The organism is Edaphobacter sp. HDX4 (assembly GCF_036877565.1).
Taxonomy (GTDB): domain Bacteria; phylum Acidobacteriota; class Terriglobia; order Terriglobales; family Acidobacteriaceae; genus Edaphobacter.
Genome location: NZ_JAEDXW010000034.1, coordinates 1 through 46957, shown reverse-complemented (window position 1 = coordinate 46957; position 46957 = coordinate 1). Strand labels below are relative to the sequence as shown.

Here is a 46957-nt window from a genome sequence, read left to right as displayed (position 1 = left end):
GTCGAGCTCGTTGTGGTGAGTGATGAAGGGGCGCGCGGCGGCTCCGCCGGCGATCTGCTGCATCATCGGGGTCTCGACCTCGAGGTAGCCGCGGGTGTCGAAGAACTTGCGCAGGGCGCGGAGGACCTGGGCACGCTTGACGAAGACCTCGCGCACGTTGCGCGGGGCTTCTTCGGCGGGTTCAACCGAAGATCCTTCGACTGCGGCTGCGCCTTCGCTCAGGATGACACCAGATTGGGGCGAGGCTTGGGGCGAGGCGGCGGCCTGCGCCTGAGATTGGGGTGAGGAGATCGACTGTGCCTGAGGTGTTGATTGCGGCTGCGTTTGAGCGGCGGCGGTCTTGACGCTGTGGCCGCTGTTCATAAAGAGATCGACGTAGCGCTGGCGGTAGCGGAGCTCGGTGTCCTCGAGGCCGTGGTACTTGTCGGGTAGCGCGAGCATGGCCTTGCTGAGGAAGGTGATGCCGGGCTGGGCTGGCATATCGGGCTGTGCTGGCGTGCTGGTCACCCCGCCGGCACCTGCGGACGGGGATTCCGAAGAGGTCACGTGGATGGTGAGCTCGCCGGTGCGGGTGCGCATGAGGTAGCCGCGGACTCCGATGTGGTCGCCGAGGTCGAGCAGCTTGTAGAGGGCGAAGGCGTTCTCGCCGACGTCGTCCTTGCGGACGTAGATCTGGAGGCGCTGGCCGCCCTGCTGGATCTGGGCGAATCCGGCCTTGCCCTGGAGCCGGATGGCCATGATGCGGCCGGCGACGGCGACGTGCTTGCGGTCGGCTTCGAGCTGCTCGCCAGTTACGGGAGACTCCGGCGAGTCGAACTTCTGCTTGATCCAGGGGATGAGGTCGCCCTGCGTCTCATCCCAGCCGGGAGCGCTGACGGTGAAGGAGTTGGGATAGGTCGCCTGCGCGGGGTGGAGGCCGATCTCGGCGCCGAGCGCGGCGATCTGCTGGAGCTTCTCCTGGCGCTGCTGATAGAGCTTCTGCTCGAATTCGGAGTCGAAGTGCAAGGTGTTTCCTTTTGTATGGATAGTCGTTGTTCAGTATAGCGGCGCGGCGGAGTTCGATTGGAGAAGCTGGTCCGTGATGTAATGGTGATCGCGATGGCAGAGGACGGAAAAAAAGGCGGAGCGCTGGGCGAGCTGGTCAAGGCTGAGTCGATGATTCAGCTGGCGATTGCGCTGCCGGCGGGATGCGTGATCGGCTGGCTGATCGGGGCATGGCTGGACAAGCACTTTCACCAGAACTGGATCGGGATCGTCGGAATCGTCATGGGAGCGATCGGCGGATTTCTGCAGATCTTCCTGACGGCTTCGCGGTACCTGAGGCGGGGCAAGTGAGGGCAACGCGGATCCGATGAGAGCTTTAGAGTCGTTTTCGGACGAAGATTTCCGCCAGACGATGCTGCGGGCGCTGCGGCTGCTGGCGATTGTGTCGGTGGTCGGGGTGGCGTTTTTGTGGTGGAAGATGGGCTGGCAGTCGGCGGCTCTGCTGGCGGTCGGTGCGGTGATCTCGGCGTCGGGTTTGTGGGAGTGGATGCGGCTGATGACGGCTGTGATGGCGAGAATGGATGAGGGGGGAGCGGCGAAGCCGATGGCGATGGTTCTGCTGGGATTCTTTATCCGGCTGGCCGCCACGATCGTGCTTCTCTATGTTAGCCTTAAGGTACTGAACGGCTCAGTCTATGCGCTTGCGGCCGGACTCGCCCTCGGAGTGTTTGCACTCACGGTGGAGGGTCTGAGGCTGGTGAAGGCCTGGACTGTCTGAACGATACGAAAGAGCGTTCAGGTTATTTTTTAGAGACCGTTCTGCCGACTTTATAGAAAACCGTTCTGCTAACTTTTATGCCGACTCAGCTTTTGTTGACACGATTTCTGAACGCTCACCTTGCTGCGCCTGTTACGGCGCTGCTTGAGGCGTTTCATGTGCATCCGAAGTATCCGCAGGCTCCCATCACGGATGCCTTCGCTATGGAGCTTCTGGTCTTTGCGGTTTTGATTGCGTACTTCATCCTGATCCGGCTGACGCTCAGCATCGAGAAGCCTGCGGCTGTGCAGCACCTGGCCGAGATGACTCATGAGTTTGTCTCCGAGCAGGGAGAGTCGGTGATCGGGCATGGATCGGAGAGGTTCGTCAGCTACCTAACGGCACTTCTGTTGTTCATTCTGTTGAGCAACCTGCTGGGATTGATTCCCGGGCTGGCCTCGCCGACGGCAAACCCGGTCGTGCCGCTGGGATTCGCGCTGGTCACGTTTTTGTACTACCACTATCACGGTGTTCGGGCCAATGGCGCGGCGTATATCAAGCAGTTTCTCGGGCCGGTGTGGTGGCTGTATCCTCTGCTTTTCCCGATCGAGATTATCTCGCATTTTGCGCGTGTCCTTTCGCTCACGGTTCGTCTTTACGCCAACATGCTGGCGGGCGATCTGGTGACGCTGGCGTTCTTTTCGCTGGTGCCGATCGGAATTCCGCTGATCTTCCTGGGCCTGCATCTCGGTGTGGCGGTTGTCCAGGCGTATGTGTTCTTCCTCCTGGCAGCGGTTTATCTTTCGCTGGCAGTGGCGCACGATCACTAATCTCTACGGCCTGGGAGTTTTGGACTGGGCCGGAAGAGATACAGGGTTCTTCGCTTCGCTCAGAATGACGAGCCGGGGGAGAGCAGGCAAGGATTTGAGTTTGCGGCAGAGGGACTCCCTCTCTGCCGTAGCTTCAGCGCCGCTAGCGTGAGGGTGCCAGCACGGTGAGCATCAACCACCCACTGGCGGCGTATCTGACGGGAGATGGAGTCGTAATGAAGAAGCTTCAGTATCTGTTTATGTCGTTGGCCGCGATGCTGCTCGCAACGCCGGCCTTTGCACAGGGTGCGGGGAACTACTCCCCCGCTTCGCAGTGGGTTCCGCTGGCCGCCGGTCTGGGCATGGCCCTTGCGGCTGGTCTCTGCGGTCTGGGCCAGGGCAAGGCGACCGCCTCTGCCACCGAGGCTCTTGCACGCAACCCTGGCGCTCGTCCCGGAATCTTCATCTTCCTGATTCTCGGTCTGGCCTTCATCGAGTCACTGGCTCTGTTCACCTTCGTTATCATCTTCCTCAAGGTGCAGGCGTAAGTTTCTTACTGTTTGATACGGAGAGCCCTCGCTTCGGCGAGGGCTTTTCTGTGTCTCGGGATGGGTACCCCCGTACTGTTTTCGTGCAAAGTCTTCAAGATAAAGCCACTTAGGTCCGGACCTCGTGTTTGGCGGAGTTCTATGCGTGTCTTTGCTTGTGTATTTAATCTTAGTTGTTGGAAGTATATGAATCGGCGTTGTCGATCTGTTTTGCTTTGTGCGGGATAGGTGGGATCCGGGGTTGACAGGTGGAAGTGGGCGGAGTTTTGTGCGGGGGAACCGCAGATCCTTCGACTTCGCTCCTGCGGTCGCTCCGCTCAGGATGACAGTTCTTGGTGGGCGCGTGCGGACGATGTCTGGATGATCAGGATTTGAGGTTTGAACTTCGCTCGATTGAGCCCACATCTCACAGTCTGGATGTGGGGCACGCCGCGGCTATGCGGTTGAATTGGGGTCGCGCTGATAGCGATGGCCCACCATAGGCGCGATGAAGTTGCGCCGAAGATGGGGCACCCGGCTCAACGTCCAGCTACAGATTGAAGTCGCACATCCTTGTCGTATGCGCCGGAACGGATCTGCTTAGCTATCTCTGGAAGCGTGTCTTCGAATCGGATGCAGCCCTGCATCCTGTGAACTTTCTGTGGCGTCTTGGCGACCGACTGATACAGGGCATCGAAACGTTCTGGATCCAAGGCGTGGATTCCTGCGAGCGCGTAGCTCTTTGCTTCGACGGTTCCGTTGGCGAAGATCGTCTCCATGATCTGCAGGGCTTCGTCGTGTGGCTTTCTCATCACGACACGGAAGGCCCTTTCTCCGTCGGAGATCCTGGGGGCAAAGCCCACACCACCAAACGCAAAGAGTTGAACGCTCGTTAGGGTGTCGGCCGCCAGCGGCGGTGGATCGCGCACATATTGCCCGCTACTGCCGACCGATACTATGACCGCAAGAACCGCCGTTATTGCGAGCGGTACCATTCACGACCTCCGCAGAGCTATCTCTCGTTAGACTCCGCTTCGTAGACAAAGATACGTCTGACAGTACTGGTGTTCTGGGTATGTTTCAACTCAACTGCCTTCCAGCGCCGGGGTCGTTTTCCTTGGATGTCGGCGGTATTCCAAGATTACAGGAGGTTCGAGCTTCGCTCGAATAACCCATATCTCAGAGTCCGAGATGTGGGGCACCCGGCCATGAATGGGCACCGGAACAGGATGCGGGGTGTTGCATGAAAGGTCAACTCTGGCGCGATAAAACTGCCGGTGAACGGGTTACGCTCATGGCACAATGTGGATCGTAGTCCGCAGTGTGGGGGGAGAGGCACTCGATTGCTCAATAGGTTCGGGATCGCATGTTGCATTTATTTTGTGGTTTTCGTCGGATCATCTGCGGCGCAGTACGTTAAGGTGGGGATCGATGGGCAGATTCCTTCCGGCAGGCTGGATGAGATGAACAGCATGCTGGAGATGGCCGACGCTGGGCAGAAGGCTGGACTCCTGACCCGTCTCGGGGTCGAGAATGCCGTCGCCACGGACGTCGCGGAGCACCTGCTGCCGGGAGACAAGATCGAACTGCGGCCGGTTCGTACCAGAGGCACCGCTCACTACGGGGTTGCGTTCCTGCCGAGCGGCACCGGTGTCTCCTGCTATCTCTATCTCCTCAGGGGATCGGATGAGGATTCCGCGAAGATACCATGGCACGTGATCGACCATCGGCAGCTCGACTGTTGGGGAGGATCGAGTTCGCTGGAACTGAACCCGCTGCGGTCCAGAGATGAAGATGATCTCCTGCTTCACGGTGTGACTGGCGGTCACGGTTCGGGACTTGTACTGAAGGAGATGCAGATCTTTTCGGTCCTGAATGGCAGATTGCAGGAGACGCTGAGGACCGAGGATTATCGGTCGCAGGACGATTTCCCCAGCGATCAGAAAGTACTGGAAAAAAGCACGTTTCTGCGATTTCCCGATGGAGCCTTGGAAGAGACGCGAACCTCGGCCGTAAACGACAGGCTTGAGAAGGTTGAGCGCCGCTATTGGTCGTGGTCGGGAGAGCAGCAGAAGTTTCTCGCGAACGGGTTTCTGAAGGTTGCCACGCCGACTTCCTGATCTGGTTGATCGTTGCTTCGCTCAGGAATGGCACCGGGGTTTGGGGTGGTGTCCGGAGCACAGTATGTGAGTTCGAGCTTCGCTCGAATGCCCACTCATGTCGCGATGAGACTGCGCCATTAATGGGGCACCCGGCGCCATCAAGCGCGCCGATTATCGGCGGACTTTCGACAAAAAAGCCTTGATGTGAGGGATCACCACATCGCTACGGAATAGCGCACCGATGTGATCGCTTTCGGGCAAAGTGAAAAATGTCGCGTTCGGAAGCTCGGACACACATTCCTTCACTTTGGCCAAGCGCGGATCAAGCTCTCCCACGAAAAGGAGACAAGGCATTGTCATGGACGGCAGGACGTCAGCGTTGGACTCCCGATCTTGAGTCAACGCCCGCAACGCCTTGAGATCGTTGGCCAGAAGACGTGACCGCATTGTTGGCGTGATGCGACTGCCGAAGACCTGATCCACCATCGTTGGAACCGCTTCAGGACTGCGGGGCATATAGTCACGAAACGGCTGCATATCTTCCGCGTATGGATGTGCGGCGCCAAGAATGAACGAATTGAAGCGGTGTGGCGCATGTTTCGCGAGTCCAAACCCGATCCAGCCACCCAACGAAAAACCGAAATAGTCTGCTTTCTGAATGCTTAAATCATCCAGCACAGCCAAGACGTCCGAGGTACGATGAGCGAGGCCATAAGCGGCGGGATCGTGAGGCTTGTCGCTTTCGCCATGTCCTCTTGAATCCAGAAGGATCAACTGATGGTCCTCCTTCAGGGCGTCAACGTATCCAACATCAGCCCAATCGGCGCCGCTTCCGAATGTTCCGTGATGAAGAACGAGGGCGGACCCGCTGCCAACTGTTTCGTAATGAATACGTACACCTTGATTGTTGACGAATGGCATGTCCTGCTCCGGAGTGATATTTCTTGAAGCCTTATTTACCACGGTCCATTTTATCTGTCGTGATGCACAACGCGCTGGCCACCATATACAAATGCCTGCTGCCCTAAAGGGCCGCAGGCACCTGATTGTGCAAGAGAGATATTTATCTGGTTGCGTGCTGAACGGATCCAGGTTCCGCGTGCACGGCGTCGGCGCTGCGCTGTGCGAGGCCGAGCGCGGAGTTGGGGGCGATTCCTAGCCAGAGGGTGGCGGCGGCGGTGATGGCGATAGCGGCGGCGGCCGGGATGCTTACGCGGGCCGCGGCGCTGATGCGATCGTTCTCGGTGGTGGGCCGGGTGTAGATGGCCGCGAGCAGGCGCAGGTAGTAGAAGCAGGCGATGCCGCTGTTGAGCAGGCCGATGACTCCGAGCCAGACGTTGCCGGCATGGAGCGCGGCGGAGAAGACGTAGAACTTGCCGAAGAAGCCGCCGGTGAAGGGGATTCCGATGAGCGAAAGCAGGAAGAGGCCGAGCGCGGCGGCGAGGACCGGGCGCTTGAGGGCGAGGCCGGCGTAGTCGTCGATGGTGCGGGCGTTCTCGTTGTAGCCACCGATCTGGGTGATGACGGTGAAGGCTCCGACGTTCATGGCGGCGTAGGCCGCGGTGTAGAAGCAGGCAGAGGCGATTCCGTCGGCAGGGAAGGCGGTGAAGGCGACGAGAAGATAGCCGGCGTGGGCGATCGAGGAGTAGGCCAGCATGCGCTTGACGTCGCGCTGCATCAGCGCGCCCAGGTTGCCGATGAACATCGAGAGTGCGGCGATGATCCAGATGAGGCCTGCCCAGCGGGGCTCATACGAGGGGAAGCCGGAGAAGAGGATGCGGAGCAGGACGGCGAAGGCGGCGGCCTTGGGAGCGGTGGACATGAGACCGACGACAGGTGCGGGAGCTCCCTGGTAGACGTCGGGGGTCCAGACGTGGAATGGAGCCGCGGAGACCTTGAACCCGATGCCGATGATGATGAGGGCGAGCGCCAGGATGGCGAGCGTGGGGGTAGCCGTGTGTGCGAGGCCGAGCGAGATGGCATCGATACGCGTGGAGCCGGTGGAGCCGAAGGCGAGGGCGATTCCGTAGAGGAAGAAGGCTGTGGCGAAGGAGCCGAGCAGGAAGTACTTGATGGACGACTCGGTCGCGGAGGCCTGGCCTTTGCGGAAGCCCGCCATGATGTAGGTCGAGATGGAGGAGATCTCGAGGCCGACGAAGACCATGAGGAGTTCGACCGAGCAGGTCATCAGCATCATGCCGGTGGCGCCGAAGAGCACGAGAGCGAAGTATTCTCCGGCGTGGGAGGCGTGACCTTCGAAGTAGTCCACGGAGCTGAGGAGGGTGACCAGTACGATGGCGGAGATCAGCAGGTGAAAGAAGACCGAGAAGGTATCGACCTGGATGGTTCCGAAGAAGCCGTGCATGGTCCCGAAGCTGAGCTGGTACCAGCTGGCGAGTCCTCCGGCGAGTGTGCCGAGGATGGCGAGCCAGCCGAGGGGCTTGCGGGAGCTGCCTGCGGGAAGCAGGGGCTCAGCCAGCATGATGAGCACACCGGTGATAGTGAGGATGATCTCAGGGAGAAGAGCGAGGACGTTGGGAGACATTAGCGTGTTCCTTTCGTCGCGGAGGCAGGTGTCGTCATGTTAAGTGCGGTCTCTGAGGCTGGGGAGGCGGCGTTCTGTTTCTGGGAGGATGCCTCGAAGTTCATGGTGACAGCCTGGCTGCGATTGACCGTGGCGGCGATGTTGGCGCCTGCGATGTCAATGGCCCTGAGCCACAGGGGGGAGGCGATTCCCATCATCAGGAAGAGAGCGACTAAAGGCCAAAGGGCCAGATGTTCACGAGCGGTGAGGTCGACGGGAACGATGGTCTCGGGGCGACGTCCGAGCTCGCCGTAGAAGACGCGCTGGATCATCCAGAGCATGTAAGAGGCGGTGAGGATGACGCTGGAGGTGGCGAGCACGGTCCAGCCGAGGTGCTGGGCGACGGCGGAGTGCATGGCTCCGGAGAAGACCAGGAACTCGCCGACGAAGCCGTTGAACATGGGGAGGCCGACCACGGAGAGCGCGGTGAGGACGAACATGGTGACGATCCAGGGGAGCCGCGCGGCGAGGCCGCCGTATTCCCGCATGTCGTAGGTGCGGTAGCGCTCGTAGAGGAGGCCAAGAAGCATGAACAGCGCTGAGCCGCCGATGCCTTCGTTGAGGGTCTGGTAGATGCCGCCATCGATGCCGGAGACGGTGAAGGCGAAGATTCCCAGGATGGCAACGGAGACGTGGCCGAGGGTACCGAAGGCGGCGAGGCGCTTGAGGTCTTTCTGGATGAGGGCGAGCAGGGCACCGTAGACGATCCCGATGGCTCCAAGGGCGAGCATGAGGGGCGCGATGCGGTGGGACTGGCTGGGGAAGATGCCTAAGGAGAAGCGCAGGATGGAGTAGAGTCCGAGTTTTCCGGCGATGACCATCACGGCTGCGGTGGGAGCTTCCGAGACGGCATCGGAGAGCCAGCCGTGCAGCGGGAAGACCGGGACCTTGACCGCGAAGGCTGCGAGGAAGGCGAGCGATGCCAGCCAGAGTGCGGCGTTATTGGAGGAGATGCTGTGGGCGGCGGCCATGCGGGCGAGCTGCGGATAGTCGAAGGTTCCGGTGCGGGCGTAGAGCCAGAGCATGGCGACGAGCAGCAGAGCGGAGGGGATGAAGGTGTAGAGGAAGAACTTGATGGCAGCGCGGCGGCGGTTCTCGGTGCGCCCGAAGGTCGCGATCAGGAGCGCCATGGGGACGAGGGAGAGCTCCCAGTAGGCGTAGTAGAGGAAGAGATCGAGCGAGACGAAGATGCCGAGCATCGCGACCTGCTGGAGCAGGAAGAGGACGTAGAACAGGCGGCGGCGGTTATCGATGGCGCGCCAGGAGATGAGAACGCCGAGGGGCGCGAGCAGACCTGTCAGGACAACGAGCCACATGGATAGGCCGTCGACGCCGACGTGGTAGCGGATGGCGGGGGAGGTGATCCAGGAGGAGTTCTGCTGGAACTGGAAGGTTCCCGCGGGGACGCTGTAGTCGAAGTGAAAGGGAAGATGCAGCGTGAGCAAGAAGGTCAGCAGCGTGACGGCGAGGGCACCCCACTGCTGGATGCGATCGCGGTCGGGCAAGAGGGCGAGGACGATGGCTCCGGCGAGCGGTACGAAGGTCATGATCGTCAGAATGTTATGGTCGATGTTCATCTCGAGAGAGCGTCCGGGTTCCTTATTTGGTTAGTGCAACCAGAGTGAGTGGCCGAAGATCATGACCGCGATGACAGCGGCGGCGCCAAGGGCAAGCCAGCCGGCGTAGGAGCGAATGTTGCCGGACTGAATCCGGCGGGCGAGCGAACCAAGGCCGCGAGCGGTGGCGCCGGCGGTGAAGCCGGATCCGTTGACGAGACCGCCGTCGACGAGGGTTGCGAGGAAGAGGCGTGAGAAGACCAGCAGCGGGGTGACGATGACTGCCTGGTAGATCTCGTCGACATAGAACTTGTTCTCGACGAGGCGGTAGAGAGCGGGGAAGCGGCGCGCGTAAGAGGCGGCGGTTCCGGGCTTCTTGTAGTAAAGGGCATAGGCGATGAAGAAGCCGATGGCGGCGGCGAGGACGGAGATCGCAGTCAGAATGAGTTCAGTGGCGTGCGAGTACTCAGCCTGAAATCCGGTTCCTGCTGTGCCGGCTGAGAAGACCGGATCGAGGAAACGACCGATCTCATCATGGCCGCCGAAGATAGAGGCGATGCCGACCCAACCTCCAGCGAACGAGAGAAAGGCGAGAATGACGAGAGGGCCGAGCATGGTCCATGGTGATTCATGGACGCTATGGGGGTGTGCGATCTGGCCTTCGTCGTGTCCGGCGGCCATGACTTCATGTGTACCCGAATGCAACTGAGCGGCAGCTCCCTGGTTGTGAAGGCTGGGGTGTTCTTCATAACGCGGCTCGCCGAAGAAGGTTTTAAACCAGAGCCGGAACATGTAGAAGGAGGTCATTCCGGCGGTGACGACGCCGACGAGCCAGAGAAGTTTGCCGATGGGGTTATTGCTGATGAAGGCGCGGTAGAGAATCTCGTCTTTGGAGAAGAACCCTGACCATCCTGGGATTCCGGAGATGGCAAGGACGCCCATCGTCATGGTCCAGAAGGTGACGGGGATGCGCTTGCGCAGGCCACCCATGTTGCGCATGTCCTGCTCGCCGGAGAGCGCATGGATGACGGAGCCGGCGGCGAGGAAGAGCAGCGCCTTGAAGAAGGCGTGGGTGAGGAGGTGAAAGATGCCTGCGGCGTAGGCACCGACTCCGCAGGCGAGGAACATATAGCCGAGCTGGGAGATGGTGGAGTAGGCGAGCACGCGCTTGATGTCGTGCTGGACCATGCCGATGCAGGCGGCGAAGAGAGCGGTGGCGGCTCCGATGATGGCGACCACGCCGAGCGCGTAGGGGGAGCGATCGAAGATGGTGTGAGTGCGGGCGACCATGTAGATGCCCGCGGTGACCATGGTGGCGGCGTGAATGAGCGCGGAGACCGGGGTGGGGCCTTCCATCGCGTCTGGAAGCCAGACGTAGAGCGGAATCTGCGCGGACTTGCCGGTAGCTCCTACAACGAGCAGGAGAGCGATGGCGGTGAGGAAGCCGCCCTGCCACTCGGGATGCTGCGAGACGGTGTTGAAGATGGTGGCGAAGTCGAGGCTGCCGAAGTGCGCGACGAGGAGGAACATCGCGAGCAGGAAGCCGAAGTCGCCGATGCGGTTGACGATGAAGGCTTTTTTGCCAGCGTTGGCGGCGGAGTCCTTTTTGAAGTAGAAGCCGATCAGCAGGTAGGAGGCGAGACCAACACCCTCCCAACCTACGAAGAGCAGAAGGAAGTTGGCAGAGAGGACCAGAACCAGCATGAAGAACATGAACAGGTTGAGGTAGGCGAAGAAGCGCCAGTAGCCGTCCTCGTGGGCCATGTAGCCGACCGAGTAGAGATGGATGAGGAAGCCGACGCAGGTGACGACGCCCAGCATGATGAGCGTGAGGTGGTCGACGGTGAAGGCGAAGTCGGCGTGGAAGCCGGAGATGGAGATCCAGGAGTTTCCGAAGAGTGTGACGACGGAGTGGATGGACTCCGGGGCGCCTGCGGCCTTCATGGTGAACCAGAGCCACATCCAGATGCAGGCCGAGAGGAAGGTCGGAATGAGAGCGACCGCGGAGACGAGCGGGCGCGGAAGACGGCGGCCCAGGGTTCCGTTGATGAGGAAGCCGGCGAAGGGAAGCAGCGGAATCAGCCAGAGATAGGAAGCGGGCATAGGTTTAGTTCGAAGACTCTTTTGCTAATTTTTCAATAGGTTGACCTGATCGACGTTCAGGGTCTGGCGTGTACGGAAGATGGCGATGATGATGGCCAGACCGACTGCGGCTTCGGCAGCGGCCACGACCATGACAAAGAAGACGAAGATCTGTCCGGTGATCTGGTGCCACATGTGGGCGAAGGCGACGAAGGTAAGATTGACGGCGTTGAGCATCAGCTCAATCGACATAAAGATAGTGATGATGTTGCGCTTGATGAGGAAGCTGGCAACGCCGATGGAAAAGAGCACGGCGGCGAGGACCAGATACCAGGAGATAGGAACCATTCGCTACTCTCCCTTCTTCTTGTTCTTATTGCGGACCGCGACGGCTGCAGCGGCAAGACCGGCGATGGCGGCGGCGGAGGAGCTGGAGATGGGGGCAAGGTAGCTGAAGTCGACGCACATACTATTGCTCCTTTCGCGCGAGCACGACGGCTCCGAGAATCGCGACGAGGATGAGGATGCTGGTGACCTCGAAGGGAAGCAGGAGATCGCGGAAGAGAACCTGCGAGATCTCGGCGATGTTGTTGACGGCGTTGGTGAGGTGGCTGGTCAGGTCGGTGGAACCGAAGGCCTTGCCGTTAGACAGAAAGACGAAGCTGAGAAGGCAGAAGATCGCGGCTGCTCCGGGGACGCCGGCCATGTAGGCTGCACGGCTGCCGTGGGTACGCTCTTCCTCGCCTGCGTTGAGCAGCATGACGACGAAGACGAACAGCACCATGATGGCGCCGGAGTAGACGATGACCTGTGCGGCGGCGAGGAACTCAGCCCCGAGGGACCAGTAGAGGACCGCGAGCGACATCATGACTACGACCAGCGAGAGCGCCGAGTTGATGGGATGCCGCTGCAGCAGGAAGTTGATGGCTCCTGCGACGGCGAGCAGACCAAAGATGATGAACAGTGCCAGTTGCATGATGCTCCGCAGATTCCTTCTTGAAGTGAATCGCTTGAATCATTCGATACAGCGCAAACTTTTAAGGGCTACCCGTTGATTGTAAAGCAGGTAGCTGGAGGCTCATCCTCGCAGTGCAAGGACGAGGCTGGTAGCGAGGATGTTGAGGATGGCGACGGGAAGCAGAAACTTCCAGCCGAAGGCCATGAGCTGGTCGTACCGGAAACGTGGAACCGTCCCGCGAACCCAGATGTAGAGCAGGAGGAATCCGAGAACCTTGGCGACAAACCAGAGGATCGGGAAGACGGCAGAGAGGATAGGGCCGCCGAAGTTGTCGGGGAGCAGGTGCCCGAGGGGGCTGGTGGGTCCGCCGAGAAAGAGCAGCGTGGCCACGCAGGCGACGGTGATCATATTGGCGTACTCGGCCATGAAGAACATGGCGAACTTCATCGAGGAGTACTCGGTGTGGTAGCCGGCGACGAGCTCGGATTCGGCCTCGGGGAGGTCAAAGGGCGCGCGGTTGGTTTCGGCGTAGGCGGCCATCAGGTAGATGAAGAAGGCGACGATCTGGAAGCCCCCGAAGATGTTCCAGGAGAGCAGGCCGTGGCCGGACTGGCTCGCGACGATGTCGCGGAGCCGAAGCGAACCGGCGCGAAGGACGACCCCGACAAGCGAGAGGCCGAGGGCGAGCTCGTAGCTGATCATCTGCGAGGTGGCGCGGAGCGAGCCGAGCAGAGCGAATTTGTTGTTCGAAGACCAGCCGGAGAGGGCGATGCCGTAGACCCCGATGGAGGTGATGCCGAGGATGACCAGTAGCCCGATGTTGACGTCGGCGATCGTTCCCATGTCGACGCTGATTCCGTTTGCCGTCACATGCGTGACTGCGCCGAAGGGCACGACAGCGATGGAGATGAGCGCGCAGGTGAGCGCGATGATCGGCGCCAGGATGAATAGCAGAGGCTCGGAGGCCAGCGGCATCAGGTCTTCTTTGAGGAAGAGTTTGATACCGTCGGCGAGCGGCTGCAGCAGGCCGAAGGGTCCGACGCGCGAGGGTCCCCAGCGGTTCTGCATGCGGCCAAGAACCTTGCGCTCCAGCAGAACCGTGTAGGCCACAGCCGTGAGCGTGATAACGAGCACGACAGCGATCTTAAGGATCGTAAGCAGCAGGAATGTCTGGAAATCGGTGAGGTGGCTCACGGTTTTAACTATTTACTCCTGTATCGAAGATCATTCTGCTGCGGTGTGGATCTGGATCAGCGGCTCGTTGCCCTGGTACCGCTGCACATCATTAAGGGCGGGCGAGAAGCGGCCCAGCGTTCCCGAGGTAAAGAGCGTATCGCCGGAGGGAAGTACAAGGTCCCGGCGACCGGGTGAGCTCGAAGCTGTGGCTTCCGGTTCGATGTGCTGATCGTTTCCGCTGAGAAGTTGGAGGCGAAGCAGGTTGTAGCCGGGGACGAGGCGCTGGATCTCGTCGAGGATGGCCCAGGGATCGAAGGGCGACAGCTTGGGCTCAAGATTGTTGGCGGTGAGCCAGACTGCGTGACGATCGGCCTCACCGGACTGGGCTCCACGGGACTGGCCCATGTCGGCGCGAAGACCTTTGCCGAAGGGAACCAGAGACTTGATGTCGGCGCCCATCTTGTCGGCGACACGGACGATCATCTCGAAGTCGGTGCGGACGCCGGCGCGGTCGGCTGCCTTCCTTACGAGCTGGAGGTCGCCGTAGCTGTTGGTGACGGAGCCGCCCTTCTCGTAGAGGTTGGCGGCGGGAAGGATGACGTCGGCCAGCTTGGCTGTTTCAGTCATGAACATCTCCTGCACGACGACGAAGGTGTCCTTGAGCGCGGCAGGATCGACGTTGAAGCGCGAGATGGGATTGGAGTTGACGACGTAAAGCGCTGATAAGTCACCGCGTCCCGCCGCCTCGAAGATCTGGAGCATATCGAGACCGTTGGTCGTGGGGGCGTTGTGCTCGGCGAACGGACCGGGAGTGCTGACGGGGACGTAGCCGGGGAGCATGTCGGGCAGCAGACCCATGTCGGCTGCTCCGCGCGAGTTGACGTAGTCGGAGAGCAGGGCAAACTTCGCGCCAGGGATGGTGAGACCGAACTCGATGAGGCGCTTGAGATCGGCGCCGCGAAGCTCGGAGCCGATGAGGATGAGGAGCTTCTCTTCGGCTTTGATGGCATCGCGGAAGGACTCAAGCGCGTTGTTGTCAGCAGCTGCGTTCGAGGCGGAGGCGGCATCACCTGTGAGGTAGGCGGCAAGAGCGCCGTAGCCGAAGGGAGCCAGTCGAAGGAAGGCCTTCGCCTGACGGCGCAGCTTGATCTCATCGGTATTGGCGACGTAGAGGCGAGCCTTGTTCAGGCGGACGTCAGTGCGCAGGTTCCAGGCAGTGCCGGGGGCCTGGTTGGTGGGGTCTCCACCGACGAGGAGCACGGCAGGGTAGCTCTGGGTGTCGCGCCAGGATGCCGTGCGGCCCTGCTGGCCGGCTAGCGCCTGGGCGAAGGTGACGTAGTCCGCAGTGCGGTGGTGGTCGATGTTGTTGGTGCCGAGTACCGTGCGGGCGAACTTCTGAAGGAGGTAGGCCTCTTCGTTGGTCAGGCGATTGCCGCCAATGACTCCGATGGAGGATCCGCCGCGCGCGTCGCGAAGCTCGCGGAGCTTTTTGCCGGCGTCGGCGAAGGCCTCTTCCCAGGAGACTTCCTTGAACTCGCCGTTGGACTGGCGAACAAGGGGAGAGGTGATGCGCTCTGCAGAGTTGGCGAAGTCAAAGGCGTAACGGCCCTTGTTGCAGAGGAAGTCGCCGTTGATGCCGGATTTGTCGCGGTTGTCGCCGCGAACGATCTCGGCGCCGTCGGAGGTGGAGCGTACGCCGAGGGTGGTCTTGCAGCCATCGCCGCAGTGGGTGCAGATGGTGGCGACGTGGTTCATCTCCCACGGGCGGGTCTTGTACCGGTAGGCTCCGGAGGTCAATGCGCCGACGGGGCAGGCATCGATGCACATGCCGCACTGCTCGCAGTCGAGATGCGCGAGGTGGTCAGGGGACAACTGCGCGGGGATGTTGGGGGCGATGACCGCAGAGGAGCCGCGGTTCTGGATGCCCAGCGCGAAGACGTCCATGCCCTCGCCGCACATGCGCACGCAACGGTAGCAGAGGATGCAGCGCGGCCGATCGAAGAAGACGACCGGGGACCACTGCTGCTCTTCGCGGTGGTTCTTGGCTTCGGCGTAGAGACTCTCCCCGGCGCCGTACTTGAAGGTCATGTCCTGCAGCTCGCACTCGCCGCCGGCGTCGCAGACGGGGCAGTCGAGGGGGTGGTTGCCGAGCAGGAGTTGCAGCGTGGCCTTGCGAGCCTGGGCGATCTCCGGGGTCTCGGTGGAGACGACCATGCCCTCCGCGACCGGAGTGGTGCAGGCGGTCTGGAGCTTGGGCATCTTTTCGATGCGGACGACGCACATGCGGCAGGCGGCCTGCAGCGAGAGACCGGGGTAGTAGCAGAAGGCGGGGACTTCAAGGCCGGCGGACTTGCAGGCGTCGATGAGCAGTGTTCCCGCCGGGGCGGTGACTTGTTTGCCGTCTACGGTGAAGGTTACGTCTGGCATGGCTTAGTGCGCTCCCACGAGCTGTTCGACCGTGATGATCGGGGTTCCGGCCTTGTGGCCTTCGATGTAGTCTTCGAACTCCTTGCGGAACTTCTTGACGAAGCCGAGCGTCGGCATGGCGGCCGCATCGCCGAGCGGGCAGAAGGTGCGGCCCATCATGTTCTCGGCGAGGTACTGGACGTTGGCGACGTCCTTCTTGGATCCACCACCGTTGTAGACGCGGGTCAGGGTCTTCTTGATCCAGTCCGTGCCCTCGCGGCAGGGGATGCACCAGCCGCAGGACTCGTGCTGGTAGAAGGCGATGGTACGGAGGGCGAACTCGACGATGGAGACGGTCTCGTCAAGAACGACGATGCCGCCGGAGCCGAGCATGGTTCCGGCCTTGCCCATCTGATCGAAGTCGAGGCCGACGTCGATCTCCTCAGGTAGCAGAACCGGGCAGGAGGATCCGCCGGGGACGACGGCTTTGAGCTTCTTGCCGTCCTTGATGCCGCCTGCGACGTCGTAGATTGCCTTCTTGAGGTTGTAGCCCATGGGCAGCTCATAGACGCCGGGACGCTCGACGTGTCCGGAGATTCCGAAGAGGCGGGTTCCGCCGTTGCGCTCGGAGCCGATCTTGGCGTACTCCTCGCCACCCATAAGAAGGATGTGGGGGGCGGAGGCGATGGTCTCGGCGTTGTTGATGACGGTGGGTCCACCGTAGAGGCCGACGACGGCGGGGAACGGAGGCTTGATGCGGGGAACGCCGCGTTTGCCTTCGAGGGATTCCATGAGGGCGGACTCTTCGCCGACCTCGTAGGCTCCTGCGCCGGACTGGGTGACGATGTCGAAGTCGACACCCGAGCCGAAGATGTTCTTGCCGAGGAAGCCCTTGGCGTAGGCGTCGGCGACGGCCTTCTCCATGATCTTGAGGAGGTAGCGATACTCGCCGCGCAGGTAGATGAAGCCCATCTTCGAGCCGATCGCGAGACCGGCGATCATGGTGCCTTCGATGACGGCGTGGGGGTCGTGCAGGAAGATGACGTGGTCTTTGCAGGTTCCGGGCTCGGATTCGTCGCCGTTGACCAGGACATACTTGGGCTTTTCGGACTGTTTCGGGACGAAGGACCACTTCATGCCGGTGGGGAAGCCGGCTCCGCCACGACCGCGAAGACCGGAGGCCTTCATGGTGTTGATGATCCACTCAGGGCCTTCAGCGATGGCCTTCTGGACAGCCTTGTAGCCGTCGAGCTCGAGATACTTATCGATCTCGGCTGCGCCCTGACCGAAGCGGCGGCTGATGACTTTGACTTCGTCGGGATGAGAGACGAGGGTCGGCATGCTATTTCACGTCCTTTCCCTGGCCGGCGCGATAGGTCTCGAGGATCTCGTCGACCTTGACGGTGGTGAGGTTGTCGTGGAAGTCGTAGTTGACCTGCATCGCAGGCGCCCAGCAGCAGGCTCCGATGCACTCGACCTCTTCGAGGGAGAAGACCTTGTCGGCGGTGACCTCTTTGTGGCCGATTCCGAGTTTGTGCTTGCAGTGGTCGAGGATCTCGTAGCCGCCGCGCAGCATGCAGGAAATGTTGGTGCAGACCTGCACGTTGTACTTGCCCGCCGGTTTGGTGCGGAGCATGGAGTAGTACGAGAGCACGTTGCGGACGTCCAACTCGAGCAGATCGAGGCGCTCAGCGATCTCGGTCACGACGGCGTCGGAGACGTAGCCGACCTCGTCCTGCGCGTAGAGCAGCATGGGAACGAGGGCAGAGCGCTTGACGGGGTAGAGGGTTACCAGGCGGTCGAAGCGCGCGGCGGTCTCGGGAGTGAAGATCGAGTTTGTAATCGTGCTCATTGTGTGACTTCCTGGGCGGTGTGGTGAAGCAGATTCCTCCACTTCGCTACGCTTCGGTCGGAATGACAACCAAAACTCTTAAGACTCACTGTGCATCATCTCCCGCGCCAGTTGTTCGGCGGCAAGGTCCATCTCCTGTGTCTTTCCATCCAGTTTAACCGTTCCATCCTCTTCGAGCGAGAAAGAGGAACGATTTCCTTCGCTGTCTTCGATCTGTTCATGCGTGAAGCGAAGCCAGCGGCCTGCGACACGGAGTGTGATCTCGTCTGCACCGACCTCGACGACTGCGTGATGCCGGCTGTTGAGTCCGTGGGCGGCTGCGTAGGAGCGAAGCAGGGAGGCCCACGAGGTCCAAAGTTCGCGGTGGATGCTTAGGGATGAAATCTCGGTGTTCATGCGAGCACTCACCTCGAGACTAATTCTCCTATTCCAATGACGCAGTGCGTAAGCTCTAGCAAAAGAAATACGGTCGCGACTATACCGAATCGAGTCGTAGCGGGCACCGCCATTGCTCTAAAGTTCCACAAACCGATCAGCAGTGCGGTTGCAATCAGAAAGCTCACTGCTGACAAAGACCGTACTTTCGAGATCCGATAAATGCCCGGAACTATCGTGAAGGTATAGACAAATACCAAGTAGATGAATGTTGTGATGATAGAGAAGATCCAAAAAAAATAAGTTCTACCATTTGACGGCGCGATCGGAGGTCCGTCGGTACTGAGCTCATTTGTTGAGCCGCGCATATGGTGAGTCATCGGTCGATGGCTCCCAGCACAATGTCGATCGATCCGATCACAGCGACGACGTCGGCGAGCAGCCTTCCCTTGCACATGGTCTCGAGCGCCTGCAGGTTCGAGAAGTCTGCGTTGCGCATGTGCACACGGTAGGGCTTGGAGGTTCCGTCGGAGACGACGTAGTAGTTCATCATGCCGTGTCCCGCCTCGACGGAGCTAGTGGCCTCGCCTGCAGGAACTGCAAAACCTTCAGTGACAATCTTAAAGTGATGGATTAAGGATTCCATCTGGGTCTTCATCTGCTCGCGATCGGGCAGGATGATCTTAGGAGCGTCGGCGACGATGCGGCCTTCGGGCATGCCGTCGAGGGCCTGCAGGCAGATTTTGACCGACTCACGCATCTCCTGCATGCGGAGGACGTAACGCGCCCAGACGTCGCTCTCGTTCGAGACGGGGACCTTGAACTGGAACTTCTCGTAGCTGGAGTACGGCATGTCGCGGCGGACGTCAAAGTCGATTCCGGCGGCGCGCAGCGGGGGGCCGGTCACGCCGAGTGCGATTGCGTCCTCAGGCGAGATATAGCCGACTCCCTTGAGGCGATTGATCCAGATGGGGTTGTTCTGGAGGAGCGATTCGTACTCTTCGATCTTCGAAGGGAAGTCGAGGAGGAAGGCGCGAATGGACTCAAATAGACCGAGCGGCGGCTCCAGGCTGACTCCGCCGATGCGGATGTAGCTAGTCATCATGCGCTGGCCGCTGACGGCCTCGAATATGCGCAGAAGCTGCTCGCGCTCGCGGAAGCAGTAGAGGAAGACGGTGAGCGCGCCGATGTCCATGGCGTGCGTTCCCAGCCAGACGAGGTGGGAGTTGATGCGCATCAGTTCGTTGAAGAGTACGCGGAGCCACTGCGCCTTCTCGGGAATCTCGAGATCGAGCAGCTTTTCGACCGCGAGAGCATACGCCGTGTTGTTGATCATCGGCGCGAGATAGTCGATGCGGTCGGTCAGTGGAACGACCTGCTGGTAGAACTTGGCCTCGCAGGTCTTCTCGATACCGGTGTGCAGGTAGCCGATGTCGGGGGCGAGCGATACGACGGTCTCGCCGTCGATCTCAAGCACGAGACGGAGCACACCGTGGGTGGACGGGTGCTGCGGTCCCATGTTGATGATCATGGTCTGGTCGGCTATCGGGTCGTTGCCGTGATGGCGTCGCTCGGCATCGGCGATGACATCTTCGATACCGGGATTGATCTGGTCTGGAGCGGCGATGGGTGCCATTAGCGGTAGCCCTCCACGGGGTAGTCCTTGCGCAGGGGATGCCCCTGCCAGTCTTCGGGCATCATGATGCGACGCAGGTTGGGATGGCCGCTGAAGTGGACGCCGAAGAGGTCGAAGATCTCGCGCTCATAGAAGTTTGCCGCGGGCCAGTTCGGCGTTAGGCTGTCGATGACTGCATCGTCCCCGGCAAGCCGTACCACGACGCGTACCCGGCGCTTCATGCCGAGCGAGAGGAAGCTGTAGCTGATCTGGAAGCGCGGCTCCGACGGATACCAGTCCACGGCGGTCACGTCTTCAAAGAAGTTGAAGCCGGCGCGCCTCAAGGCCTCGGAGGCCGTGACGATACTCTCGCGGGCGACCGTAAGGGTCAGCTCGCCGCGATCGTACTTAGCGTCGGTGGCGAGATCCCGCAGCGCTTTGACGGCGGGGTCTTCCGGCAGGGCCTCGAATACGGCCTCAGTACCAAAAACTGCGGGGTCCATTAAAGATCTCCCTTATCGGTGGACCAGTCGAGGATGCCTTTCTTCCAGACATAAAACAGGCCCACGGCTACAAAGCCGAGGTAGACGAGCATCTCGTAGAAGCCAAACATCTTCGAGCCGGTGATCTGGGGAAGACGGCGGAAGATAACTGCCCAGGGGAGCATGAAGACGGCTTCTACGTCGAAGAGGATGAAGAGCATGGCGACCATGTAGAACCGGACGGAAAAGCGTCCGCGGGCATCGCCAACAGGGTCCATGCCGCACTCGTAAGGTCCGAGCTTGGTGCGTGAATTCTTATGCTTGCCGATCAGGAACGAAGCCCCTACCATTCCACACGCAAGACCAAGAGCTACCAAGATTTGCAGCACGAGCGGAAGATAGTTCCAGATGTAGGGATAATTGTGCATGACCACCTTCGACTCTAGTTTTGTGGCTGTTTAGTGTCAAGCCAGAGGGCTGTTTGTGCGGCTATCGAAGCAGTCGTGCGTAGGCGTCGATGATACGATCTCCTACCTGCGCGGCCACCAGTCCTCCGGCCGCCAGGAAGCTCCCAAAAGGGAGTTTTGAGGCTGCATTGGCACGACCGCGCACGACCAGGTAGACGGCATAGATGCTGGCCGCAAATACCCCGAAGAAGAGCGACAGCATTGCCGGCCAGAAGCCGAGAAGGGCAGCGATCATGGCGAGCATCTTGGCGTCTCCCAGCCCCATGCCTTCCCGGTGACGCAGGGCGCGGTAGAGCCAGCGGATGAAAAGAAGGAGGAGACCGGCTCCAAGGGCAGCGAAGATGCGCCCTCCGATGAGGGCCTCGGGTCCGGTGAGAAAGACATTCCCGTTCTCGGTTGCGGCACCGACGCTGGTCAGCTGGATACTGTGGGCGGGCAGAAGTACCTCGCCCTCCGTGGGGCCGAGAAAGACAGCTTGGGCGCAGATCAGGAGGAGACCCAGGAAGATTCCCGTTATCGTAAACGAATTGGGGAGCAGACCCTTCTGCCAGTCCATCACCATCAGGCCGATCAGAAGAAAGCCGAGGATGGTGATCCCGAGATTCGCGATGATGGCGAAGGGAGCATACGAAGACGGCGCTGTGTGGGAGGCAAAGTAGAACTGCAGCACGGTATGAAGGCGTGCCGCCTGGATGGTGAACCAGATTGCTGTCGCAAGCTCCACCACCGGGTAGCGCCAGGAAATGGGCTGTCCGCAGCTGCGGCAACGGGCACGCAGGAGAAACCAGCTGAGGACGGGGATATTGTCGTGCCAGCGGATAGGAGACTCGCACTCCGGACAGTGAGAGCCGGGGCGAACGAGCGACGCCTTTTGCGGCAGACGCGAGATGCAGACATTGAGGAAACTGCCAAAGATGAGGCCGAGAAGGAAACCAGCTGCTTCGTAAACGATGCGCAAGCTCACAGGGAAAGTATACGGCTGTTATCAGAAGTCGACGTGCATGCGGACTGCTTCGACCAGAACGGGGCCGCGATCCTTGTTGTAGCCGGGATGATTGATGAACTGCAAATTGAGCGCGTAGTACAGACCGCGCCATGCATGCAGGTTGTAGTAGCTCTCGAGGATATCTTCGCGGGCGTAGTTCAGTTTGCCATCACCCAGGAGGAAGCCGAGGCCGCCATAGCGGAGATAGTTCTGGTGGTCGCGCTTGATGGCATTGGAGACGAACGCGACGCCGATTTTGTCATTAGGACGGCTGAAGCCGCGTCCGGAATAATCGCCTCCCAAGGCGACGGTCTGGTCGACTTCGGTGTAGGCGTAGGACTCGTGCTGGCCTTCGTTCCAGCCGAAGCGCAGAAAGGCCCGGAGGTTCGGGGTGAGCTCCTGCTCGGCGTTGAGCCCGAAGCCGTATTTGACGGAGCTGAACTTTGCATGGGCGGCGACGTCGGGGGTCTTGTCCTGACCGGAGAGATAGGCGTTCACCGCATCCCGATACAGCCCCATGTTGGCATGGTTGACGAAGCTGAGCACGCGAACGGTGCCCTTGCGCTCTGGAGCGACGAGGTGACCCAGAAGGGACTTGCGCAGCTCGAACTCGAAGTTCTGGCCGCTCGCGCGACTGAAGGCCCAGTCAAGATCGATCCCGTTGGCGACGGTGGGCATGGCTGCAAGAGCGTAGCGAGCCGACCAGGAACGGTCGTGATATTCGAGCACGGCACCGTAGGTGTAACCACGGGTGTCTGCGGCGTAGTCCCAGGCTCCGTTGTTGTCGACCGTCCAGTTGAGGAACTGGAGGTGGCTGTCCGAGCCGATGGAGTTGATGTCGAGATAGTCCGGCAGGCTCATCTTTCCGACGTGCAGCTCGAAGCGGCGCTCCGGGAGCTGGCTTGAGAGGGAATAAGGTGTGCGGTCCGCCTCGGTGAGTTTGTCGGTCAGGCCGAGGACCTGGTGAATCTGGACCCGGGCGAGGTAGGGTTTTGAACCGAGGTTGGGGTTGCGAACCACGTCCAGGTTGGTGAAGCCCGCCAGACCGAGGGCCTGACTGATGCCGCGTCCCCCGGCAGATTCGAAGTCAACGATAGCGTCGGTAGCATAGCGCGGATTGCGATTGAGCTGGAGCCCGAGGAAGAGAGTGCCGACCAGAGAGGTCTTGTACTCGCCGCGGCTCTGCAGGCTGTTCGGACCGTCGTAAGGGGAGTGAAACGGCGCATGGGCCTGGAAGACGATATTAGCCTGCCCGGCCACGTAGAAGGGCAGCGTGTCGGAGTGGGGAAACATCGTCGTTGCGATGGATGGAGCCTCGGGAAGTGGGTTGCCATCCGGTCGCTGAGCCATCAGGGCAGCGCCGGAAAAGAGGCTGAGATACAGCAGATGTCGAGTGATGGATTTGTGGCGCATTTCGAGTATGGTGATCTTCCCGTCTGGTCGTAAAAGGATGAAGAATTTGTAAGTGGCGCCTGGATGTGGTCGGTAATGGTGTGGATCAGCGGAAGACCTGAATCAGCAGCCAGGCGTTCAGGCCAGCGATGAGGAGAGCCACGATCCAGCTGAGGACGGTGACCCAGCGGCGGTTGACGAAGGGGCCCATCAACGTCGGATCGCTGGTGAAGCGAACGAGCGGAAAGACGGCGAAGCTCAATTGCATGCTGAGAATGACCTGGCTGAAGACCAGCAGGCGTCCGGTTCCGGAGCTTCCATAAAGCGCGGTGACGATGACGGTGGGGACGACAGCGACCAGGCGGGTGATCAGCCGACGCTGCCAATTGGGAAGGCGCAGGTCGAGGAAGCCCTCCATGACGATCTGACCGGCGAGAGTTCCGGTGACGGTGGAGTTCTGGCCCGAGGCGAGAAGAGCGAGCGCGAACATCATGCTTGCCCCGGTGAATCCCAGCAGTGGAGTCAGGAGCTTGTAGGCGTCGCCGATCTCCGCCACCTCGGTATGGCCGCTGCGGTGAAAGACGGCTGCGGCCACGATGAGGATGGCCGCATTGATAAACAAGGCAATGGTCAGGGCACCGGCGGAGTCGAAGTTGGCTAGCCGGATGGCCTCGCGTTTGCCGGCCGTCGTCCGAGGATAGCTTCGAGTCTGAACGATGGAGGAGTGCAGGTACAGGTTATGCGGCATTACCGTCGCTCCAAGGATGCTGATTGCGATGTACAGCATCTCCGGGTCGCGGAGGACGGCACGCGAGGGGACAAAGAGATGATGCGCGATGGGCAGCCACTCCGGCCGGGAGAGGATGATTTCAACTCCGAAGAGAACGGCGATGGTTCCGATCAGCACCATGACGAAGGCCTCCAGGTAGCGGAAGCCGCGGTTCTCGAGCAGCAGGATCAGAAAGACATCGAGGCTGGTGATGATGACTCCGACGATGAGGGGGAGTCCGAAGAGCAGCTGGAGGGCGATGGCGGAGCCGATCACCTCGGCCAGATCGCAGGCGGCAATGGCGATCTCGGCGAGGATCCACAGACCGATGTTCACAGGCCGGCTGTAGCGGCTCCTGCATGCCTGCGCAAGGTCGTGCTCGGAGGCCACGCCGAGCTTGAGGGCGAGGCTCTGCAGAAGGATCGCCATCAGGTTGGACGCCATGATGACGAAGAGAAGGGTATAGCCGTACTTCGAACCTGCGGCCAGATCGGTGGCCCAGTTTCCGGGATCCATGTAGCCGACGGCAACCATGAAGCCGGGCCCGATAAAGCCTGCGGCGCGCCGCCAGAGCTGGTGCGACTCTGAGATGCGAACACTGGACTGCGAACCTGCGAGCGAGGTGCGAACCGGGGCCTTGTTCTCAGTCGAAATGGGAATAGTGGTCTCCATCGCAGGGGATGACTCTTTATAGGAGTATGCCACAATACATTAACTACGGTTAACTAAAAATTCTGAGGCTAAGTTATTTCAATTTCACCCACACCTTATCGGCCGCAGGGCCTCCCAGCGTAAATGCTCCGGAGGGAGTTTTGATGGACAGGGTCTCATCGTAGTTTTTCGCCGTGACACGGACGGTCGCCTGGGGATCGACACCTAGATTGTGGAGGAAGAGCAGAAGCCTGGGGTCGCGTTCGTACAGGCTAGCGACGATGTAGTCGGTCCCTTCTTCTGCTTCCGATAGTTGCAGCAGACCACGTTTTTTCCTCCGCAGCGGGTTCTCCGGCAGGACGGAGTTTCCGTGCGGACAGGTGCCGTGCTCCCCAAGTTTCTCGATCAGCTTCGCTTCGAACGCGGGAGATACGGCATGTTCCAGGCGCTCTGCCTCGTCGTGGATCTGGTACCACTCCATGCCGAAGACCTCGGAGAGCATGCGTTCAATGAGGTGGTGGCGAAGCGCGGTCCTGTAGGCGGTCTCTTTGCCTTTGGCGGAGAGCTGCAGGGTTCCGTCGTCCTTTACCAGAACGTAGCCGTCACGCTTCAGCCGCTTGAGGGCCATCGTGACCGCCGGCGCAGAGACAGACAACCAGTGGGCCAGCGTCGCGGAGATGACGTGCTGGCCCTCCGATTCCGCCTCGAGAATCGCCTTGAGATAGTCTTCCTTCGATACGGTGATGGAATCTTTCATTGAACCTGGCGTTAAAGTGAAATGGCACTAGCTAATTAACTATAGCTAATGCCACCAATGAACCGTGATGGTCGAGAAGATTTACCGGGACTTTGCTCCGACTGCAACCAGGCCTACACCGGCGACCAGCGCAATGGTGCTCAGAATTGGAGAGATGGGCACGGTCTCTTTCTTGTCGTGGGAGATCTGGATAGGACCGGCATCGACATCCTTATGCTGGTGCGTAAAGCTGAAGCCGCCAGTTGCAAAACCGATAATGCCAAGCAGAATCAGGACAATTCCTATGATGGTTGCTGGTTTCATCTTCTCGGAGAACCTTTCTAGGCAAGAGTTTGAGGACAGGAGCAGGGTTTCTCTGGTCGTTCCTGCATCGTTATAGGTGCGATGCCCGCTTGTTGGAGCGAGATGTATCCCCAGCATTTCAAGAGGTGGCCTCCGAACTTGATCCGACAACGCCGGAGTAGTAATCTACGGATACACGGGAAAGGAGGATGATCCAGCCTATGAAATCTGACAGTTCGAGTTCGATCCATGTACGTGAGGTGACTGAGGCTTAGAGCGTCCCTGCTCTTGGTCCTGGCGATCTTCAGTAAACTCGCTGAAAGTACTCCGCCGAGGTAAGTCCGGGCATTGGACGCCTCAGGTCAATCTCAACAGTTCACCGGCAACGCCTGCAGCTCTACGGAGCGCGGGCCGTTCGCATTTGGTCTTAGAATGAAGTTATGACACCTCTGGTAATTGCAGGGCGAGCGTTTCAGTCGCGGTTGATTGTAGGAACAGGGAAGTACAAAGATGGCCCGGAGACGCAGGCCGCGATCGAAGCCTCCGGGGCGGAGATGGTGACAGTGGCGGTGCGCCGCGTGAACCTGGACCGGTCCAGCGAGTCGCTGCTGGACTATATCGATCCGCAGCGCTACTTTCTGCTGCCAAATACGGCAGGCTGCTACACCGCCGAGGAGGCCATCCGTGCAGCGCGACTGGGCCGCGAGGTGGGACTCTCGGACTGGGTAAAGATCGAGGTGATCGGGGATCTGGCGACGCTCTATCCCGACATCCAGGCGACGCTCGAAGCTACTCGGGTTTTGGTAAAGGAAGGCTTTACAGTTTTACCGTATACCTCTGATGACATTGTATTTGCTAAAAGATTGATCGATGCCGGTGCGGCTGCAGTCATGCCCCTGGGAGCTCCTATCGGGAGCGGGCTGGGACTGCAAAATACGGCTAATCTCCGGATTCTGCGCGAGCTGATCACCGAGGTCCCGCTGATTGTCGATGCGGGGGTTGGAACGGCATCGGATGCGACCCTCGCGATGGAGCTGGGATTCGATGGCATCCTGATGAACACGGCGATCGCCCAGGCGAAGGACCCTATCCTGATGGCCGAAGCGATGCAGCACGCCGTGCTCGCGGGACGTCAGGCATATCTCGCTGGAAGGATGCCGAAAAAGCTCTATGCCACGGCGAGTTCGCCGCTCGAAGGCATCTCCCGGTAATCCGTGGTGGTGCCAGGTTCGACAGTCCGGATGGACAGGGAAATGAAGTAAACTTCGCCCATGCGCGTCTTCGGAATCGACTGCGGTACGGAGTTCACCGGTTATGGTGTGGTCGAGGTGGATTGCGACGCGCGGATGCCAAAGCTGACGCAGGTCGCCTCGGGAACCATCCGGCTGAACAAGAAGCAGAAGACTCCGCTGCGGCTTTCGCAGGTGTATACCGAGCTAACCGCCGCGATGGCGGTGCATCAGCCCGATATTGTGGCCATCGAAGAGGTCTTCTTCTCCGCGAACGCCAAATCAGCGCTCAAGCTCGGGCAGGTACGCGGGGTCGCCATGCTCGCGGCAGCGAGTCTGAACCTGGATGTCGTCGAGTATGCCCCTCTGAAGATCAAGAGCTCCGTTGTGGGATATGGCCTGGCAGGCAAGGAGCAGGTGCAGTTTATGGTGACCCGGCTGCTGGAACTTGAGCAGGCTCCGGACTCTGCGGATGCCGCCGATGCTCTCGCCGTCGCTATCTGCCACATCCATACTGCCCAGACGCTTACGGCCCAGGGTGCCGGACGATGAAGATCCTTGCCGCGGTCTTGACGTTGACCAGCGCCTGCTTTGCGCAGACCGTTGCTACCGCTGCCGGTCAGCCCGCCGCGTCTGAGGCTATCCCCGCAGGTCCCGAGGTAAGTTTTCAATTCGAGAGAATCGGTCTTCCGGTTCCAAAGTTCACAATTGTGGTGCACGAGGACGGGACCGGAAGCTATCAGGCGCAGCTCGCGGCCGTTAGTGCCGGTGCGGGGCAGACGTCCACTGCCGGACCGCCGGTTAATAAAGCGATCAAACTGAGCTCTCCGACCACACAGACGATCTTCAACACCGCACATGCGCTGGATCGCTTCAACATCGAGTGCGAGTCGAAGGCGAAGAATATTGCGAACACCGGTAAAAAGACTCTCAGCTACAAGGGAGCGGACGGGCAAGGCTCCTGTCTCTATAACTACTCGGAGAACAAGAGCGTAGCCCAGCTTACGGATACCTTCCAGGCGATCGCCTTCACCATGGACGAAGGCCGAAAGCTTGAATTCCTTCACCGGTTCGACCGGCTCGGCCTTTACTCGGAGATGGATGTGCTGAGCCACGAGGTTCAGGAGAAGCGAGCGCTGGAGCTGGGGAACATTGCACCTGCCCTCAAAGCGATCATCGCCGACGAAGCGCTGATGCAGAGGGTTCGGGAGCGCGCCGCGCATCTACTGGCGGAAAGCGAAGAGGTATCGCGCTAGCCTCCGTCGGAGTCTAGAAGTCTACGAGGAGAGGTGGCGGAGGGAGCGATAGAGCTCTGCCATAGTCTCCAGCGTCAACGATTCAGCGCGTGCCTGCCGGGGGACCGTGTCTGGCCAGAGGGCTGCGAGGTCCGGCGATGAGTATCCCGCCGCTCGCAGATTATTCTCCAGCGTCTTGCGTTTCTGAGCGAAGCTCTGCTTCAGGAAGGTGTCGAATCCCCTGGGATCCACCTGTAGTTCGGCGAAACGCGGCGCGAAGTCCATTCTGAGAACGCTCGAATATACCTCCGGCGGCGGTGAGAACGCCGATGGAGGCAACGTGAAGAGATAATCGACCCTGGCGTTCATCTGTGCCGTGGCGGAGAGCAGGCCATAGTCACGCACGCCGGGTCTGGCCGAGACGCGCTCGGCCACCTCCCGCTGCATCATGACTACGGCACGGGAGAGCAGACCCGCCGCTCCCGCGCTGAAGAGTTTCAACAGAATGTCCGAGGTGATGTAGTACGGCAGGTTTCCTACGACGTCTGTAGTCTCACCAGCCGGAATGAGGGCGGTCAGGTCTGCCTTCAGGACATCGATTTCGACTATCTGCACGTTGGGCTGCGTGGCAAACCGCTGAGCGAGGGCCGGAGCCAGTTCTCGGTCCAGTTCCAGGGCGATAAGCCGGCCGGCCCGTGCAGCCAGAATCTCAGTGATCGCACCTCGGCCGGGACCGATCTCGATGACGGTCCGCTGGCGTATGTCGCCGAGAGCATCGACGATGGAGTGCCGGGCCCGGTCGTCGACCAGGAAGTTCTGCCCGAGTTTTGGTTTGCGTTTCATGGCTTCCGAAGCCCGTTACGTGCTTTCTGCATCTCTTTGTATAGACTAACGTTTTGGTTTGAAAAGAAGAGGGAGATGGCATGCATATCGTGTTTGCGGCTTCGGAGTGCACACCCTGGGCGAAGACCGGGGGACTGGCGGATGTGATCAGCGCCCTGCCGAAGACCCTGGTGAAGATGGGTCACAAGGTGCATGTCTACATTCCGTACTATCGCCAGGTCGCAAAGGCAGTCTCCAATGCTTCTGTTGTTCTACCGAGCGTGACGGTGCCGTTTCCGTCTTACAATCGCTTCGCTCGCCTTCTGGATGGAGGAATCGTCGACGGTGTGCAGATGTACTTTGTTGACGTTCCCGAGTTGTTCGACCGCGAGAGCTTCTACGCCACTCCCTCAGGAGATTACCCGGACAATGCGGAGCGTTTTGGGGCGTTCTGCCGCGCGGTGATCGAGGCGACCAAGGTTATCGGGGTTCCGGATGTGTTCCATGTACACGATTGGCAGGCAGCGATGACGGCGGTCATGCTGCGGTCGATCTATTATTTCGATCCGGTGTTTCGGAATGTTCCCGCTGTCCTGACCGTCCACAATGCGGGGTACCAGGGATGGTTTCCGCCTCGCACCATGGAGACGCTGCTGCTGCCGTGGGAGATGTTCACGATGGATAAGCTGGAGCAGTTCGACAAGGTTAATTTCCTGAAGGGCGGGGTGGTGTATTCCGATGCCATCACTACCGTCAGTCAGACGTACGCGCAGGAGATCCAGACACCAGAGTTCGGCAATGGACTTGAAGACACCTTCCGGCGTCGGTCCGGAGATCTCTTTGGCATCCTCAATGGTGCCGATTACGGGGAGTGGGATCCCGCCATCGATCCCTATATTGCCGCTCACTACACGGCAGACAAACTGGATGGAAAGCGGGAGTGCAGACGGGATCTTCTACACGCCTTCCGGTTTGAAGACGTCGACGAGCAGACCGCAGTGATCGGTGTCGTGTCACGATTCGCCACCCAGAAGGGAATCGACTTTATCGTCGATATTCTCGACCGGCTGTTGCAGGAAGATGTCGTCCTCGTGATGCTGGGGAACGGTGAGGAGTACTACGAGCGTCTGTTGACGGAGATGGCTGATCGATACCCCACCAAAATGCGTGTGCAGGTGAAGTTCGACAACGTGATGGCGCATAAGATCGAGGCCGGATCGGATCTCTTCCTGATGCCTTCGCGCTATGAACCCGGCGGCCTGAACCAGATCTACAGCCTGAAGTACGGAACGATTCCCGTGGTTCGCGCCACCGGCGGTCTAGAGGACTCAATCGACGAACCGGTCGACGGCCGCGGCAACGGCTTCAAGTTCTCGGGATATGACTCGAACGGTCTCCTGGATGCCGTGCAGCGGGCGCTGACGGCGTTCCAAGATAAGAAGACCTGGAGGGCCATGATGAAGCGGGCGATGGAGCAGGACTTCTCGTGGGACAAGCCCGCCCGCGAGTACGTGCGAGTCTATGAGCGGGTGATTCAGAACCGCAGCTAGGCCACCCGGCTTCGTCGGCGAAAAGCGAAGTGCAGCGGAATTCCGCAGAGGATGATGAGGGTTCCGATGATGGAGTTCCGGGGCTGGTCTGCAAAGGAAAAGACCAGCAGCACTATTGCCGCTGCGATGAACAGGAGCGGCAGCACAGGGTATCCCCACACGCTGTAGGGCCGGATGATATCGGGCTCGCGGCGGCGGAAGACGAAGACGGTGCTGGCCGTCAGCGCATAAAAAAACCACTCCGCGAAGATGGCGAGAGAGAACAGCGCCTGAAAACGTCCGATGACAAGCAGCAAAAGGGAACTGAGAACCGCCTGAAGGATCAGCGAGGTGGACGGGGTGTGAAATTTAGGGTGCACATAAGCGAGCTGACGAAAGAACAACCCGTCATGCGCGGCTGCAAAGGGGACACGGGCTCCTGAGAGCGACGATCCCACGAAGGTGGCGCAGATACTTACCGCCATCCCGATGGAGACCAGCCCGGCGCCCCAGTTCCCAGCGATCATGCGCAGCGCATCCGCCGCGGGACGGTCGGCGCTCGCAATCGTAGCTGCGGGCATGACGTACTGGATAGCTGCGTTCGTGAGCATATACATCGCTCCGACGATCGCGACTCCGCCGACCAGCGCGAGGGGCAGACTCCGCTGCGGTTTCTGTACCTCACCGGCCATCTGGGTGACATCGCTCCAGCCGTCATAGGCCCAGAGCGCCGCGATCAGCGCGATCATGAAGCCGGAGAATCCTCCGCGCGCCCCGGTGAACTCGGTGGCGAAGTTATGCCAGGATCCGTGGCTTCCTCCTGCGCCGAAGCAGAACCCGGCTATGACCACGATCAGCAGAATCTTGAGCCAGGTGAGTGCAAGCTGCACGTTGCCGGATTTGCGTGTACCGAGAATATTGAGGCCGGTGATCAGCCACGTCATGGCGATGGCGAAGACCTGGCTCCACAGCAGAGGTCCCACCGCCCGGTGTTCGAAGAAGTAAAAGACCGGGAAGGTTGCCAGCACGCGCGCCAGCCCTGCCGCAATGGTGGCAATCGATGCCGGTTTGGCGATGGTGATCCAGGTCCACATGTAGAGGAAGCCGACCAGGTCGCCGTAGGCCTCGCGCAGAAAGGCGTACTCGCCGCCGTACCTGGGGCGCAGCGCTGCGATCTCGGCGTAGGTCATCGCCCCGAATAGCGACAACAGTCCTCCGACGATCCAGACGGCGTACACCATGCCGGAGGAGCCAACCGCAGCCATCATCTCTCGCGGCACAAGAAAGATTCCGCTGCCGATGATGATCCCGACGACGATCGAGGTAGCATGCGATGCGTTCAGGACGCGCGGAAGTTCCGTCTGTGGCTGCTCTTTGACTTGCATGGGTTGCTCGGAGAGTAGCACAGAGACCGAGCCGCTTCGCCAGGGAAGTGTCAGAAGTAATGTTTGTACTTCAGCCAGTTGTTCTCTGGAGACTGCACGCTCTGGCAGCCGTGAAGCAGGTAGATACGCTTGTGCTCGAAGGGCATCGACAGTGGGTGATCCATGGTCGCGGCAACTTCGACCTGTCGGCAGAGCCTCTCGAAGTGCTGCGGCTTATCGCCGGAGATTACGATCAGCACCTGTCCTCCGACTCCACGCGGTCCCCACAGCCAATAGGTGTTATGGCCGCTTACAATAGGCGGCAGACCGCGACCGAGGAAGTCCAGCGCACCAGCCTCTCCGTAGTTATCCGCGAGAATTCCCGCGTGCGAACGATCCTCCGGGGAGAGGTGCTGGACGATTGCGCTTACCTTATCCACCTCCTCCTGCCAGCCAAAGCGGTCGGCATAGAACTGCGGAAGGATGCCGCTGGATTCGTTCTCACTGTTGCTCGACTGATCGTAAAGATGAAGAGCTTTCGCGTAGGCGACCCACTGCAGCGGGCGCATGACAGGGATCGCCATCGGTAAAATCAGCAACCCGGTCAGAACGAGAATTGCCTCGTAAAGCGGAAAGGCGAACGCACGGTTATGTCGAACAGCCGATCGTTCGCGGAAGCGTTGCTCCCACGCTATGCCGCCCGCCGCGAAGAGGATGGGATAGATCGGCACGACGTAGTAGTCCTTGGCATGGAGCGCCATCATGCTCGCGAGAAAGATTAGATAGGTGTAACCGAGAAATCTCCAGGTCTTCGCTGTCCGATTGAGCAGGAGCCACAGAAGTCCCCAAGCCCAGATGAGAATCGAGACCGGATTGAGGTTCTGGACCTGCTTGACGAGAAAGGGAAGAGAGGCAAGCGCTACGTTCTTATTTCCGACCCGTCCATTGTGAAGAAACTCCAGCGTCGGCCAGTGGTTTGCGATCTGCCATATCAGATTGGGGAGTGCGATCAAAACCAGGAGCGCGATTCCAATAGCGCTCCAACGGGTAAAGAGAACCCGGCGTTCCGGAGTGAGCAACAGCCCCAGTAAGAGCGCAATCAGGAAGAATGTCATCGAGGGTTTATTGAGCAGGCCGATCCCGGCGGAGATTCCGAATGCAATCCAGCACCACCGCTGCGAATATCCGCGGATCTGCAGGATAAGCGCCAGCAGGCCTCCCATCCAGAAGATGGATTCGAAGGAGTTCATCGAGAGAAAGCTGTCCAGGCCGAGGTACTGAGGTGCCAGCAGCACACCCAGCATCGCGAGCGCCTGTGCAGGCCGGCGTCCACCGAGAGACCAGGCCAGGAGCCCGGTCAGCAGTACCCGCATCGCTCCCGCAGCCGCCGATAACAGGCGGATTCCCGCCAGCGAGTGCCCGAAGAGGGTCTCGGCGATCCGCGCCTGCATCGCTACGATCGGGCCGTGATCGACATAACCCCAGGCCAGGTGGCGGCCGCACATCAGGTAATAGAACTCATCCCGGAAGTAGCCCCAGCCGATGTGGGCCTCCCAGAGATTAGTTCCGATATGCAGGCCCAACTTGATGAGGGCAAATAGCAGCGCCAGCCGCAGAGCGTCGCCTAGAGAGCGGTCCATCGGGCGCACCACGGTGGTGGGCGCAGTTGCGGTAGACATAAGCAGGTTCTCCCCAATATGGTTCGTCTACTATTTACGGAATGGGATCGTTTTCGTTCCCTGCGTCTAACATAGCGTTGTTGATCAAATCGGCCCGATATCAGTGAAATTTGTGGGGTGAAGTATGGACTGGACTCCTGGAGGGCTCAGTAACGATGTCGAAGACAGGCGGGGATCTTCCGGCGGCTTCGGCGGCGGCGGAATCGGAATCGTTGGCTTTATCTTCCTGGTCATTATCAGCCTGATAACCGGGCGCAACTATATTGGCAGCTATCTCTCTGGCGGTGGTCATGTAGCCACCTCCAACAGTAGACCGGCGGCATCCTCCCCCGCGGAAGATCGCTCCGCCCAACTTGTCTCCTTCGTGCTCGATGACGTTCAGCAGGAGTGGGAGAAGTTGCTTCCGGAGCAGGCGAATCGGCCCTACCGTCATGCCAAGCTTGTGCTCTTCCGCAACTACACGCGATCAGGCTGCGGTACTGCGCAGTCACAGACAGGACCGTTTTACTGCCCGGCCGATGAGAAGGTCTATATCGATCTCGGCTTCTGGGATGAGCTTCACCGCATCGGCGGAAGCACGGCTGACTTTGCTCAGGCCTATGTGATCGCTCATGAGCTTGGCCACCACGTCCAGAACATCCTCGGCATTGAAAACCACATGCGTCAGCTGCAGTCGCGCGACCCTGAGGCGAGGAATCAGCTCTCCGTCATGCTGGAGCTCCAGGCCGACTGCCTGGCAGGCGTCTGGGCTCATACTGCGGCCCAGCGCGGCAAGATCGACGAGTCCGACGTGAGAGATGGTCTCAGTGCCGCCGCAGCGGTTGGCGACGATCATCTGCAGAAGATGTCGCGAGGCGCAGTTTCGCCGGATAGCTTTACCCATGGAACCTCCGCACAGCGGCAGACCTGGTTCACTCGTGGGCTGCAATCAGGCGATATCAATCACTGCAACACTTTCAGCTCGGCTTCGGGCGGAGGGCTGTAGAGGCGGCCAAGTTCTTTAGGGTCAGAAATATCTATTTCGGTTCAGGACGGCCATCGGGTACGATGGTTCACGCATGCGGCCACTTCTCCTTTTACTAATGATCCTTAGTTTTTGCGGGTTTTCTTCAGCGCAAACCCAGGCTTCCATCGATCGAATGTACGTCTTTGGCGACAGCTACTCGGACTCCGGCAGGGGCTGGGTAGATAGCGACGGCCCTACGGCGGTGGCCTATCTGGCCCACAGGATGGGGCTCACCCTGGTTCCCTCCAATGCACATGACGCGGCGGAGAAGAGTCTGAACTTCGCGGTCAGCGGGGCTCCGACAGGGGAGAGTCCTGGACACATCGTGCCGAATGGCTGGCTGGGGCTGGGAATGAAGAACCAGGTCGCAGAGTTCGTCGCGAGAGTTCACGACGGATCGATAGTTTTTGACGCCGACACGACTCTTTTCTTTATCGCCGGCGGCCTCAACGACAAGCGCATCTCAACCGACCAGACGGTGGCAAATCTTGAAGGCGAGATTCAGGCTCTCTATGACGCGGGAGCACGCCATTTTCGTCTGGCTATCCTGCCGGAGGCCATCCCTGCCTTCAGCGAGGTGGCAACGCGGCTAAATCCTGCAATCCGAACCATCCCGGCTGCCATGGCTCCGAAGCTGAAGGGTGCGGACATTCGGCTAAGCCAATGGGGCGCATACTTTGATCGTGTTATGACAGACGCGCCCAAATATAAGATCACCGATACGACCGACCAGTGTGCGGGCAGAGCGATCTTCAACGAAGACTGCACGCCATGTGCGAATCCGGCCAGTCACTTCTACTATCACAAGAACCATCCCTCGACCGCGGTTCACAGGATCGTCGGCGACATGCTCTACAGGGAAATTGCGAACCCGAGGGAGATTGCGGGATCTAAGGAAGCACATTGAGCGCCGCGCCGGATTGAGGCGCCTCTGCAGCAAAGTAACGGCGGATCTTTTCCGCCGTTGCGCTGTTAACGACCGCGGTGAGCGCGTCCGGCGTCTTCTCCGCAGCCTGCCGCACCGCGCGAACCGACCCGAAGTGTTCCAGCAATCGTTGCCGCGTACGCGGACCGACGCCGGGAATGGACAGCAGCTCCGAGTCTCTGTCCCTCATCTCGCGGCGTTTGCGGTGATAGGTAATCGCAAAGCGGTGAGACTCATCGCGAATCTTCTGGACCAGGTGCAGCACAGGGGAGCGCCGATCGAGAACGACAGGATCGCTCTCCTGCCCGTAGACGTAGATAATCTCCTCACGCTTGGCGATCGATGCCAGAGGCTGCAGCGTGACCCCCAGTTCGTTGAGGGCATCCGCTGCGGCGTGCAGCTGGCCCAAACCGCCGTCGATCAGGATCAGCGAAGGGAAGGGTTTCTTGTCCTCCAGCAGCCGTTTGTAGCGCCGCTGGATGATCTCGCGCATGGAGGCGAAGTCGTCCACCCCGGTCACCGTTCGCGCCTGAAATTTTCGGTAGTCCGACTTCTTCATGGCGCCGTCTTCCCAGACCACCATCGAAGCCACTGTCTCCGCTCCCTGAATGTGAGAGATATCGAAGCACTCGATGCGTTGCGGAGGTTCCTCGAGCATGAGGGCGTCCTGCAGTGCCTCCACGATCGCCTTCTGCGAAGGCAGCAGGACGCGGAATCGCTGATCGTAGGACTGCTTCGCATTCTGACCGACAAGGTCAACGAGCGAGCGTTTTTCTCCGCGCTGCGGTGCGAGGATCTCGATGCGGTGACCGGTGTGCTCTGCCAGCAGCTCTGCCAGCAGAGCACGATCTGGGAAGTCGACAGGCACAAGGATGGATCGCGGAACGTATCCCTGATCGAGATAGAGCTGTTTCAGGAGCGCGGAAAAGAAGGCTGCAGGACTGAAGCTCGAACCCGGCTCGGCAAGAGGCGCATGCTGCGTCAGAGGAGAGCCCTCGCCGATCTCGGGTGCGGGGCAGGCTGGGTCTGGCTCCAGGAAAGACACAGATTCGGTCGGCGAAGCGACGGCGTTCCCCGTGGACTGGTGCTGCATGTTCTCGGGGGAAGAACTTGCAGTGGGCTCCTCGTCGCTCGACGTCTCCATGAACTCGGGAAGATCTTCCCAGAAGAAGTCACGCCGATCGACGATCTTTCCCGAACGCATGTGGAACAGGTTGACCGCCAGCATCTCGTTCTCATAGTGGAAGCCGAAGACATCCGCATCTTCGTTGTCGGTGGTCGCGATGCGCTGCTTGTCCAGCATTTGATGGACGGTGGAGAGCTGGTCCCGGAGTCGAGCTGCCATCTCATACTGCTCGGCCTGCGCTGCCTGCTGCATCCGTTCACCAAGCCGCTGCTCCAGTTCACCTGGTCGGCCTTCCAGAAACAGCTGCACATCTCGGATGGCTTGCCGGTAGTCCTCCGGCGTCGTCAGGCCCTCCACGCACGGACCAAGGCAGCGCTTGATGTAGTACTGCAGGCATGCGCGTGGGTGATACCGGGAGAGGTCTACCTTGCAGCTTGGGATGAGGAAACTGCGATGGATCAGATCAACAAGACGGTGAGCGAGATTTCCGGGGAAGTACGGTCCAAAATAGGCGCTGCCATCCCTGCGCAACTTGCGGGTTACGAATACCTTCGGGTGGCGATCCGCCATGGTGAGCTTGATATACGGGTAGGTCTTGTCATCGCGGAGCAGGATGTTGAACCGCGGTTTGCGCTGCTTGATGAGATTGTTTTCAAGCGCGAGCGCCTCGTGTTCGTTTGCGACCGTGATGTAGTCCACATCGACGGCTTCGCGCATCAGTGTTCCGGTCTTTGCGTTCGCCTGCGAGGCGTCAAGAAAGTAGGAGCGCACCCGCGCGCGCAGATTCTTCGCCTTACCGACGTAGATGACCTCACCCTCGGCGTTTTTATAGAGGTAGCAGCCGGGAGAGGTCGGCAGGGTCCGGATTTTCTGATGAAGGTCCATTCCATTGCGCCCCATTTGCTCGCAAACGCTTGCACATGAAGGCTTACATTCCAGTTTAGACGCTTCGCGGATAAATGGAGGTCCGAGTAGATTTGACGCGGATGCACATCAAAAGTTCCATCCGTGAACGTAGGTGGAATCAGACATCCCGTCCGGTGCGCCGATACATCCTTTTAAAGACAGGGTTTTGGAATCTGCCAGTGTTTGGCATGGAGATTGCAGTGATTACAGGGTGTAACGGGTTGCAGCCAAGACTGCACACGAAGGAGAGTAGACAAATGAGCGGCATGACACGTTTTTCCCTTGGTCGAGAGTTGAAGATCGGTTCTGCAGGAACTGCCGTCCTTACCAGTGCTTTGTTGCTGACTTTCACGATCGGTTGCTCGAGCAAGAACTATGTGAGATCGCAGACGGCTCCGCTGGTCGATAAGACCAACCAGCTCGATGCCAAGACGGCCAGCGATCATCGCGCGATTATGGACACCGACGAGCGCGCCCAGGCGGGCATCGCGAAGGCTCAGGGAGCCGCGAACTCTGCTGAGGAGCGAGCCCAGGCCGCAGGGCAGTCCGCGGATGCAGCAAATCACTCCGCGCAAGACGCCTATAACCGGGTCGACACGCTCTCCGGAGTGGTCGCTAATCTCGACAACTACAAGTCAATCGCTGACGTGAGTGTCACCTTCGGGTTCGACAAGTCAACGCTCACGGCCAAGGATCGCAAGACGCTGGATGACTTCGCAGCGGGACTTGCGGACAAGAGGAACTACATCCTGGCTGTGACTGGTGGGACCGATACCACTGGCGATGCGAACTATAACTATGGCTTGAGCCAGCGCCGTGCGGATGCGGCTGTAAATTATCTTGCGAGCAAATACAACATTCCTCCGCACAAGTTCTATCTGATAGGTATCGGCAAGGATCAACAGGTCGCCAGCGATAACACGGCAGCAGGCAGAGCCAAGAATCGCCGGGTCGAGATCAAGCTGATGACAAATATGGAACAGCAGGCTTCCAAGTAGAGATTCCCGCAGTACCAATCTGCATCACCAACACACCACGAAGTGCCCGGCCTCGTATGCTGCGTGCCGACACTTCAAACCCTCTCCCAGTGGCGGCAGGGCAGCATAAGAAAGACCCTGCCAGCCTCCCTCCTCTTCACAATCTACTCATCAAGTCAGCGGCTGGCGGTTTCTTAAACCGGCACGGCGATCCCTTGGATGTCGATCTGTGGAACTAGTCCTTCAGTGCGCGATAGACAATTCCCAAAAGAAGCGAAGTGATCACGACCCACGCAAACTGGTACCAGTAGAAGAAGGGAAAGCCCATCAGCGCGGGTGTAGCCCGAGCATAGAGCTGCGGGAAGCACAGTGCGAGATAGGGAATCGCGAGCAGGACCCAGAGGATAGGGTTCTTCCGTTTTTTCTCGGGGAATTGTCTGCCGGGATCAGTCATCGCTGTATGGTCAGGATGCTATCACGCAACGTGCGTTCCCTCCCATGGTTCGGGTAAAGTATAGATATATGGAGTCTCTGGAGACCGAAGAGGCCGCACGCAACCTGATCGAATCTGTGCGGATCATGGCGCGGCTTCGTGGGCCGGGAGGATGTCCCTGGGACAGGGAGCAGACCTTCGACACGATCAAGCGCCACACCCTTGAAGAGACCTATGAGGTCTTCGACGCTATCGAACGCAGAGCATGGCCTGAGCTGAAGGATGAGCTTGGCGATCTGCTGCTACAGATACTCTTCTACTCACAAATGGCTTCGGAGGCCGGCTACTTCGATATCAGCGACGTGGCGGCCAATCTGAACGCGAAGTTGATCCGCAGACACCCACACATCTTTGGCGATGTCACGGCGGAGGATTCCGCGACGGTTCTGAAGAACTGGGAAGAGATCAAGCGCGAAGAGAAGCGCACTGCGGGCAGAGAGGCTGAACTCTCGGTGCTCGGCGAGATACCCCGTTCCATGCCCGCGTTGATCGAAGCGGGGAAGCTCGGCTCGCGTGCAGCGAAGGTCGGGTTCGACTGGCCCGACGTGCATGGTCTGTTCGATAAGGTCGATGAGGAAGTCGCCGAGCTTCGCGCCGAAGTGAATCCTCAAACGGAAGCAGCCGGTGCCTCAGAGGCTGCGATCGAAGAGGAGCTTGGTGACCTGATGTTTACCGTTGTAAACCTCGCGCGCCATCTTAAGGTCGATCCTGAGTCTGCCCTCCGTCGTGCGAATGCGAAGTTCCGTTCGCGCTTTCAAGCGATGGAGCGCCAGGCAGGTGGTGGAGAATCTCTCGCTAGCCTGGGACCGGAAAAACTGGACCAGCTATGGCGAGAGGCAAAGCAGGCAGAGAAGTGAACTCGGCGATAGCGCCAGGAAGAACGAAAGACTGGAAATCATGAGTACAGAGAAGCAAACGGCAATCGAAATTCGGAGAGAAGCGCAGATTGACATCCGGCCACTCACGACGCTCGAGGAGTTCGAGCGTTGCGTCGTACTGCAGCTTGAGGTCTGGGGATACAGTGATGGCGATCTGATTCCCCGAAGGGTCTTCCTCGTCGCCCAGCGCATCGGCGGCCAGGTCCTCGGCGCCTTTGACGGGGACACGGTGGTCGGCTTTGCAATGGCGCTTCCTGGTTATCGCAAGGGGCACTCGTACCTCCACTCGCACATGCTGGCTGTTCTGGCGGATTACCGTAACGCCGGACTGGGTCGACGTCTTAAGCTTGCCCAGCGAGAAGACGCCCTCGTCCGGGGCTTCGACCTGATGGAGTGGACCTTCGATCCCCTCGAGATCAAGAATGCACACCTGAATATCGCTCGTCTGGGAGCTATCTCCCGCCGTTATAAAGAGGACTTTTATGGTCCGTCATCTTCCCCCTTGCAGGGCGGTCTGCCGACGGATAGGCTATACGCGGAATGGTGGCTGAAGTCTCCCCGGGTAACAAATATCCTCAGCGGAAAGACGGAGCCAATCCAGGTCCTTGAACGAATCACTGTCCCGCATACCATCTCCCAGTGGAAGCAGGATCCTCATACAAGATCATTGGCGCAGCAGCTACAGGCGACCAATCGAATGGCGTTCGAGTCGGCATTTGAGCGAGGTCTCAGTGTCATAGGGTACGAGCGGGACGACGCCGGCGATGGAACATTTCTGCTCGGTTCATGGAGTGATGAAGAACAAGGCGCCTGGAGCTGAACCTGTCGGGAAGACCCGAAGGCGCGCCTAACCACAAGATAACCCTTGGAAGGACGGGATTTGAGATGCTGAACATCGATGCGATTCACATGCGGGAGATCAACATGCCGCTGGCTCACCCCTTTGAGACCAGCTTCGGACTTACGACGGGACGCCGCATTCTCCTGATTGAGTTGGAGAGCGAAGGCCTGACGGCCTGGGGTGAGTGCGTTGCGGGCGAACACCCCTACTTCAGCGACGAGATGATCGACACCGCCTGGATCATCACCGAAACGGAACTGATTCCTCGTCTGCTGGACGCCAACCTCGAGCACGGAGGCGACGTTCCAGATCTTCTTAGGCAGGTGCGCGGCCACCGCATGGCTAAGGCGGCGCTTGAGAACGCTGTATGGGATCTTGAGGCGCAGGTTGCAAGAAAGCCGCTCGCCTACCTCCTTGGAGGCACCCGCGACGTCATTCCCTCCGGTGTGTCGATCGGGATTCAACCAACGCTGGAGCAGCTGATAGAGAAGATCGAAACCGAGTTAGCAGCGGGTTACCAACGCATCAAGTTGAAGTGCAAACCTGGATGGGACACCAACATATTCGAGGCCGTTCGCAATCGCTGGCCTGAGATCCTTCTCAGCTGCGACGCCAACTCTGCTTATCGCATGAAAGACTTCGATCACATCGCCTCGTGGGATCAGTTCAACCTGCTGATGATTGAGCAGCCGCTGTGGTACGACGACTTCTACTTCCACTCGATGTTGCAGAAGAGAATCGAGACGGCGATCTGTCTCGACGAGTCGATCCGAAACCGGCGTGACGCACTCGCAGCCATCGACATGGAATCTTGTCAGATCATCAACATCAAAGTGGGACGCGTCGGTGGTTTCAGTGAGGCCATAGCCGTGCATAACGCTGCTGCGGAGCGGGGAATTCCGGTCTGGTGCGGTGGCATGCTGGAGACCGGTATCGGGCGCGCGCACAACATCGCGCTCTCGTCGCTGCCAAACTTCTCGCTTCCAGGAGACGTCTCCGCATCGGCTCGCTACTGGGCCGAGGACATCATCGAGCCCGAGGTGACGGTCAGCAAGGCAGGCGAGATCATAGTACCGACGGGTGTGGGCTCAGGCTATGCCGTTCTCCCTGAACGGATCGAAAATCTTACGGTGCGCAGGAAAACACTCCGTGCAAAGGCTCGAGTTGCGGTGTAAGGCGCGGCTTAGTGCTTCGGCAGGGGCGTATTCAGAAGCTCGCGAATTGCATCCTGGTAGCTCATCGCGGGGATAGATTGGAAGTTGGAGCCATCGACGTCCGACTGGATATTCAGCGTCTTCACCAGAAGAGCACGGACAGCGATGCGCTCCTTGAAGTGAGTGAAGATCCAGCGATCATCTGTCGCCTCCGCCTGGTCGAGAGATAACTGGCCTCCAGGATAGATGTGAGCCAGCATGCCCCAGCCGAAGTTGACGGCCCGGAAGATCGTTCCTTCCATTCGTACAACCTGTTTCGTCTTGATATCGATCCAGGCTCTTCCACGCAGCCCCGTCAGTGCTTCGGCTGTGGTCGTGGGCGGATGGAACTTGGGGTTTGGCTCGTAGTCGAGCACCACCTCGGTGATCCCGGGATGTCTTCCTGTCTGCGGCTGACCGGGCACATAGGTATAGATCATCGCGTCTGGCATAAGGCGCATAAGTTGGTCAGCGATCTTTTTTCCGGACTCGGTGTCTTTAATGTGTTTTGCAAACGCATCGGGGTTCTTGAGCATGTCATTTAATCGCTCACGCTCTGCTTTGTCCTGCTCTTCGGTCAAAGGCTTGCCATCGCGCAGAATCAGCCTCGCTACCGTCCCATCTCTGCTTTCGATGACATCGCGCGTCTGGTCACCCTTTGCATTGACCAGGTGCATGCGATAACGCAGGTGATTGTTTCGGTTGTGAAGAACGTCCAGCTCTTTTCCCACTGCGTCGACGACCCATTGGCGCGGAGGAATGGAGAGCGGAGAGGCCTGTGTCGATCGATCCGGGCTGGAGTGACTCTGACCGCCTGCGGCCAGCGGACAGAACGGGCTTATCAGGGCGACACTAAGGAGCAGCCTGGAGATACGACGACGCATACCTGGAGGATGCGGCAGTGCATGCAAAGCAGGGGAAGTTTGTTGCATGCGATCGTTCAACCTCACTCTGCCTTACCTCTTCGCTGTAACGTCACCTGGACTGACTGTATACCGTGCTGACTGTCTTATGTGTGACGTAGCTTGCCGGTGCAAAGTTTTCTCGGATCCTGCGCCATGTTTGCCTCGATGCAACGCGTTGGGTATAGTTCGGGCAAGGTATAGATTGTCTGGCAGCATTCGCAAGGAGAGAGATACGGAATGAAACCCGCTGAAGGATCCACCGTCATAGGCAAGTCTGTCACCATTCGAGGTGAGTTGTCCGCAAACGAAGACCTCTACATCGATGGCGACATGGAAGGAACGATTACCCTGCCTGACTACGCTCTGACAATTGGACCGAACGCAAGAGTGCTCTCCAACATCCGTGCGAAGGATGTGATCGTCTTTGGAGACGTAAAGGGTGATCTGCACGCTACTGGGAAGGTTGAGATTCGCGGTTCAGCCGTGGTCAAGGGAGACATCTTCAGCAAACGGCTGTCGATTGAAGAAAACGCTACCTTGCGCGGGAAAGTAGACTTGGGGCGCAGTGCCGAGGCTGGCTCGGATGTTCCGTCTGTAAGCGGAAAACCTCAGCAGGAGAATCTTCTGCTCGAGCACAAAGCTTAAGGAGGACAGAGCTACAGATGCGTAATTTCTTCGGCGGCGGAGAAGGTTCCGGGAATTCGCGCGGTTCAGATAGTGCCAGGGTCCCGCGCCATTCCAGCGGATGGAAGGAGCTCCAGAAGCACCTGACGTCTCAGGAATCTCTGCGCGTACTCGACATCGGCCCAACATCTTCCACCAACATCAACTACATTACCGGGCTCGGTCACAGCATTTATATGGCGAATCTCGTCGAAGAGGCTGCACGCCCGGACTGGGTTCACCCGGGCGAGCCGGGTGAACCGCCCCAATACGACGTTGCGCGTTTCTTCGAAGCCAATCTCAACTTCCCGGGTCGGCAGTTCGACGTCGTCATCCTCTGGGATACTGTGGATTTCCTGCCGGAGCCGCTCGTGGAACCGGTCTTCGCAAAGCTGCATGAAGTGATCAGTCCGGGTGGCCTGATGCTTGCGTTCTTCCATGCGAACAGTGACGCGACCACGGCCTTCTGTCGCTATCATCTCACCGATACCGAGGTGGTCGAGATTCAAAAAGCTGGGAACTATCCGCTGGTGAATACCTACAGCAATCGCAAGGTAGAAAATCTGCTCAAGGATTTCAGCAGTTATCGATTCTTCCTTGCAAAGGATTCACTTCGAGAGGTGATTGTTACTCGCTGATCCTCTGGAGTGTAAGAAATGTGAGAGGCGCAGGCGAATATCCTTATCGCCTGCGCCTTATTATTTGAAACCGAAATCTACTTTGCTGAATTCTGCTTTCGCCGCTCGGCCCAACGCTTCTTCATTGCGTCGGCGATACGCTTGCGACCTTCAGGAGTCAGCTTGCGCTTTCGACCATTGCTGGTAGCCTTCTTCGCTACGTTCGTGCTTCCTTTGGGCCGGCCGCGGCCAGAGCGTTTGGGCTGCGATGCGTCAGCAAGCAGTGCACGTGCCTGCTGTAACTTGAGAATCTGTGCATCGATTTCGGCAATGATCTGGGTAACTTCCACTGAAGTCTCCTACGAATGCGGGAAATAGTTACAAAAAAGAGATCGAATGGATAGGCAAGTTATGTATGCATATCTTCTTACTATCACCAACGATACCGGACTTATTCAGCTCTCGCAAACGCAGAGGGGAAACAAGTCTGTTATTTACGCGTAGTTTCTACCTTCTCTTTATCCGGATTCGGCTCCGCCTTTGTACGAATTGCATATCCGGGACCAGATTTATCCATCTCTTCGTGATAGACGGTGCCCAGTCCGCGCCGCACGACAGAACGCTGCAGGTAGTGCTCCAGGCCATGAAGCATATTGTCTTTATCACGCGCATACTCTGACGCCATGCGACTTAGCGCATAAGTCACAATATCGCTATGATGAAGATCGCGCATCGCCGGATCGCGGCGCAGGTTCAGCCAGAGCCGGTGGACAAGCTGCACCTCATCCGGTTGAATGGTGGGAGCGTGCGGTCCGATATGGAAGCTCAGAGCCTCGCCATCAGGCTTGATCACGTAAAACGTGAACTGGCGCTTTGGTTCAGGTAAGGCCTCCCACGCCTGTCCCACATGATAGGCCTGTTCTTCTGCCGTCAACTTACTCGACAGTCCAGAGACCACGGCAGCAGCATCCAGCGAGTTGGCAGTCTGGACTAGGGCAGCGAAGATATCTCCGGCTGGAACCACCAGAAGAGAGATATGTTTTCCAAAGCTCTCCGCTACCGATACCGCCTTGGTAAACAGCATCTGCTCGTGTTCGCTGAACAGCTGATCGGACGCCTCGACGTACTCCGGCCCTCCGACTCCCATCATGCGCGCCGCCAGGACGACGATGTCCTGCTCCTCCGTATTCGTATGCGTCAAGGCCCACTTCAGCGCGAAGGGAGCAGCGGCATCGCGCATCGTCACAATGACTGCGCCGCGCCGAATGTCCAGCGATGTGAGACCCACCGTGTCCTGGTGCTCAAGCTGGAAATGTTCGCGCATCTGCCGCGAGGTCAGGTCGTGCCGCTTCTTATTGCTCCGCTCCGAGAGCGAGAAGATCACGAAGAAGACTGCGGCGAAGATGACGCCGCTCACGGTCGCTACGGACTTCGTAAACAGGTTGACGACTGCGGTCGTCGAAAGAACTAGGAACACCGAGAGCAGGCCAATCGGGATCTCTGTCTTTCCGATTCGAATATTCAGCGGCACCTTCCAGCCACGCTCGCCGTGGTACCTCCATCGCAGGATCAGCATGGCGAGGGCGTTGAAGGTGAAGCTCCAGATCACGCCAAAGGCATATGCCTCACCGATTACCACAACGTTGCCGTGCGTCAGTGCAATCACCACCAGCTGCATTCCTGCAACCAGGTTTACGATGCGATAGCTTGTGCCGTACTTCTTCTGCGGCTTGCGGAACCAATCTGTCAGAACTCCGTCTTCGGCAATCCGCATCAGCACGCCGGTCGAGCCGACGATAGCTGTATTTACGGCCCCTCCAAGGATCAGAAAGCCGACCACCACGACAAAGCAGCGGAAGATAAACCGGAGAACCTCGGGGCCGACCATGTACATGGCCATTCCAGCGATCAGGTTGTCGCGATAGACATGCACCCGGACCGCATCGGGGATGATCATGACAGCTAGCAGGGAGCACAACCCGGTGAAGAAGAAGCTGTAGGTCGCAATCACCAGCGCGGCGCGCTTCAGATTCTTCAGCTTCGGATGCTCGATCTCACGATTGACCTGCGCCAGCGACTCCTCGCCGCTCATTGCGAGCACGGAGTGGCCAAAGGCCATCAAGACGCCAAACAGTCCCAGAGACGTAGCAAACTTCGTTCCCTTCAGGAATCCCAGTGCGTCCTGGCTGAAGTGGAGATTCGAAGGTACCGGCAGCGGAGGAAGCTGCGCGCCCCGATGAAGCACCGTAAAGATGCCCCAAAAAAGAAGAATCACCACCATGACAGTGGTGATCTTCATGATGTCCAGGGCTCGCTGACTCGACTCCTCTATGCCTTTGATGTTCTGCCACCAGAAGTACAGCGTAATGACCACTGCGATAAAGGCCGATGCTATATCCGGTCGTAGGTGGGGAACGGTCGCCCAGTGCATCCTCGCACCGGCATAAGCGAACAGGTCGTTCAGCAAACCGATGATGTACTGACCGGCAGACACACCCGAGATCGGTCCGGTCAAGACGTAGTCGAACATCAGCGCGGAGACGCTGATCTTCGCAAACGTGCTTCCAAGCGCTTCCTTGACGATGCGATAGACACCGCCGCGCGTAAACATCGAGCAGCTCTCGACATACACCGAACGCACGGCGTAGGCAAAGAAGACGACGCCCAGGATGAGCCAGGGAGCCGATTTGCCCACAGCCTCTTCCGCGAGGCCGCCTGCATAGAACGCTGAGGAACCTAAATCATTGAGAACGATAGCGGCGGCGCGCCAGAAGGAAATAAACGTCAGCATCACCGAGGACGCCACTACGAGGCGTACCCGATTCGATTGCGGCAGAACGACAGTATTTTTTGCTGAAGCCATTAATTGTCTAGGACGCGTCCGACGGCTGTCATAAGCGTCCAGAAACCTATCGTCCGAAACCTAGTTTAAGGGCGCCCACGCGCAGCGTCAATTGATCCTGCCATCTTTCATTTTCCTTTTCCAGAAGGAAGAGGAAAA

46 protein-coding genes are annotated in these 46957 nt (G+C 59.2%); 17 read left to right on the top strand and 29 right to left on the bottom strand.

Annotated elements, in window-relative coordinates:
• Window positions 1-1005: OB-fold nucleic acid binding domain-containing protein (locus JAO29_RS21765; RefSeq protein WP_334270383.1), on the bottom strand; the 1005-nt coding region annotated here is incomplete at its 3' end.
• Between the two features lie 57 nt (window positions 1006-1062).
• Between JAO29_RS21765 and JAO29_RS21760 the strand changes: the two genes are divergently transcribed.
• The 4 genes from JAO29_RS21760 to JAO29_RS21745 all read left to right on the top strand — a co-directional run bounded on the left by JAO29_RS21760 (window position 1063) and on the right by JAO29_RS21745 (window position 3098).
• Window positions 1063-1335 (top strand): AtpZ/AtpI family protein, encoded by a 273-nt coding sequence (locus JAO29_RS21760; protein WP_334270382.1) that lies wholly within the window; start codon window positions 1063-1065, stop codon window positions 1333-1335.
• 16 nt (window positions 1336-1351) lie between these two features.
• A complete protein-coding gene (locus JAO29_RS21755; protein ID WP_334270381.1) occupies window positions 1352-1762 on the top strand; it encodes an ATP synthase subunit I in 411 nt (136 codons plus the stop codon).
• 77 nt (window positions 1763-1839) lie between these two features.
• Window positions 1840-2571 (top strand): F0F1 ATP synthase subunit A, encoded by a 732-nt coding sequence (gene atpB, locus JAO29_RS21750; RefSeq protein WP_334270380.1) that lies wholly within the window; start codon window positions 1840-1842, stop codon window positions 2569-2571.
• A gap of 215 nt (window positions 2572-2786) precedes the next feature.
• Window positions 2787-3098, top strand: coding sequence for an ATP synthase F0 subunit C (locus tag JAO29_RS21745; protein WP_035350182.1), 312 nt, complete (start codon window positions 2787-2789; stop codon window positions 3096-3098).
• Between the two features lie 518 nt (window positions 3099-3616).
• On the opposite strand, the gene JAO29_RS21740 is transcribed toward JAO29_RS21745, so the two are convergent.
• A complete protein-coding gene (locus JAO29_RS21740; protein ID WP_334270379.1) occupies window positions 3617-4072 on the bottom strand; it encodes a hypothetical protein in 456 nt (151 codons plus the stop codon).
• A gap of 387 nt (window positions 4073-4459) precedes the next feature.
• On the opposite strand from JAO29_RS21740, the gene JAO29_RS21735 reads away from it, so the two are divergent.
• A complete protein-coding gene (locus tag JAO29_RS21735; protein WP_334270378.1) occupies window positions 4460-5197 on the top strand; it encodes a hypothetical protein in 738 nt (245 codons plus the stop codon).
• A gap of 153 nt (window positions 5198-5350) precedes the next feature.
• On the opposite strand, the gene JAO29_RS21730 is transcribed toward JAO29_RS21735, so the two are convergent.
• From JAO29_RS21730 to JAO29_RS21640, 19 genes are all read right to left on the bottom strand, one after another.
• Window positions 5351-6100 (bottom strand): alpha/beta fold hydrolase, encoded by a 750-nt coding sequence (locus JAO29_RS21730; protein WP_334270377.1) that lies wholly within the window; start codon window positions 6098-6100, stop codon window positions 5351-5353.
• Between the two features lie 142 nt (window positions 6101-6242).
• Window positions 6243-7724, bottom strand: coding sequence for an NADH-quinone oxidoreductase subunit N (locus JAO29_RS21725; RefSeq protein WP_334270376.1), 1482 nt, complete (start codon window positions 7722-7724; stop codon window positions 6243-6245).
• Window positions 7724-9340 carry a complex I subunit 4 family protein gene (locus tag JAO29_RS21720; protein WP_334270375.1) on the bottom strand — a complete coding sequence of 539 codons (1617 nt, stop codon included), beginning with the start codon at window positions 9338-9340 and terminating at the stop codon, window positions 7724-7726. The genes JAO29_RS21725 and JAO29_RS21720 overlap by 1 nt, the downstream gene beginning before the upstream one ends.
• A gap of 30 nt (window positions 9341-9370) precedes the next feature.
• Window positions 9371-11422 carry an NADH-quinone oxidoreductase subunit L gene (gene nuoL, locus JAO29_RS21715; protein WP_334270374.1) on the bottom strand — a complete coding sequence of 684 codons (2052 nt, stop codon included), beginning with the start codon at window positions 11420-11422 and terminating at the stop codon, window positions 9371-9373.
• 24 nt (window positions 11423-11446) lie between these two features.
• Window positions 11447-11749: an NADH-quinone oxidoreductase subunit NuoK gene (gene nuoK, locus JAO29_RS21710; RefSeq protein WP_026386432.1), complete on the bottom strand. Its 303-nt coding sequence runs from the start codon at window positions 11747-11749 to the stop codon at window positions 11447-11449.
• A 121-nt stretch (window positions 11750-11870) separates the two neighbouring features.
• Entirely contained in the window at window positions 11871-12377 is a 507-nt protein-coding gene (locus tag JAO29_RS21705) for an NADH-quinone oxidoreductase subunit J (protein WP_334270373.1), read from the bottom strand.
• Between the two features lie 102 nt (window positions 12378-12479).
• A complete protein-coding gene (nuoH, locus tag JAO29_RS21700; RefSeq protein ID WP_334270372.1) occupies window positions 12480-13553 on the bottom strand; it encodes an NADH-quinone oxidoreductase subunit NuoH in 1074 nt (357 codons plus the stop codon).
• A 30-nt stretch (window positions 13554-13583) separates the two neighbouring features.
• Entirely contained in the window at window positions 13584-15962 is a 2379-nt protein-coding gene (locus tag JAO29_RS21695) for a molybdopterin-dependent oxidoreductase (RefSeq protein WP_334270371.1), read from the bottom strand.
• A 3-nt stretch (window positions 15963-15965) separates the two neighbouring features.
• On the bottom strand, window positions 15966-17282 hold the full coding sequence (gene nuoF / locus JAO29_RS21690) for an NADH-quinone oxidoreductase subunit NuoF (protein WP_334270370.1): 1317 nt from the start codon (window positions 17280-17282) through the stop codon (window positions 15966-15968).
• A 1-nt stretch (window position 17283) separates the two neighbouring features.
• Window positions 17284-17793: an NADH-quinone oxidoreductase subunit NuoE family protein gene (locus JAO29_RS21685; RefSeq protein ID WP_334270369.1), complete on the bottom strand. Its 510-nt coding sequence runs from the start codon at window positions 17791-17793 to the stop codon at window positions 17284-17286.
• A 78-nt stretch (window positions 17794-17871) separates the two neighbouring features.
• Window positions 17872-18189: a transcriptional regulator gene (locus tag JAO29_RS21680; RefSeq protein ID WP_334270368.1), complete on the bottom strand. Its 318-nt coding sequence runs from the start codon at window positions 18187-18189 to the stop codon at window positions 17872-17874.
• Window positions 18190-18544: 355 nt separating this feature from the next.
• Window positions 18545-19804, bottom strand: a complete 1260-nt coding sequence (nuoD, locus tag JAO29_RS21675; protein ID WP_334270367.1) for an NADH dehydrogenase (quinone) subunit D — start codon at window positions 19802-19804, stop codon at window positions 18545-18547.
• Window positions 19804-20286 carry an NADH-quinone oxidoreductase subunit C gene (locus JAO29_RS21670; protein WP_334270366.1) on the bottom strand — a complete coding sequence of 161 codons (483 nt, stop codon included), beginning with the start codon at window positions 20284-20286 and terminating at the stop codon, window positions 19804-19806. The genes nuoD and JAO29_RS21670 overlap by 1 nt, the downstream gene beginning before the upstream one ends.
• The gene (locus JAO29_RS21665) at window positions 20286-20693 is read right to left on the bottom strand and encodes an NADH-quinone oxidoreductase subunit A (protein ID WP_334270365.1); all 408 of its coding nucleotides are present in this window, start codon (window positions 20691-20693) and stop codon (window positions 20286-20288) included. Before JAO29_RS21665 ends, JAO29_RS21670 begins: the two co-directional genes overlap by 1 nt.
• Window positions 20694-20754: 61 nt before the next feature.
• Window positions 20755-21696 carry a prepilin peptidase gene (locus JAO29_RS21660; protein WP_334270364.1) on the bottom strand — a complete coding sequence of 314 codons (942 nt, stop codon included), beginning with the start codon at window positions 21694-21696 and terminating at the stop codon, window positions 20755-20757.
• A gap of 21 nt (window positions 21697-21717) precedes the next feature.
• Entirely contained in the window at window positions 21718-23130 is a 1413-nt protein-coding gene (locus JAO29_RS21655; RefSeq protein WP_334270363.1) for a carbohydrate porin, read from the bottom strand.
• An 85-nt stretch (window positions 23131-23215) separates the two neighbouring features.
• The gene (locus tag JAO29_RS21650; RefSeq protein ID WP_334270362.1) at window positions 23216-24583 is read right to left on the bottom strand and encodes an Nramp family divalent metal transporter; all 1368 of its coding nucleotides are present in this window, start codon (window positions 24581-24583) and stop codon (window positions 23216-23218) included.
• A gap of 40 nt (window positions 24584-24623) precedes the next feature.
• Complete coding sequence (locus JAO29_RS21645) at window positions 24624-25286, bottom strand: metal-dependent transcriptional regulator (RefSeq protein WP_334270361.1); 663 nt, start codon at window positions 25284-25286, stop codon at window positions 24624-24626.
• Between the two features lie 81 nt (window positions 25287-25367).
• Window positions 25368-25589 (bottom strand): DUF3185 domain-containing protein, encoded by a 222-nt coding sequence (locus JAO29_RS21640; RefSeq protein ID WP_334270360.1) that lies wholly within the window; start codon window positions 25587-25589, stop codon window positions 25368-25370.
• 419 nt (window positions 25590-26008) lie between these two features.
• Here JAO29_RS21640 and JAO29_RS21635 point away from each other — a divergent pair, with 419 nt between their 5' ends.
• Genes JAO29_RS21635 through JAO29_RS21625 form a run of 3 tightly spaced genes read left to right on the top strand, consistent with a single transcriptional unit; the run spans window position 26009 to window position 28053 of the window.
• On the top strand, window positions 26009-26779 hold the full coding sequence (locus tag JAO29_RS21635; protein ID WP_334270359.1) for a thiazole synthase: 771 nt from the start codon (window positions 26009-26011) through the stop codon (window positions 26777-26779).
• A 60-nt stretch (window positions 26780-26839) separates the two neighbouring features.
• On the top strand, window positions 26840-27349 hold the full coding sequence (gene ruvC / locus JAO29_RS21630; RefSeq protein WP_334270358.1) for a crossover junction endodeoxyribonuclease RuvC: 510 nt from the start codon (window positions 26840-26842) through the stop codon (window positions 27347-27349).
• On the top strand, window positions 27346-28053 hold the full coding sequence (locus JAO29_RS21625; RefSeq protein WP_334270357.1) for a hypothetical protein: 708 nt from the start codon (window positions 27346-27348) through the stop codon (window positions 28051-28053). The genes ruvC and JAO29_RS21625 overlap by 4 nt, the downstream gene beginning before the upstream one ends.
• 21 nt (window positions 28054-28074) lie before the next feature.
• On the opposite strand, the gene rsmA is transcribed toward JAO29_RS21625, so the two are convergent.
• Window positions 28075-28875 carry a 16S rRNA (adenine(1518)-N(6)/adenine(1519)-N(6))-dimethyltransferase RsmA gene (rsmA, locus tag JAO29_RS21620; RefSeq protein WP_334270356.1) on the bottom strand — a complete coding sequence of 267 codons (801 nt, stop codon included), beginning with the start codon at window positions 28873-28875 and terminating at the stop codon, window positions 28075-28077.
• Window positions 28876-28955: 80 nt separating this feature from the next.
• On the opposite strand from rsmA, the gene glgA reads away from it, so the two are divergent.
• Window positions 28956-30404: a glycogen synthase GlgA gene (glgA, locus tag JAO29_RS21615; RefSeq protein WP_334270355.1), complete on the top strand. Its 1449-nt coding sequence runs from the start codon at window positions 28956-28958 to the stop codon at window positions 30402-30404.
• On the opposite strand, the gene JAO29_RS21610 is transcribed toward glgA, so the two are convergent.
• Window positions 30401-31768, bottom strand: a complete 1368-nt coding sequence (locus JAO29_RS21610; protein WP_334270354.1) for an APC family permease — start codon at window positions 31766-31768, stop codon at window positions 30401-30403. The two genes, glgA and JAO29_RS21610, sit on opposite strands and share 4 nt — an antisense overlap.
• A 50-nt stretch (window positions 31769-31818) precedes the next feature.
• Window positions 31819-33426, bottom strand: coding sequence for an ArnT family glycosyltransferase (locus tag JAO29_RS21605; RefSeq protein ID WP_334270353.1), 1608 nt, complete (start codon window positions 33424-33426; stop codon window positions 31819-31821).
• 124 nt (window positions 33427-33550) lie between these two features.
• On the opposite strand from JAO29_RS21605, the gene ypfJ reads away from it, so the two are divergent.
• Together ypfJ and JAO29_RS21595 are read left to right on the top strand one after the other, a co-directional pair.
• Entirely contained in the window at window positions 33551-34411 is an 861-nt protein-coding gene (gene ypfJ / locus JAO29_RS21600) for a KPN_02809 family neutral zinc metallopeptidase (RefSeq protein WP_334270352.1), read from the top strand.
• Between the two features lie 73 nt (window positions 34412-34484).
• On the top strand, window positions 34485-35339 hold the full coding sequence (locus tag JAO29_RS21595; RefSeq protein WP_334270351.1) for an SGNH/GDSL hydrolase family protein: 855 nt from the start codon (window positions 34485-34487) through the stop codon (window positions 35337-35339).
• Here the strand turns inward: JAO29_RS21595 and uvrC are convergent.
• Window positions 35323-37368: an excinuclease ABC subunit UvrC gene (gene uvrC / locus JAO29_RS21590; protein ID WP_334270350.1), complete on the bottom strand. Its 2046-nt coding sequence runs from the start codon at window positions 37366-37368 to the stop codon at window positions 35323-35325. The two genes, JAO29_RS21595 and uvrC, sit on opposite strands and share 17 nt — an antisense overlap.
• Before the next feature lie 278 nt (window positions 37369-37646).
• On the opposite strand from uvrC, the gene JAO29_RS21585 reads away from it, so the two are divergent.
• On the top strand, window positions 37647-38387 hold the full coding sequence (locus tag JAO29_RS21585) for an OmpA family protein (RefSeq protein WP_334270349.1): 741 nt from the start codon (window positions 37647-37649) through the stop codon (window positions 38385-38387).
• Between the two features lie 214 nt (window positions 38388-38601).
• On the opposite strand, the gene JAO29_RS21580 is transcribed toward JAO29_RS21585, so the two are convergent.
• Entirely contained in the window at window positions 38602-38820 is a 219-nt protein-coding gene (locus tag JAO29_RS21580) for a DUF3311 domain-containing protein (protein ID WP_334270348.1), read from the bottom strand.
• A 68-nt stretch (window positions 38821-38888) separates the two neighbouring features.
• Between JAO29_RS21580 and mazG the strand changes: the two genes are divergently transcribed.
• From mazG to menC, 3 genes are all read left to right on the top strand, one after another.
• Window positions 38889-39716, top strand: coding sequence for a nucleoside triphosphate pyrophosphohydrolase (mazG, locus tag JAO29_RS21575; protein WP_334270347.1), 828 nt, complete (start codon window positions 38889-38891; stop codon window positions 39714-39716).
• 40 nt (window positions 39717-39756) lie between these two features.
• A complete protein-coding gene (locus JAO29_RS21570; RefSeq protein WP_334270346.1) occupies window positions 39757-40557 on the top strand; it encodes a GNAT family N-acetyltransferase in 801 nt (266 codons plus the stop codon).
• Between the two features lie 68 nt (window positions 40558-40625).
• Entirely contained in the window at window positions 40626-41753 is a 1128-nt protein-coding gene (gene menC, locus JAO29_RS21565) for an o-succinylbenzoate synthase (RefSeq protein WP_334270384.1), read from the top strand.
• Between the two features lie 8 nt (window positions 41754-41761).
• On the opposite strand, the gene JAO29_RS21560 is transcribed toward menC, so the two are convergent.
• The gene (locus JAO29_RS21560; RefSeq protein WP_334270345.1) at window positions 41762-42703 is read right to left on the bottom strand and encodes a hypothetical protein; all 942 of its coding nucleotides are present in this window, start codon (window positions 42701-42703) and stop codon (window positions 41762-41764) included.
• Between the two features lie 210 nt (window positions 42704-42913).
• On the opposite strand from JAO29_RS21560, the gene JAO29_RS21555 reads away from it, so the two are divergent.
• Together JAO29_RS21555 and JAO29_RS21550 are read left to right on the top strand one after the other, a co-directional pair.
• The gene (locus JAO29_RS21555) at window positions 42914-43321 is read left to right on the top strand and encodes a bactofilin family protein (protein WP_334270344.1); all 408 of its coding nucleotides are present in this window, start codon (window positions 42914-42916) and stop codon (window positions 43319-43321) included.
• A 17-nt stretch (window positions 43322-43338) separates the two neighbouring features.
• Window positions 43339-43977, top strand: a complete 639-nt coding sequence (locus JAO29_RS21550; protein WP_334270343.1) for a class I SAM-dependent methyltransferase — start codon at window positions 43339-43341, stop codon at window positions 43975-43977.
• Window positions 43978-44054: 77 nt separating this feature from the next.
• On the opposite strand, the gene JAO29_RS21545 is transcribed toward JAO29_RS21550, so the two are convergent.
• Both JAO29_RS21545 and JAO29_RS21540 read right to left on the bottom strand, forming a co-directional pair.
• Window positions 44055-44306, bottom strand: a complete 252-nt coding sequence (locus tag JAO29_RS21545) for a hypothetical protein (RefSeq protein WP_334270342.1) — start codon at window positions 44304-44306, stop codon at window positions 44055-44057.
• 140 nt (window positions 44307-44446) lie between these two features.
• Window positions 44447-46819 carry an APC family permease gene (locus JAO29_RS21540; protein WP_334270341.1) on the bottom strand — a complete coding sequence of 791 codons (2373 nt, stop codon included), beginning with the start codon at window positions 46817-46819 and terminating at the stop codon, window positions 44447-44449.
• Window positions 46820-46957: the final 138 nt, after the last annotated feature.

Excerpts from the sequence above, each read along its gene's own strand:
- JAO29_RS21755 (WP_334270381.1), top strand. The coding sequence starts at position 1,352 with ATGAGAGCTTTAGAGTCGTTTTCGGACGAAGATTTCCGCCAGACGATG.
- atpB (WP_334270380.1), top strand. The coding sequence starts at position 1,840 with ATGCCGACTCAGCTTTTGTTGACACGATTTCTGAACGCTCACCTTGCT.
- JAO29_RS21745 (WP_035350182.1), top strand. The coding sequence starts at position 2,787 with ATGAAGAAGCTTCAGTATCTGTTTATGTCGTTGGCCGCGATGCTGCTC.
- JAO29_RS21740 (WP_334270379.1), bottom strand. The coding sequence starts at position 4,072 with ATGGTACCGCTCGCAATAACGGCGGTTCTTGCGGTCATAGTATCGGTC.
- JAO29_RS21730 (WP_334270377.1), bottom strand. The coding sequence starts at position 6,100 with ATGCCATTCGTCAACAATCAAGGTGTACGTATTCATTACGAAACAGTT.
- JAO29_RS21725 (WP_334270376.1), bottom strand. The coding sequence starts at position 7,724 with ATGTCTCCCAACGTCCTCGCTCTTCTCCCTGAGATCATCCTCACTATC.
- JAO29_RS21720 (WP_334270375.1), bottom strand. The coding sequence starts at position 9,340 with ATGAACATCGACCATAACATTCTGACGATCATGACCTTCGTACCGCTC.
- nuoL (WP_334270374.1), bottom strand. The coding sequence starts at position 11,422 with ATGCCCGCTTCCTATCTCTGGCTGATTCCGCTGCTTCCCTTCGCCGGC.
- nuoK (WP_026386432.1), bottom strand. The coding sequence starts at position 11,749 with ATGGTTCCTATCTCCTGGTATCTGGTCCTCGCCGCCGTGCTCTTTTCC.
- JAO29_RS21705 (WP_334270373.1), bottom strand. The coding sequence starts at position 12,377 with ATGCAACTGGCACTGTTCATCATCTTTGGTCTGCTCGCCGTCGCAGGA.
- JAO29_RS21695 (WP_334270371.1), bottom strand. The coding sequence starts at position 15,962 with ATGCCAGACGTAACCTTCACCGTAGACGGCAAACAAGTCACCGCCCCG.
- nuoF (WP_334270370.1), bottom strand. The coding sequence starts at position 17,282 with ATGCCGACCCTCGTCTCTCATCCCGACGAAGTCAAAGTCATCAGCCGC.
- JAO29_RS21685 (WP_334270369.1), bottom strand. The coding sequence starts at position 17,793 with ATGAGCACGATTACAAACTCGATCTTCACTCCCGAGACCGCCGCGCGC.
- JAO29_RS21680 (WP_334270368.1), bottom strand. The coding sequence starts at position 18,189 with ATGAACACCGAGATTTCATCCCTAAGCATCCACCGCGAACTTTGGACC.
- nuoD (WP_334270367.1), bottom strand. The coding sequence starts at position 19,804 with ATGGCACCCATCGCCGCTCCAGACCAGATCAATCCCGGTATCGAAGAT.
- JAO29_RS21670 (WP_334270366.1), bottom strand. The coding sequence starts at position 20,286 with ATGGACCCCGCAGTTTTTGGTACTGAGGCCGTATTCGAGGCCCTGCCG.
- JAO29_RS21665 (WP_334270365.1), bottom strand. The coding sequence starts at position 20,693 with ATGCACAATTATCCCTACATCTGGAACTATCTTCCGCTCGTGCTGCAA.
- JAO29_RS21655 (WP_334270363.1), bottom strand. The coding sequence starts at position 23,130 with ATGCGCCACAAATCCATCACTCGACATCTGCTGTATCTCAGCCTCTTT.
- JAO29_RS21645 (WP_334270361.1), bottom strand. The coding sequence starts at position 25,286 with ATGAAAGATTCCATCACCGTATCGAAGGAAGACTATCTCAAGGCGATT.
- JAO29_RS21640 (WP_334270360.1), bottom strand. The coding sequence starts at position 25,589 with ATGAAACCAGCAACCATCATAGGAATTGTCCTGATTCTGCTTGGCATT.
- JAO29_RS21635 (WP_334270359.1), top strand. The coding sequence starts at position 26,009 with ATGACACCTCTGGTAATTGCAGGGCGAGCGTTTCAGTCGCGGTTGATT.
- ruvC (WP_334270358.1), top strand. The coding sequence starts at position 26,840 with ATGCGCGTCTTCGGAATCGACTGCGGTACGGAGTTCACCGGTTATGGT.
- JAO29_RS21625 (WP_334270357.1), top strand. The coding sequence starts at position 27,346 with ATGAAGATCCTTGCCGCGGTCTTGACGTTGACCAGCGCCTGCTTTGCG.
- rsmA (WP_334270356.1), bottom strand. The coding sequence starts at position 28,875 with ATGAAACGCAAACCAAAACTCGGGCAGAACTTCCTGGTCGACGACCGG.
- glgA (WP_334270355.1), top strand. The coding sequence starts at position 28,956 with ATGCATATCGTGTTTGCGGCTTCGGAGTGCACACCCTGGGCGAAGACC.
- JAO29_RS21610 (WP_334270354.1), bottom strand. The coding sequence starts at position 31,768 with ATGCAAGTCAAAGAGCAGCCACAGACGGAACTTCCGCGCGTCCTGAAC.
- JAO29_RS21605 (WP_334270353.1), bottom strand. The coding sequence starts at position 33,426 with ATGTCTACCGCAACTGCGCCCACCACCGTGGTGCGCCCGATGGACCGC.
- ypfJ (WP_334270352.1), top strand. The coding sequence starts at position 33,551 with ATGGACTGGACTCCTGGAGGGCTCAGTAACGATGTCGAAGACAGGCGG.
- JAO29_RS21595 (WP_334270351.1), top strand. The coding sequence starts at position 34,485 with ATGCGGCCACTTCTCCTTTTACTAATGATCCTTAGTTTTTGCGGGTTT.
- uvrC (WP_334270350.1), bottom strand. The coding sequence starts at position 37,368 with ATGGACCTTCATCAGAAAATCCGGACCCTGCCGACCTCTCCCGGCTGC.
- JAO29_RS21585 (WP_334270349.1), top strand. The coding sequence starts at position 37,647 with ATGAGCGGCATGACACGTTTTTCCCTTGGTCGAGAGTTGAAGATCGGT.
- JAO29_RS21580 (WP_334270348.1), bottom strand. The coding sequence starts at position 38,820 with ATGACTGATCCCGGCAGACAATTCCCCGAGAAAAAACGGAAGAACCCT.
- mazG (WP_334270347.1), top strand. The coding sequence starts at position 38,889 with ATGGAGTCTCTGGAGACCGAAGAGGCCGCACGCAACCTGATCGAATCT.
- JAO29_RS21570 (WP_334270346.1), top strand. The coding sequence starts at position 39,757 with ATGAGTACAGAGAAGCAAACGGCAATCGAAATTCGGAGAGAAGCGCAG.
- JAO29_RS21560 (WP_334270345.1), bottom strand. The coding sequence starts at position 42,703 with ATGCAACAAACTTCCCCTGCTTTGCATGCACTGCCGCATCCTCCAGGT.
- JAO29_RS21555 (WP_334270344.1), top strand. The coding sequence starts at position 42,914 with ATGAAACCCGCTGAAGGATCCACCGTCATAGGCAAGTCTGTCACCATT.
- JAO29_RS21550 (WP_334270343.1), top strand. The coding sequence starts at position 43,339 with ATGCGTAATTTCTTCGGCGGCGGAGAAGGTTCCGGGAATTCGCGCGGT.
- JAO29_RS21540 (WP_334270341.1), bottom strand. The coding sequence starts at position 46,819 with ATGGCTTCAGCAAAAAATACTGTCGTTCTGCCGCAATCGAATCGGGTA.